General features: G+C 74.1%; 52 protein-coding genes and 1 pseudogene (1 of these 53 cut by a window edge). 27 read left to right on the forward strand and 26 right to left on the reverse strand.

Features of this window, described 5'->3' with window-relative positions:
• Positions 1-410: 410 nt before the first annotated feature.
• The 4 genes from ectA to thpD all read left to right on the forward strand — a co-directional run bounded on the left by ectA (position 411) and on the right by thpD (position 3,716).
• A complete protein-coding gene (gene ectA, locus ACIGW4_RS16775; protein WP_359587711.1) occupies positions 411-941 on the forward strand; it encodes a diaminobutyrate acetyltransferase in 531 nt (176 codons plus the stop codon).
• 103 nt (positions 942-1,044) lie between these two features.
• Positions 1,045-2,316 carry a diaminobutyrate--2-oxoglutarate transaminase gene (gene ectB / locus ACIGW4_RS16780; RefSeq protein ID WP_398709873.1) on the forward strand — a complete coding sequence of 424 codons (1,272 nt, stop codon included), beginning with the start codon at positions 1,045-1,047 and terminating at the stop codon, positions 2,314-2,316.
• A 35-nt stretch (positions 2,317-2,351) separates the two neighbouring features.
• Positions 2,352-2,768, forward strand: a complete 417-nt coding sequence (locus tag ACIGW4_RS16785; RefSeq protein WP_123458366.1) for an ectoine synthase — start codon at positions 2,352-2,354, stop codon at positions 2,766-2,768.
• 51 nt (positions 2,769-2,819) lie between these two features.
• Positions 2,820-3,716, forward strand: coding sequence for an ectoine hydroxylase (gene thpD, locus ACIGW4_RS16790; RefSeq protein ID WP_123458367.1), 897 nt, complete (start codon positions 2,820-2,822; stop codon positions 3,714-3,716).
• Between the two features lie 159 nt (positions 3,717-3,875).
• Here thpD and ACIGW4_RS16795 read toward each other — a convergent pair.
• Positions 3,876-4,169 (reverse strand): annotated as a pseudogene (locus ACIGW4_RS16795) (sigma-70 family RNA polymerase sigma factor); the annotation flags it as partial.
• A gap of 368 nt (positions 4,170-4,537) precedes the next feature.
• Between ACIGW4_RS16795 and ACIGW4_RS16800 the strand changes: the two are divergent.
• The gene (locus ACIGW4_RS16800; protein ID WP_398709875.1) at positions 4,538-4,966 is read left to right on the forward strand and encodes an ATP-binding protein; all 429 of its coding nucleotides are present in this window, start codon (positions 4,538-4,540) and stop codon (positions 4,964-4,966) included.
• Positions 4,967-5,049: 83 nt separating this feature from the next.
• Here the strand turns inward: ACIGW4_RS16800 and ACIGW4_RS16805 are convergent, their stop codons facing one another.
• Positions 5,050-5,625 (reverse strand): HPP family protein, encoded by a 576-nt coding sequence (locus ACIGW4_RS16805; RefSeq protein WP_123458369.1) that lies wholly within the window; start codon positions 5,623-5,625, stop codon positions 5,050-5,052.
• A gap of 191 nt (positions 5,626-5,816) precedes the next feature.
• Between ACIGW4_RS16805 and ACIGW4_RS16810 the strand changes: the two genes are divergently transcribed.
• From ACIGW4_RS16810 to ACIGW4_RS16835, 6 genes are all read left to right on the forward strand, one after another.
• Entirely contained in the window at positions 5,817-6,674 is an 858-nt protein-coding gene (locus ACIGW4_RS16810; RefSeq protein WP_399581175.1) for an N-formylglutamate amidohydrolase, read from the forward strand.
• Between the two features lie 10 nt (positions 6,675-6,684).
• The gene (locus ACIGW4_RS16815) at positions 6,685-6,948 is read left to right on the forward strand and encodes a DUF6296 family protein (protein ID WP_123458371.1); all 264 of its coding nucleotides are present in this window, start codon (positions 6,685-6,687) and stop codon (positions 6,946-6,948) included.
• A gap of 291 nt (positions 6,949-7,239) precedes the next feature.
• Positions 7,240-7,965, forward strand: a complete 726-nt coding sequence (locus ACIGW4_RS16820) for a flavodoxin family protein (RefSeq protein WP_123458372.1) — start codon at positions 7,240-7,242, stop codon at positions 7,963-7,965.
• A 112-nt stretch (positions 7,966-8,077) separates the two neighbouring features.
• Positions 8,078-8,617, forward strand: a complete 540-nt coding sequence (locus ACIGW4_RS16825) for a hypothetical protein (RefSeq protein WP_359587719.1) — start codon at positions 8,078-8,080, stop codon at positions 8,615-8,617.
• 62 nt (positions 8,618-8,679) lie between these two features.
• Positions 8,680-9,954, forward strand: a complete 1,275-nt coding sequence (locus ACIGW4_RS16830; RefSeq protein WP_123458374.1) for a VWA domain-containing protein — start codon at positions 8,680-8,682, stop codon at positions 9,952-9,954.
• Positions 9,954-10,781, forward strand: coding sequence for a hypothetical protein (locus ACIGW4_RS16835; protein WP_398709883.1), 828 nt, complete (start codon positions 9,954-9,956; stop codon positions 10,779-10,781). Before ACIGW4_RS16830 ends, ACIGW4_RS16835 begins: the two co-directional genes overlap by 1 nt.
• 121 nt (positions 10,782-10,902) lie before the next feature.
• Here the strand turns inward: ACIGW4_RS16835 and ACIGW4_RS16840 are convergent, their stop codons facing one another.
• The gene (locus ACIGW4_RS16840) at positions 10,903-12,129 is read right to left on the reverse strand and encodes an MFS transporter (protein WP_399581180.1); all 1,227 of its coding nucleotides are present in this window, start codon (positions 12,127-12,129) and stop codon (positions 10,903-10,905) included.
• 64 nt (positions 12,130-12,193) lie between these two features.
• Here ACIGW4_RS16840 and ACIGW4_RS16845 point away from each other — a divergent pair, with 64 nt between their 5' ends.
• Positions 12,194-12,565, forward strand: coding sequence for a MerR family transcriptional regulator (locus ACIGW4_RS16845; RefSeq protein ID WP_123458377.1), 372 nt, complete (start codon positions 12,194-12,196; stop codon positions 12,563-12,565).
• Here ACIGW4_RS16845 and ACIGW4_RS16850 read toward each other — a convergent pair.
• A complete protein-coding gene (locus ACIGW4_RS16850) occupies positions 12,555-13,421 on the reverse strand; it encodes an ABC transporter ATP-binding protein (protein WP_399581184.1) in 867 nt (288 codons plus the stop codon). The two genes, ACIGW4_RS16845 and ACIGW4_RS16850, sit on opposite strands and share 11 nt — an antisense overlap.
• On the reverse strand, positions 13,418-15,151 hold the full coding sequence (gene leuA / locus ACIGW4_RS16855; RefSeq protein WP_359587723.1) for a 2-isopropylmalate synthase: 1,734 nt from the start codon (positions 15,149-15,151) through the stop codon (positions 13,418-13,420). Before leuA ends, ACIGW4_RS16850 begins: the two co-directional genes overlap by 4 nt.
• Before the next feature lie 182 nt (positions 15,152-15,333).
• Here leuA and ACIGW4_RS16860 point away from each other — a divergent pair, with 182 nt between their 5' ends.
• A complete protein-coding gene (locus ACIGW4_RS16860) occupies positions 15,334-16,026 on the forward strand; it encodes a FadR/GntR family transcriptional regulator (protein ID WP_399581187.1) in 693 nt (230 codons plus the stop codon).
• A gap of 102 nt (positions 16,027-16,128) precedes the next feature.
• Here the strand turns inward: ACIGW4_RS16860 and ACIGW4_RS16865 are convergent, their stop codons facing one another.
• The 4 genes from ACIGW4_RS16865 to ACIGW4_RS16880 form a co-directional block, all read right to left on the reverse strand.
• Entirely contained in the window at positions 16,129-16,560 is a 432-nt protein-coding gene (locus tag ACIGW4_RS16865) for a MarR family winged helix-turn-helix transcriptional regulator (protein WP_123458913.1), read from the reverse strand.
• 72 nt (positions 16,561-16,632) lie between these two features.
• The gene (locus tag ACIGW4_RS16870; protein ID WP_123458381.1) at positions 16,633-17,112 is read right to left on the reverse strand and encodes a (2Fe-2S)-binding protein; all 480 of its coding nucleotides are present in this window, start codon (positions 17,110-17,112) and stop codon (positions 16,633-16,635) included.
• Positions 17,113-17,126: 14 nt separating this feature from the next.
• Positions 17,127-19,508 (reverse strand): molybdopterin cofactor-binding domain-containing protein, encoded by a 2,382-nt coding sequence (locus tag ACIGW4_RS16875; RefSeq protein WP_399581190.1) that lies wholly within the window; start codon positions 19,506-19,508, stop codon positions 17,127-17,129.
• A 61-nt stretch (positions 19,509-19,569) separates the two neighbouring features.
• The gene (locus ACIGW4_RS16880; RefSeq protein WP_399581193.1) at positions 19,570-19,971 is read right to left on the reverse strand and encodes a hypothetical protein; all 402 of its coding nucleotides are present in this window, start codon (positions 19,969-19,971) and stop codon (positions 19,570-19,572) included.
• 190 nt (positions 19,972-20,161) lie between these two features.
• On the opposite strand from ACIGW4_RS16880, the gene ACIGW4_RS16885 reads away from it, so the two are divergent.
• Positions 20,162-20,599, forward strand: a complete 438-nt coding sequence (locus ACIGW4_RS16885; protein ID WP_123458382.1) for an OsmC family protein — start codon at positions 20,162-20,164, stop codon at positions 20,597-20,599.
• A 110-nt stretch (positions 20,600-20,709) separates the two neighbouring features.
• Here ACIGW4_RS16885 and ACIGW4_RS16890 read toward each other — a convergent pair whose 3' ends face one another.
• The 3 genes from ACIGW4_RS16890 to ACIGW4_RS16900 all read right to left on the reverse strand — a co-directional run bounded on the left by ACIGW4_RS16890 (position 20,710) and on the right by ACIGW4_RS16900 (position 23,413).
• Positions 20,710-21,402: an RraA family protein gene (locus ACIGW4_RS16890; RefSeq protein WP_399581197.1), complete on the reverse strand. Its 693-nt coding sequence runs from the start codon at positions 21,400-21,402 to the stop codon at positions 20,710-20,712.
• 48 nt (positions 21,403-21,450) lie between these two features.
• A complete protein-coding gene (locus tag ACIGW4_RS16895) occupies positions 21,451-21,777 on the reverse strand; it encodes an ArsR/SmtB family transcription factor (protein WP_399581200.1) in 327 nt (108 codons plus the stop codon).
• Between the two features lie 193 nt (positions 21,778-21,970).
• A complete protein-coding gene (locus tag ACIGW4_RS16900; protein WP_399581202.1) occupies positions 21,971-23,413 on the reverse strand; it encodes a carboxylesterase/lipase family protein in 1,443 nt (480 codons plus the stop codon).
• Positions 23,414-23,601: 188 nt separating this feature from the next.
• Here ACIGW4_RS16900 and ACIGW4_RS16905 point away from each other — a divergent pair, with 188 nt between their 5' ends.
• Entirely contained in the window at positions 23,602-23,967 is a 366-nt protein-coding gene (locus ACIGW4_RS16905; RefSeq protein ID WP_359587728.1) for a hypothetical protein, read from the forward strand.
• A gap of 416 nt (positions 23,968-24,383) precedes the next feature.
• Here the strand turns inward: ACIGW4_RS16905 and ACIGW4_RS16910 are convergent, their stop codons facing one another.
• Positions 24,384-24,755, reverse strand: coding sequence for a cupin domain-containing protein (locus tag ACIGW4_RS16910; protein WP_123458387.1), 372 nt, complete (start codon positions 24,753-24,755; stop codon positions 24,384-24,386).
• Between the two features lie 342 nt (positions 24,756-25,097).
• Here ACIGW4_RS16910 and ACIGW4_RS16915 point away from each other — a divergent pair, with 342 nt between their 5' ends.
• The 3 genes from ACIGW4_RS16915 (at position 25,098) to ACIGW4_RS16925 (ending at position 27,574) form a co-directional block, all read left to right on the forward strand.
• A complete protein-coding gene (locus ACIGW4_RS16915; protein WP_123458388.1) occupies positions 25,098-25,535 on the forward strand; it encodes an SPW repeat protein in 438 nt (145 codons plus the stop codon).
• A gap of 213 nt (positions 25,536-25,748) precedes the next feature.
• Positions 25,749-26,105 carry a DUF805 domain-containing protein gene (locus ACIGW4_RS16920; protein ID WP_123458389.1) on the forward strand — a complete coding sequence of 119 codons (357 nt, stop codon included), beginning with the start codon at positions 25,749-25,751 and terminating at the stop codon, positions 26,103-26,105.
• A 188-nt stretch (positions 26,106-26,293) separates the two neighbouring features.
• The gene (locus ACIGW4_RS16925; RefSeq protein WP_123458390.1) at positions 26,294-27,574 is read left to right on the forward strand and encodes an ATP-binding protein; all 1,281 of its coding nucleotides are present in this window, start codon (positions 26,294-26,296) and stop codon (positions 27,572-27,574) included.
• Here the strand turns inward: ACIGW4_RS16925 and ACIGW4_RS16930 are convergent.
• The 3 genes from ACIGW4_RS16930 to ACIGW4_RS16940 form a co-directional block, all read right to left on the reverse strand.
• A complete protein-coding gene (locus ACIGW4_RS16930) occupies positions 27,552-28,490 on the reverse strand; it encodes a carbohydrate kinase (RefSeq protein WP_398709896.1) in 939 nt (312 codons plus the stop codon). The genes ACIGW4_RS16925 and ACIGW4_RS16930 overlap by 23 nt on opposite strands.
• Positions 28,491-28,723: 233 nt before the next feature.
• A complete protein-coding gene (locus ACIGW4_RS16935; RefSeq protein ID WP_398709898.1) occupies positions 28,724-29,251 on the reverse strand; it encodes a GNAT family N-acetyltransferase in 528 nt (175 codons plus the stop codon).
• 273 nt (positions 29,252-29,524) lie between these two features.
• Positions 29,525-30,805: a hypothetical protein gene (locus tag ACIGW4_RS16940; protein ID WP_399581207.1), complete on the reverse strand. Its 1,281-nt coding sequence runs from the start codon at positions 30,803-30,805 to the stop codon at positions 29,525-29,527.
• A gap of 485 nt (positions 30,806-31,290) precedes the next feature.
• On the opposite strand from ACIGW4_RS16940, the gene ACIGW4_RS16945 reads away from it, so the two are divergent.
• Positions 31,291-32,775: a PP2C family protein-serine/threonine phosphatase gene (locus ACIGW4_RS16945; RefSeq protein WP_399581209.1), complete on the forward strand. Its 1,485-nt coding sequence runs from the start codon at positions 31,291-31,293 to the stop codon at positions 32,773-32,775.
• Between the two features lie 188 nt (positions 32,776-32,963).
• On the opposite strand, the gene ACIGW4_RS16950 is transcribed toward ACIGW4_RS16945, so the two are convergent.
• On the reverse strand, positions 32,964-34,454 hold the full coding sequence (locus ACIGW4_RS16950; protein ID WP_398709904.1) for a hypothetical protein: 1,491 nt from the start codon (positions 34,452-34,454) through the stop codon (positions 32,964-32,966).
• Between the two features lie 233 nt (positions 34,455-34,687).
• Between ACIGW4_RS16950 and ACIGW4_RS16955 the strand changes: the two genes are divergently transcribed.
• The 3 genes from ACIGW4_RS16955 to ACIGW4_RS16965 all read left to right on the forward strand — a co-directional run bounded on the left by ACIGW4_RS16955 (position 34,688) and on the right by ACIGW4_RS16965 (position 40,475).
• The gene (locus ACIGW4_RS16955; RefSeq protein WP_123458396.1) at positions 34,688-35,815 is read left to right on the forward strand and encodes an aminoglycoside phosphotransferase family protein; all 1,128 of its coding nucleotides are present in this window, start codon (positions 34,688-34,690) and stop codon (positions 35,813-35,815) included.
• 370 nt (positions 35,816-36,185) lie between these two features.
• Positions 36,186-38,117: an N-acetylmuramoyl-L-alanine amidase gene (locus tag ACIGW4_RS16960; RefSeq protein ID WP_399581214.1), complete on the forward strand. Its 1,932-nt coding sequence runs from the start codon at positions 36,186-36,188 to the stop codon at positions 38,115-38,117.
• Positions 38,118-38,276: 159 nt separating this feature from the next.
• On the forward strand, positions 38,277-40,475 hold the full coding sequence (locus ACIGW4_RS16965) for a germacradienol/geosmin synthase (RefSeq protein ID WP_399581217.1): 2,199 nt from the start codon (positions 38,277-38,279) through the stop codon (positions 40,473-40,475).
• A gap of 168 nt (positions 40,476-40,643) precedes the next feature.
• Here the strand turns inward: ACIGW4_RS16965 and ACIGW4_RS16970 are convergent, their stop codons facing one another.
• From ACIGW4_RS16970 to ACIGW4_RS17000, 7 genes are all read right to left on the reverse strand, one after another.
• A complete protein-coding gene (locus tag ACIGW4_RS16970; RefSeq protein WP_123458399.1) occupies positions 40,644-41,009 on the reverse strand; it encodes an RNA-binding S4 domain-containing protein in 366 nt (121 codons plus the stop codon).
• Between the two features lie 14 nt (positions 41,010-41,023).
• Entirely contained in the window at positions 41,024-41,524 is a 501-nt protein-coding gene (locus ACIGW4_RS16975; RefSeq protein WP_030688984.1) for a hypothetical protein, read from the reverse strand.
• Between the two features lie 274 nt (positions 41,525-41,798).
• Entirely contained in the window at positions 41,799-42,209 is a 411-nt protein-coding gene (locus ACIGW4_RS16980) for an ACT domain-containing protein (protein ID WP_399581220.1), read from the reverse strand.
• A gap of 29 nt (positions 42,210-42,238) precedes the next feature.
• Positions 42,239-43,408 carry a thiolase domain-containing protein gene (locus tag ACIGW4_RS16985; protein ID WP_123458401.1) on the reverse strand — a complete coding sequence of 390 codons (1,170 nt, stop codon included), beginning with the start codon at positions 43,406-43,408 and terminating at the stop codon, positions 42,239-42,241.
• Positions 43,398-44,453 (reverse strand): thiolase domain-containing protein, encoded by a 1,056-nt coding sequence (locus ACIGW4_RS16990; RefSeq protein ID WP_399581223.1) that lies wholly within the window; start codon positions 44,451-44,453, stop codon positions 43,398-43,400. The genes ACIGW4_RS16985 and ACIGW4_RS16990 overlap by 11 nt, the downstream gene beginning before the upstream one ends.
• The gene (locus ACIGW4_RS16995) at positions 44,450-45,409 is read right to left on the reverse strand and encodes a Zn-ribbon domain-containing OB-fold protein (RefSeq protein ID WP_399581226.1); all 960 of its coding nucleotides are present in this window, start codon (positions 45,407-45,409) and stop codon (positions 44,450-44,452) included. The genes ACIGW4_RS16990 and ACIGW4_RS16995 overlap by 4 nt, the downstream gene beginning before the upstream one ends.
• Before the next feature lie 466 nt (positions 45,410-45,875).
• On the reverse strand, positions 45,876-46,676 hold the full coding sequence (locus tag ACIGW4_RS17000; protein WP_123458404.1) for a crotonase/enoyl-CoA hydratase family protein: 801 nt from the start codon (positions 46,674-46,676) through the stop codon (positions 45,876-45,878).
• Positions 46,677-46,848: 172 nt separating this feature from the next.
• Here ACIGW4_RS17000 and ACIGW4_RS17005 point away from each other — a divergent pair, with 172 nt between their 5' ends.
• Complete coding sequence (locus ACIGW4_RS17005; RefSeq protein ID WP_399581229.1) at positions 46,849-48,477, forward strand: acyl-CoA synthetase; 1,629 nt, start codon at positions 46,849-46,851, stop codon at positions 48,475-48,477.
• A gap of 137 nt (positions 48,478-48,614) precedes the next feature.
• Here the strand turns inward: ACIGW4_RS17005 and ACIGW4_RS17010 are convergent, their stop codons facing one another.
• Entirely contained in the window at positions 48,615-49,988 is a 1,374-nt protein-coding gene (locus ACIGW4_RS17010; RefSeq protein ID WP_399581232.1) for an alpha/beta fold hydrolase, read from the reverse strand.
• Positions 49,989-50,168: 180 nt separating this feature from the next.
• Between ACIGW4_RS17010 and ACIGW4_RS17015 the strand changes: the two genes are divergently transcribed.
• On the forward strand, positions 50,169-50,984 hold the full coding sequence (locus tag ACIGW4_RS17015) for a pentapeptide repeat-containing protein (protein WP_359587737.1): 816 nt from the start codon (positions 50,169-50,171) through the stop codon (positions 50,982-50,984).
• Positions 50,985-50,996: 12 nt separating this feature from the next.
• Here the strand turns inward: ACIGW4_RS17015 and ACIGW4_RS17020 are convergent, their stop codons facing one another.
• Positions 50,997-52,001, reverse strand: coding sequence for a zinc-dependent alcohol dehydrogenase family protein (locus tag ACIGW4_RS17020; RefSeq protein ID WP_123458408.1), 1,005 nt, complete (start codon positions 51,999-52,001; stop codon positions 50,997-50,999).
• A 148-nt stretch (positions 52,002-52,149) separates the two neighbouring features.
• On the opposite strand from ACIGW4_RS17020, the gene ACIGW4_RS17025 reads away from it, so the two are divergent.
• The 3 genes from ACIGW4_RS17025 to ACIGW4_RS17035 form a co-directional block, all read left to right on the forward strand.
• Positions 52,150-52,497, forward strand: a complete 348-nt coding sequence (locus tag ACIGW4_RS17025; protein WP_359587740.1) for a helix-turn-helix transcriptional regulator — start codon at positions 52,150-52,152, stop codon at positions 52,495-52,497.
• Between the two features lie 628 nt (positions 52,498-53,125).
• Positions 53,126-53,659 carry an EF-hand domain-containing protein gene (locus ACIGW4_RS17030; RefSeq protein WP_398709923.1) on the forward strand — a complete coding sequence of 178 codons (534 nt, stop codon included), beginning with the start codon at positions 53,126-53,128 and terminating at the stop codon, positions 53,657-53,659.
• A 187-nt stretch (positions 53,660-53,846) separates the two neighbouring features.
• A protein-coding gene (locus ACIGW4_RS17035) for a 2-phosphosulfolactate phosphatase (RefSeq protein WP_399581237.1) crosses the window boundary here: on the forward strand, positions 53,847-54,516 show its 5' portion. It continues 44 nt past the right edge of the window; only the first 670 of its 714 coding nucleotides appear in the window; it begins with the start codon at positions 53,847-53,849; the stop codon falls past the right edge of the window.

The raw sequence follows: 54,516 nt of genomic DNA on the forward strand, positions 1-54,516 counted from the left end.
GACTTACACAACAACCCCCCACCCCACCACGCCAACGCCTTCCCCCACCCCGCGGGTGGGGGGGGGGGAGTGCTGTTAGGCCGGGCGCGGGGTGGGGGCGGGGGGGGCGCGGCCCGCCCCGCGCCCCCCCCGGCTCCCGCCATGTCGGCCCCTACACCTGACCGCTTCCGGGGTCTTCAAACGCGAAATCGCGGATCGTCTCACGTTTTTGAAAGACCGACCCCGACAATCAAAAGGCGTTATCCAGCCGTTATAAACGGTCATTTTGACCATTTATAATCGACTTTGTCATGCGCCAGAACGGCGATTCCCGCCGTGGAGACCGCCGCCGCATCTATCACGCCGCTCCCTCCCCGGACAAGACCTCCGACCCAGGAAGTTCCGCGGGCCGCTCGGTAGCTTCGGCGCCCATGACCACTGCCCCCCTGACATCCCCGGTCGGCGGCCTCTCCGTCGGCCCCGCCGAGATCACGGACGGCGCCGAACTCTGGCGGATCGCCCGCGGCTCGGGAGAACTCGACCTCAACTCGCCGTACAGCTACCTGTTGTGGTGCCGCGACTTCGCCGACACGACCGCCGTCGCCCGTGACGCCTCCGGGCGACCGGTCGGCTTCGTCACCGGCTACCTGCGGCCCGACGCGCCCGGCACGCTCTTCGTCTGGCAGGTCGCCGTGGAGGGTTCGCACCGCGGAAGCGGGGTAGCCGGGATCCTGCTCGACGCTCTGTCCGCCCGAGTGGCGGCCGAGCACGGACTCGACCGGCTGGAGGCGACCGTCACACCGGGAAACCTGGCGTCCGACCGGCTCTTCCGGTCCTACGCCCGCAGGCACGGGGCGGACCTGACACGTGAGGTCCTCTTCCCGTCCGCCTCCTTCCCCGTGGCGGGACACGAGGCCGAGGTGCTGTACCGCATCGGTCCCCTCGCACCTCCCGCGTCCTGAGCCGCCCCGGCCCTCCGGGCCGCCCCGGCTTCCCGGGCCGACTCCGGCGTCCCGGGCCGACTCCGCACCACTCCCCCGCACCACACCCTGGAGAAGAGACTCCGTGACCCTGACCGACATCGCCGCCCCCTCCGTCTTCGAGACCGTCGAATCGGAGGTCCGCAGCTACTGCCGTGCCTGGCCCGTCGTCTTCGAACGCGCCAGCGGGAGCCGGCTGTACGACGAGGACGGCCGTCCGTACCTCGACTTCTTCGCCGGGGCGGGCTCGCTCAACTACGGCCACAACAACCCGGTGCTCAAGCGCGCCCTGCTCGACTACCTCGCCGACGACGGCATCACCCACGGCCTCGACATGTCGACGACCGCCAAACGCACCTTCCTGGAGACCTTCCACGCGACGGTCCTCGAACCCCGCGCCCTCCCCTACAAGGTGATGTTCCCCGGCCCCACCGGCACCAACGCCGTGGAGGCCGCCCTCAAACTCGCCCGCAAGGTCACGGGACGCCAGACAGTCGTCTCCTTCACCAACGCCTTCCACGGCATGTCGCTCGGCTCGCTGGCCGTCACCGGCAACGCCGCCAAGCGCGCCGGAGCGGGCGTCCCGCTGCACCACGCCGCCCGGATGCCCTTCGACGACTACCTCGACGGACAGGTCACCGACTTCCTCTGGTTCGAGCGGCTCCTGGACGACTCCGGCTCCGGCCTCGACCACCCGGCGGCCGTGATCGTCGAGACCGTCCAGGGCGAGGGCGGCATCAACGTCGCGCGGGCCGAGTGGCTGCGCGCGCTGGCGGAGCTCTGCCGCCGGCACGAGATGCTCCTCATCGTCGACGACATCCAGATGGGCTGCGGACGCACCGGCGACTTCTTCTCCTTCGAGGAGGCGGGCATCACGCCCGACATCGTCACCCTCTCCAAGTCCATCAGCGGCTACGGCCTCCCCATGTCCCTCTGCCTCTTCCGGCCGGAGCTCGACCTGTGGGAGCCCGGTGAGCACAACGGCACCTTCCGCGGCAACAACCCCGCCTTCGTCACCGCCACCGCCGCCCTCGACGCCTACTGGCGCGACGGCACCCTGCGCGAGCGCACCCTGAGCCGGGCCGACCGGATCGAGCGCGCCCTGCTCGACCTGTGCGGCGACGACGACCGCGCGGGCCTGGCGGCACGCGGGCGCGGCCTCGTGTGGGGCCTGGAGTTCGCCGACGGGGAGCGCGCCGCGGCCGTGTGCCGGCGGGCCTTCGAGATCGGCCTGCTCCTGGAGACCTCGGGGCCGCGCGGCGAGGTGGTCAAGCTGCTGCCGCCGCTGACCGCGACGGACGACGAACTCGACGAGGGCCTCGGCATGCTGGCCCGCTCCGTACGCCACTGCGCCTGAGACCGCACCGACAGATCCCCGAAAGGCCACCGCCCATGATCGTCCGTACCTTCGACGAGCTGGAGAACACCGAGCGGCACGTCCGGGCCGCGTCCGGGACCTGGGAGAGCAAGCGGATCGTGCTGGCCCGCGAACGGGTCGGCTTCTCCCTCCACGAGACCGTGCTGTACGCCGGCACCGAGACCTCCATGTGGTACGCCCACCACGTCGAGGCCGTCGTCTGCACCGCCGGCGAGGCCGAGCTCACCGACCACGAGACCGGGCGCACGTACACGATCCTGCCCGGAACGATGTACCTGCTCGACGGGCACGAGCGCCACACCCTCAAGGTCAAGCGGGACTTCCGCTGCCTGTGCGTCTTCAACCCGCCCGTCACCGGACGCGAGGACCACGACGAGAACGGCGTCTACCCGCTCCTCACCGAACCGGAACCCGACCACGGCCAGGCCTGAGGCCGACCCGTACCCCGACGACCCCGCACGCGAAAGGAAGCACCCCGCCCCATGACCTCCGCACCCACCCGCCCCGTCGACCTCTACCCCACCCGCGGCTCCCGGGAGGAGCTCATCGGCCGCAAGGACCCCGTCGTGTGGTCCGAGCCCGGCACGCCCGGCCCCTTCTGGGCCCGGGAGCTGGAGGAGTACGACCGCGACGGCTTCCTCACGGTGGAGGAGCTCGTCACCCCGGACGAGGTCGACGAACTCCGCGCCGAGCTGGACCGGCTCGTCGCCGACCCCGTCGTCCGGGCGGACGAGCGGGCGATCGTCGAGCCCCGCTCCCAGGAGATCCGCTCCGTCTTCGAGGTGCACCGGATCAGCGAGGTCTTCCGCAGGCTGGCCGAGGACCCCCGGATCGTGGGGCGGGCCCGCCAGATCCTCGGCTCCGACGTGTACGTCCACCAGTCGCGGGTCAACGTCAAGCCCGGCTTCGGCGCCAGCGGCTTCTACTGGCACTCCGACTTCGAGACCTGGCACGCCGAGGACGGACTGCCCCGGATGCGGACCGTCTCGGTCTCGATCGCGCTCACCCCGAACCACACCACCAACGGCAGCCTGATGATCATGCCGGGCTCGCACCGCACCTTCCTCGGTTGCGCGGGCGAGACGCCCAAGGACAACTACAAGCAGTCGCTGCGGATGCAGGACGCCGGGACGCCGTCCCACGAGGCGCTCACCACCTTCGCCGACGCCTGCGGCATCCGGCACTTCACGGGCCCGGCGGGATCGGCCACCTGGTTCGACTGCAACGCCCTGCACGGCTCGGGCGACAACATCACCCCGTACCCCCGGAGCAACGTGTTCCTCGTCTTCAACAGCGTCGAGAACCTGCCCGAGGCCCCCTTCGCCGCCCCGGTCCGGCGCCCCTCCTTCATCGCCGCCCGCCCGGAAGAACTGGCATGAGCGGCTCCGCGCCGCTCGACCGCCTCGCCCCGGCGGGCGCTCCCGTCCCCACCCGCACCCTCACTCGGGCGGGGACGGGAGCGCCCGCGGACGACGGGAAGCCCCTCGCGTAGCCGCGCGAACAGGGTCGCGTCCGGGTCGCCGGACGCGCCGTCCCGGTCAGTCGCCGGCCGTCGCCCCGGCCATGCCGTCCCGCAACCGGCCCAGGCTCCGGGCCAGGAGGCGCGAGACGTGCATCTGGGACACGCCGAGGCGCTCGCCTATCTGGGTCTGGGTCAGCTCCTCGACGAAGCGCAGGTGCAGCAGCAGCCGGTCGCGCTCGCCGAGGGCCTCCACGAGCGGGGCGAGGGAGTGGAAGTCCTCGACGAGTCCGAGCGCCGGATCCTCCTCGCCGACGAGATCGGCGAGGGCCGCGTCCTCGTTCTCGTCGTCAGCGCTGCCGATCGCCCGATCAGGGTGTTCCGGGCGTACCGGTGCCCGGCCGTCCCCTCCTCCCGTTCCGCGAGCTCGCGGAAGAACACCCGTGACAGGGCGCGCGCGTCCCGGGGCGCCACCTCGTGGGGCGCCCCGAGAACGGGAAGGTCCCCCCTCGTACCGCTCGTCCCGTACGTCGTCGTCGCCTCGGCCACCTCGGTCCGCACGGGGGCGCCCTCCTCCTGCTTCCGTCCGTTCGGCGCTCCCGGCTCGCGTACCCCCTCCGCGCGGCCCCACTCCTCGGCCGCACGGGACACGCCTCAACCGGACGGAAAGACATCAGACCGACATGTCCGGGCAGGAGTTTCCCGTCATCTTTCGGCATATCGGGAAAAGAGGGATACGTGATGAACAGCCGGAGCGAAACCCTGCCCCGCGCGACCGCCGGGGCCCCTCCGGCCGCCGCCGGGAGGGCCGGACCGTCACCGCTCCTCACTCCGGCCCAGGCCCGGCGGCTGGTCAGCCGCACGCTCGCGGCCCTCGGCCCGCTGCGCGCCTCCCAGGTCGACGACCTGCTGCTCGTCACCTCGGAACTGGTCACGAACGCCCACCGCCACGGGGGCGGTCTGACCTCGTTCGGGATCGTCGTCGACGACGACCGGGTGACCGTCTCCGTGGCCGACGCCAGCGGGAAACCGCCGCGCCACGAGCCCCGTGGGGGGCTGCGGCCCGGCGGCTTCGGCTGGCCGATCGTGCTGCGGCTGTGCCGCGAGGTGAGGGTGGACACGCGGCCGGACGGCAAGACCGTGCACGCGGCGGTGACGGTCGACCGCTGAGTCCGGGCGCCCGGCGTCCGCGGGACGGCCGGGACGGGACCGGCCCGTCCGGACGCGCCCCCGCGCCCACCGTCAGGAGGCGCTCACCACCAGTAGGCGGGGTATCGCGGTGCCGAGCGGCGGATGCGGGAGGCGGCGAAGGCGGTCAGCACGAGCAGGACCGTGGCGCCGAAGAGCAGGGGGACGAAGCGGCCGGCGGCGGGGGCCTGGAGCACGATGACGACGGCGGTCGCGCAGGCCGGCGAGTGCGGGGTACGGGCCAGGGTGGTCAGCGCCAGGGTGACGCCGGCGGCGAGGGCGGCGGCCCAGGCGCTGCCGTGCGCGGCGACGGCCGCCACGGCGTATCCGGCGGCGGCGCCGAGGAGGTGGCCGACGATCACACTGCGTGGCTGGGCCAGGGGCAGCGCGGGGGCGCAGTGGACGAGCGCGGCGCTGGCGGCCAGCGGGGGTATCAGGACGGGCTCGTGGATGAGGGCGCCGATGGCGACGAGGCCGAGGAGGGCGGCGGTGGCGGCGCTGACGTTGTGGAAGGCGGCGCCGGGCGCGGGCCGGGCCGGGGCCCGGCCGGCGATCCACGGCAGGCGCGGTTCCCGGGGCGCGGGGGCGGCGGAGGTCGGGGCGGAGGCGGTGTCGGGACGCGGAGCGGCGTCGGTGCTCATGGGATGCGGGGTTTCCGGGGCAGGCGGCCGTGGCCGGGCGGGACGGGGACAAGGTGGGGCGGTCGTACGGGTCCCTGTGGTCGACAGTCGGCCCGGTCCCACGCCCGGCCTGGTGCGGCGGGCGTGACCTCGTACCACTCTAACCAGCGGTTTCGCCACGGCGCGGGCGGGGTCGGAGGCAGGATCTCCTCATGACCGACGCCTCCTCCCCCGCGCCCCGCGCCACGCCCGCCTCCGTCCCGCCCTCCTTCCGTCTCCTCCCCGGGGCGGCGGACTCCCCCGTCCTCCTCCATGTGCCGCACTCCTCCCGCGAGGTGCCCGCGGAGGTGCGCGCCGGGATCCTGCTCGGAGACGAGGAGCTGGACCGCGAGCTGGACCACATCACGGACTCCCACACGGCGGAGATCGCCGCCGTGGCCGCGGCGGCGGCCGGCGCGGCGCCCTGGCGGTTCGTCAACGGGCTCTCGCGGCTCGTCGTCGACCCGGAGCGCTTCCCGGACGAACGCGAGGAGATGCTGGCCGTCGGGATGGGCGCGGTCTACACCCGGACCACTCACCGCGCGGCGCTGCGGCCGGCCGGGTTCGACGCGGAGCCGCTGCTCGACCGTTACTTCGTGCCGTACGCCCGGGCCATGACGGAGGCCGTGGCGGCGCGCCTGGCCGTGGCGGGCCGGGTGGTGATCGTCGACGTCCACTCGTACCCGGCCCGGCGGCTGCCGTACGAGCTGCACGGGGACGGCCCGCGCCCGCCGGTCTGCCTCGGGACGGACGCCTTCCACACGCCGCCCGCGCTGCTCGACGCGGCGCGGGAGGCGTTCGGCGGGTTCGGCGGCGTCGGGACGGACAGCCCGTTCGCCGGGACGTACGTGCCGCTGGAGCACTACGGCCGGGATCCGCGGGTGAGCGCCCTGATGGTCGAGATCCGCCGCGATCTGTACATGAGCGAGCCGGGCGGGCCCGCGGGCCCGGGCATCGAGGCCCTCGGGGCGGCCCTGGCCGCCCTGGTCGACGCGGTGGCCCCGGCGGGTGAGCGTGCCCGAAAAGCGTAAAATCGGACAGATGAGCCCACTCCGATACGAGCTGGTGTTCTCCGACGACACGGGGACGACCGAGGACGTCGTGGTCGTGGAGCGCACGCCCCTCACGGGGTCCGGCGGCCATCCGGTCTACGCCGACCCCACCGGCATCATCCGGGCCGAGATCAGCGACCGGGACGAGGTGCGCATCCTCGCGACCGGGGCACATCAGGAGGTCTCCCGACAGGTCCGGGCCCGCGCGCTGCCCGATCCCGAACCGGAGGATCCGTCCTCCGCTGCCGCCTAGGGGGTGTCTTGTCGGTCAGGCCGGATCAGGGAGCGACGTCTGGTGCCGTGCATCGCAAGGCGGAGGAGGGAGACAACGCGGAGCGTTGCCGACTGACGACAACGCGGCGAGGCGCGGTGCCAGGCGTCGCGAGCCCGGCCTGATCGACAAGACACCCCCTAGCACCGATCCGAAGGCGCCGCCGGTCCCTCATGCGTTCGGTCGCACCGGACTGGCCCGGGACCCGTCCGGTGCGCAGGCTGGGGACGGGCCCCGGGCCGGGGCCGCACCCGGAGCGAGGAGACCCCGCCGATGGCCGCGCCCGCAGCACCCCCGTACCGGTACGACGACCTCAGCGCGCTGTACCTCAACTGCACCCTCAAGCGATCCCCCGAGGTCAGCAACACGGAGGGGCTGATCGAGCGCAGCCGGTCGGTGATGGAGGCGCAGGGCGTGACGACCTCGCTGGTGCGGCCGGTGGACCTGGACATCGCGACCGGGGTGTGGCCCGACATGACGGAGCACGGGTGGGCGTCGGACGCCTGGCCCGAGCTGTACGGGCGGGTGATGGCCGCCGACATCCTCGTGCTGTGCGGGCCGATCTGGCTCGGTGACAACAGCTCCGTGATGAAGCGGGTGATCGAGCGGCTCTACGCCTGTTCGAGCCTGCTGAACGACGCCGGGCAGTACGCGTACTACGGCCGTGCCGGAGGCTGTCTGATCACGGGCAACGAGGACGGGGTGAAGCACTGTGCGATGAACGTCCTCTACAGCCTCCAGCACCTGGGGTACACGGTGCCGCCGCAGGCGGACGCGGGCTGGATCGGCGAGGCCGGTCCGGGGCCCTCGTACCTGGATCCGGGTTCGGGCGGTCCGGAGAACGACTTCACCAACCGGAACACGACCTTCATGGCCTGGAACCTGATGCACGTGGCGGGGCTCCTGAAGCGGTCCGGCGGCATCCCGGCCCACGGGAACCAGCGTTCGGCCTGGGACGCCGGGTGCAGGCCCGAGTTCCCCAACCCGGAGCACCGCTGACCTGGCCTTCCGGGTGCTGGGACGTACACCACACGCACTTGACGTGCACACAAACGGCACTTAGCTTCGCCTTACCTAAGTTACGTCGTCCTTACATCCGGAAGATCAACTCATGTCCAGAACCGCGCAGGAGCTCACCCCGTCCTGGCTCCTCACCGCCCTGGGGCTCGCCGCCACCGCCGGCATCGCGGCAGCCTGCTGGACCGCCGGACACGTCCACGCGGACGCCTCCCTGCTGACGGTGGCCCGCTTCTTCCACGTCGCCTTCCTCGTGGTCGGGCTCGGTTCGGTGCTCGCCGTCGACTGGCTCGCCGTGCTCTGGCTGACCGGCAAGCGGCCGCTGGCCGCCGTCCTCGACACGGCCGTCGCCCTCCAGACGCCGATCTGGGCCGGGCTCGGCGGGCTCGTCGTCTCCGGCCTCTTCCTCCGCCCCGACCTCCACTCCCCGCTGACCCTGGTCAAGCTGGGCCTCGTCGTCGCCGTCACCCTCAACGGCCTGTGGGCGCACCGGCTCGGCCAGCTCCTGGAGAGCCACCGCACCGGCACCGTCCCGCGCCGGCTGCTCGTCCGCTCGGGCCTCGCCGCGACCGTCAGCCAGACCGGCTGGTGGGGCGCCTGCCTCATCGGCTTCCTCAACAGCCAGGGGGCGTGAGCCGGGGTCGGGAGACCCACCCCGGTTTTGGTTTGTCGGACGATCATCAATACGATCCGGCGATGATCACGAGAAAACGGCTGGCGACCGGGGCCTGCGCGCTGCTCGCCGCCCTGAGCGTCGCGCTCCTGCCGACCGGCGCAGCCGCCGACGAGCCGGCGGCGAAGGAATCCCCCAAGGTCGAGCTGGTCCTCGACGTCAGCGGCTCCATGCGGGCCAGGGACATCGACGGCAAGTCCCGCATGGCCGCCGCGAAGCAGGCCTTCAACGAGGTCCTCGACGCGGTGCCCGAGGAGGTGCGGCTCGGCATCCGCACGCTCGGCGCCGACTATCCGGGCCAGGACCGCAAGCGGGGCTGCAAGGACACCCGGCAGCTCTACCCGGTGGGCCCGCTCGACCGCACCGAGGCCAAGACCGCCGTGGCCACCCTGGCCCCGACCGGCTGGACCCCGATCGGGCCGGCGCTGCTCGGCGCGGCCGACGACCTCGGCGAGGACGGGGCGACCAAGCGGATCGTGCTCATCACGGACGGCGAGGACACCTGCGCCCCGCTCGACCCGTGCCAGGTGGCGCGCGAGATCGCGGCCAAGGGCATCCACCTCGTCATCGACACCCTGGGCCTGGTGCCGGACGCCAAGACCCGGCAGCAGCTCACCTGCATCGCCGAGGCGACCGGAGGCACGTACACCTCGGTCCACCGCACCGAGGAACTCTCCCGCCGCGTGAAGCAGTTGGTCGACCGAGCGGCCGACCCGGTCGTCACCCCGGTGGCCACCCAGGGCGCGGCGCGGTGCGAGAAGGCACCGCAGCTGAAGCCCGGCCTCTACACGGACCGCGAGTCCTTCGGCGAGCACCGCTGGTACCGGGTGGACCTGCTGCCCGGCCAGGAACTGCGCGCCTCCGTCAGCGTGTCGGCCGACCGTGCCGTCAACAACGACTACGGGGTGCTGCTGCGCGCCGTCACGCTCCACGGCCGGGAGATCGTCCGCGGCTCCGAGGCGGGCGACGGGCGCACGGACGTGATCTCGACCGGACTGCGCTACCCGAAGCCGGAGGCCGATGACGGCCCCGGGGACGCCAAGCCGGCCGCCGAGACGGTCTGCCTCCAGGTCAGCAACTCCTTCTCCGCTCCCCCGTCGGTCAAGACGACGCCGGGCATGCCGGTCGAGCTGACGGTGGACGTCGTCGACGGCCCGTCGACCGCGTCGGACGTCGCCTCGTTCGGTCTCGGCCGCGGCTGGTGGCTGCTCGGCGTGCTGGTGCTCGCCGGCTTCCTGGCCGGTCTGCTCTGGGGCTGGCTGTCCCGCTGGCGCGTCGCTGTCTGGAGGACCAACTGATGCGTACCGTACGCACGCTCGCCACGGCCGCGCTCGCGGGCGCCGCCCTGCTCGGCCCCGCGGCCCCGGCCGCCCTGGCCGACTCGCCCAGCCCCTCGGCGTCCTCCTCCGAGGAGGCCGGTCCCACGGAGGCCGGCACCACCTTCCGTACCGCCGCCCGGTTCCTCCCGGGACAGCAGGCCACGGCGCAGGCCGCCACGGGTGACTACCTGTACTGGGTGTTCCCGGCGGACACCGGGGAACGGCCGACCGTGCGGGCCACGGTCACGCTGCCCGACGCGGCGCTGCGGCACGCTCCCGCCACCTGGCGGGTCGACGTGTACGACGGGCTGCGGCGGCGCCAGCCGTGCATGTACGGGATGCAGTCCCGCACGGCGGCGAAGGAGGCCGCGACCGTGGAGCTGGCCTGTGTGCTGCGCCCGGTCCGGGCCTCGGCCGACGCCTGGGCGAACGACCCGCTGCCCGGCAGCTACTACGTCCGGCTGACCCGCACCGGCGGCCCGGACGAGGACCTCGGCCAGCCGTTCACCGCGCGGATCGGGGTCGACGTCCTCGACGAGGGCGGCGCCTACGCCACCGACGGCTCGCTCGCCGCACCGCTCGTCCCCGGCGCGACCACCGCCGACCAGGCGAAGGCGGACGAGGACGCCGGCCGGAAGACCGCCGTCGAGGCGGCGGCCCCGGAGGACGGCTGGTCCTCCGGCTGGTGGTCCGACCGCTGGATCTGGACCCTCGCGGGCGGTGTCCTGGCGGCGCTCGCGGGCATCGGCGGCTACGTCCTGACGCGCGGCACGGGCCGCCCGTCCCGGGTGCCGCCGGCCGTCTGACCCGGCACGAGACGTACGGAGGCCCTCCACCGGTCGCGGTGGAGGGCCTCTTCGCGTGCGAGGGGACGGGCCCCGGTCGTCGGCGGGGGCCTTCGGGCGAAACCCGCGGGACAGTGGCCGGTCACCGGCGGGCCGGGAAGCCGTGGGCGCGGGCGCCGGCCACCACGACGACCACCGGGACGAGCAGCACGAGGACGCTCCACGGCAGGGCGTCGGCGCCGAGCCGGTCGAGGAGGAGGCCGCCCGCGACGCCGCCCGCCGCCATGGCCGCGTTCCAGAGGCTGACCAGCATCGTCTGCGCGGTGTCGGCGTCGTCGCCGCCCGCCTCCGCGACGGCCGTCTGCAGGAGGGTGGGCGCGCCGCCCCAGCCGAGGCCCCAGAGCGCGGCGGCCACCAGGACCAGGGCGGTGCTCCCGGCGGGGACGGCGAACACGGCCGCGGCGACGGCGAAGAGGATCGCCCCGGCGAGAGTCAGCGCCCGGAGTCTGCGGTCGATGTGACGGCCCGTGAACCAGATCCCGGCGAGCGAGGCGGCGCCGAAGACCAGCAGGACGAGGCCGGTGGAGCCGGCGAGGCCGAGGTGGTCGAGATAGGCCGCGACGTAGGTGTAGAGGATCGTGTGGGCCAGGACGAGGGTGACGGTGACGGCGAGGACGGGGAGGACGCCCGGGGTCCTCAGGGTGCGGGCGACCGGGGCGCGCCCGCCGCGCGGTTCGCCCGGCAGGTCGGGGACGGCGAGGGCGATCCAGCCGAGGAGCACGACGGCGATCACGGTCATGGCGGTGAAGGCGGCCCGCCAGCCGACGGCCTCGCCGAGGAAGGTGCCGGCCGGGACGCCGAGGGAGAGCGCGAGCGGGATGCCGGTCATCGCGACGGCGACCGCGCGGCCCTGGAGGTGCGCCGGGGCGAGGCGACGGGCGTAGCCGGCGAGCAGGGCCCAGGCGACGCCCGCGGCGACCCCGGCGAGGAACCGGGCGCCCATGGTGAGGGCGTACGAGGAGGAGACCGCCGTGACCGTGTTGGCGGCGGCGAAGCCGGCCATCGAGGTGAGCAGCAGGCGCTTGCGGCGCCAGCCGGCGGTGCGGGCGGCCAGGGGGACGGCGGTGAGGGCCGTGCCGAGGGCGTAGCCGGTGACCGACTGGCCCATGGCGGCCTCGCCGACGCCGAGGTCGGCGCTCATGCCGGGCAGGACCCCGGCCGGGAGGGTCTCGGTGAGGCTGGTGACGAAGACGGCGGTGGCGAGGGCGAGCAGCGCCGGGAGGGGCAACCGGCCGGAGGCGGGAGGGAGTTCGGAAGGGGTGGGCGCGGAGGTGGCGGGACCGGCCGCCACTGTCGTGTCGTGGGTCATGTCCGTATGCTCGAACCTTCACATTGGTGTGAAGGTCAAGCGATTCCCCGGAGGGGGGCTTCCCATGCGGATCGGAGAGCTGTCCGAGCGCACCGGAACACCGCGCAGGCTGCTGCGGTACTACGAGGAACAGGGTCTCATCGTCGCGGACCGGCTGCCGAACGGCTACCGGGTCTACGACGAGTCGAACGTGGACCGGGTGATGCAGATCCGGGGCCTGCTCGACGCCGGGCTGCCCACCCGGATCATCAAGCAGATCCTCCCGTGCCTGAACAAGCCGAGGGTCATCCACTTCCCCGACGCGACCCCGGAGATGCTGGAGACCCTGGAGAACGAGCGGGACCGGATGACCGACCGGATCCGCTGCCTGACCCGGAACCGGGACGCGGTGGCGGAGTACCTCTCCGTGGTACGGGAGAAGTTGGCTACGGGGTAGCCCCTGTCCTCTGGGGGCTGCTCCTCCGCGGGCTGCTCCTTTGCGGGCCCGCCCCCCGCGTGCTCCGCACGGCGTACCGTCCGTCGTGCCGCTCCACGGTGAGCGGCAGGCCGAAGCAGGCGCTCAGGAGCTCCCCGGTGAGCACCTCGGCCACGGGGCCCCGTGCGAGGGCCCGGCCCTCGCGCAGGAGCAGGGCGTGGGTGGTGCCGGAGGGCAGCTCCTCCAGGTGATGGGTGACCAGGACCGTGGCCAGCCCGGGGTGTTCGGTGCCGAGGGCGTCCAGGGCGTCGAGGAGCTGCTCGCGGCCGGGCAGGTCGAGCCCGGTGGCGGGCTCGTCGAGCAGCAGGAGCCTGGGCTCGGGCATCAGGGCGCGGGCGATCAGGGCCCGGCCGCGCTCGCCCTGCGAGAGGGTGGTCCAGCCGGCGTCGCGCCGCCCGGCGAGCCCGAGGCGGGCGATCAGCCGGTCCGCCCGCGCCTCCTGGGCGGGGGTGGGCGTCCACCGGGGCGGCCGTTCGACGGAGCCGACGGCTCCGGTGAGGACGACGTCGCGGACGGCGAGGGCCGAGCGCAGCGGGTGGCGGGGGGTGACGTGGCCGATGGCGGTGCGCAGTTCGCGGAGGTCCACCCGGCCGAGCCGGCGGCCGAGGACCTCCACCCGGCCGCGGGTCGGATGGGTCAGGGCGCCGAGCAGACCGAGGAGAGTGGTCTTCCCGGCGCCGTTGGCCCCGAGGAGCGCCCAGTGCTCTCCGGGCCGGACCGTGAGCGTGACGTCGCTCAGGAGGGGGTTCCCCTCGCGGACGAGGGTGACGGCTTCGGCGTGGAGGACGGGCGGTGCCGGGTGCGGGGGCCGCCTCACGCCGCGTACGCCCGGTTCACGGCGGAGAGGACGGCCTGCACGGAGGCGGTGAGGACGGAGGTGTCCAGGCCCGCGCCCCAGACGGTGCGGTCCCCCACCCGGCACTCGGCGTAGGCCGCGGCCTCGCCCGCGCTGCCGGTGGTGACGGAGTGCTCGGCGAAGTCGAGTACGTCGACCGGGACTTCGGCCCGGGTGAGGGCGTCGGTCAGGGCGGAGAGCGGCCCGTTGCCCTTGCCCTCGGCCGGTGCGGTGCGGCCGCCGACGCGCAGGACGCAGCGGAAGCGGTGCTCGCCCGACGCGTCGCGGTCGGTGCTCCAGGATTCCAGGGCGACGTGTCCGGCGGCCCGGCCGGGCTCCAGGTAGGCCGTCCGGAAGATGGCGCGCAGGTCGTCGGGGGTAGCCTCGCGGCCCGTGTCGTCGGTCACCGCCTGGACGGCGCGGGAGACGTCCGGGCGCATCCGCTCCGGCAGGTCGAGGCCGTGGTGGGTGCGGAGCAGGTGGGCGACTCCGCCCTTGCCGGACTGGGAGTTGACGCGGATGACGGCCTCGTAGCCGCGGCCGAGGTCGGCGGGGTCGACGGGCAGGTAGGGCACGTTCCAGGGGGCGAGCTCCGGCGGGATCCCGGCCTCGGCGGCGTCCTCGGCGTGCCGGGCGAGGCCCTTGCTGATGGCGTCCTGGTGGGTGCCGGAGAAGGCGGTGTGGACGAGCTCGCCGGCGTAGGGGTGACGGGGGTGGACGGGGAGCCGGTTGCAGTGCTCGACGACGTCCCGGACGGCGTCGATGTCGGAGAGGTCGAGCATGGGGTCGACGCCCTGGGCGTAGAGGTTGAGGGCGAGGGTCACCAGGTCGACGTTGCCGGTGCGTTCGCCGTTGCCGAAGAGGCAGCCCTCGACGCGCTGGGCACCGGCGAGGACGGCGAGTTCGGCGCAGGCGACTCCGGTGCCGCGGTCGTTGTGGGGGTGGACGGAGAGGATCACGGAGTCGCGGCGGGCGAGGTGGCGGTGCACGTACTCGACCTGGTCGGCGTACACGTTGGGGGTGGCGATCTCGACGGTGGCGGGCAGGTTGTGGGTGACCGGCCGGTCGGGGCTCGCGTCCCACAGGGCGGTGAGGCCGTCGCAGAGCTCCAGGACGTAGTCCGGTTCGGTGAGGTTGAAGGTCTCCGGGGAGAACTGGAAGCGGATGTCGGCGCCGGGGCGGGCCTCGGCGAGCCGCGCCATGAGCGTGGCGGCCTCGTGGACGGTGCGCCGGACCTCGGCGCGGTCGCGGCCGAGGACGGTCTCGCGCCAGACGGGCGAGGTGGCGATGTAGAGGTGGACGACGGCGCGGGGCAGGCCGTCGACGGCCTCGAAGGTGCGCTCGATGAGCTCGGGGCGGGCCGGGGTGAAGACGACGGGGGTGACGTCGTCGGGGACGGCCCCGGAGGCGACGAGTCCGGCGAGGTGGCGGACGAAGTCGAAGTCGGCGCGGCTGGCGGAGGGGTAGCCGACCTCGATCTCCTTGAAGCCGGTGCGGACGAGCAGGTCGAAGAGGCGGCGCTTGCGGTCGGTGTCCATGGGCTCGGCGAGCGCCTGGTTGCCGTCGCGGAGGTCGACGGGGACCCAGAGCGGGGCGTGCTCCAGGCGGGCGGAGGGCCAGCGGCGGTCGAACTCGGGGACGTGGACGCGGTCCTGGAAGGGGCGGTAGCGGTGGTACGGCATGGGGCCGGGGCGCTGGGGATTGCGGATCATGGCGGGTACCGTAGCGACTCCTCAGCTCCTCAGACAAGTACTCCTCAGACAAGTGCGGCGGCTTCGGGTACATTCCTCGGCAGCGTCCCCGTGACCCGGAGGACGGGCCCGCGCCCCGGACCACGCGCCTGCGGTCCGGGCCGGCAGAGAAACACCGGCCCATCAGAGAATCAGGTGACCCCATGCCGCTCGATGCCCTGCGCCCCAGCCCCCTGGTCGAACAGGCCGCCGAGCGGCTGCGCGAGCAGATCGTCCGGGGCCACTGGCCGGTCGGCACGAAACTCCCCGGCGAGACCACGCTCGCCAAGGAGCTGGGCGTGGGGCGCTCCACGGTCCGCGAGGCGCTGCGGGCCCTGGCGGGCGCGGGACTCGTGCGGCCCCGGCAGGGCGCCGGCGTCTTCGTGACCGCGACCCGGCCGACGGAGGACTGGCCGGCCCGGCTGCGCAGGGCCGCCGTGACGGACGTGTACGAGGTGCGGATGCTGGTCGAGGTGGAGGCGGCGCGTCTCGCGGCGCTGCGCCGGACCGAGGAGGACGTGGCGGCGATGCGGGAGGCGCTGGCGGGGCGGCGGCTGGCCGCCGAGGGCGACGACGCGGCCTTCGTGGACGCCGACATCGCCCTGCACGCGGCGATCGTGGCCTCGGCCCGCAACCCGGTCCTGACCGATCTGTTCGGGGAGTTCGCGCCGGTGCTCCGCGAGGGCCTGATCGAGCTCCTGGACCTGCTCGGGCTGCGGGGCACGGACCTGCGGCACGGCGAGGACGCCCACGCCGATGTGGTCCGGGCGGTGGAGGCGGGCTCTCCGGAGGAGGCCGCGCGCCTGACCCGGAAGGAACTGGAGTCCACGCTCGCCCTGCTCCAGTCGACGCCCTGAGTCCGCGGGACGGCGCGGGACGGGGCCGGCCGACGAAGCCGGCCGGCGGGGGAAGCCGATCAGACCGGCCGAGGAAGACGACCGACGAAGGAGGCCGGCCGATCAGGCCGGGTCGACGAAGACGACCGGGACCTCGTTGTCCCGGACGACCCGGCCGAGCAGCTCGGCCAGCAGCTCCCGCTCCGGGGCTTCGAGCCCGCCGGGCAGCTCCTCGACGCGGCGGCAGGTCTCCGTGTAGAAGTCCTCGGCGACCCGCGCGCCGTCCTCGGTGAGCGTCACCCGCACGGCCCGCCGGTCCTCCGGGTCGGGTTCGCGGCGGACCAGGCCGAGGCGGGAGGTCCGGTCGACGAGCCCGGTCAGGCTGGACTTGGCGAGCCCCAGCTTGGTGCCGAGCTCGCCCATCCCGGACGGGCCCGGCATCAGGACGCAGAGCAGCTGGCCCTGTTGGGGCGTCAGCCCGTACTCCCTGCCCGACTCCGCGTAGACCGCGTTCACGAGGAACGCACCGCGCACCAGCGCGGTGACCACGCTCATCTTCCCGCCGTCGTCTCTCGCCATGCGACGAGAATACCTTCGTGGTGCGAACCATTCTCGCGCCGTCCGATGTCACGTCATCCGGCGCGCTCCCTCCAGGACGGCCTGCCGGATGCGGTGGTAGGTGCCGCACCGGCAGATGTTGCGGATGGTGTCGAGGTCGGCCTCGGTGACCTCGCGTCCCGCCTCGCGCGCCCGGCGGACGGTGGCCACCGCGGCCATGATCTGACCCGGCTGGCAGAAGCCGCACTGGGCGACGTCGAGGTCGAGCCAGGCCTCCTGCATGGGGTGGAGTTCGGCGCCGACGGTGTCCGGCAGGCCCTCGATGGTGGTGATCTCGTCGGTGGGGGCCACGTCGTCGACGCGCACGGCGCAGGGGGTGAACGCCTTGCCGTTGAGGTGGCTCGTACAGGCCCGGCAGACGCCGACCCCGCAGCCGTACTTGGGGCCGGTGACGCCGAGGACGTCCCGGAGGACCCAGAGGAGCCGGACGTCGCCCTCGACGTCGGCGGTGACGGCCTTGCCGTTCAGGATGAAGGTGTGCTGCGGCACGGGGGCTCCAGGTCTCAGATGGTGCGGTCGCGGCCGTCGGTGGGCGAGGCCGGGACGGGCGGGACGGTCGGCAGGGGCGTGAAGGCGAGCGGCTCGGCGTGGTTGACGGGGAAGACCGTCGGCATCGTGCCGGTGGCCCGGCCGTAGGCGCAGGCGACGGCGGCCATGGCACCGGCGACCGCCAGCTCCCCCGCGCCGCCCGGCTTGTCGCCGCTCGGCGGCATCACGACGATCTCCAGCTCGGGCGGGGTGTTCCACTGCCGGGTGTAGAAGTACTGGTCCCAGCTGCCTTCGAGGAAGCGCCCCTCGCTCAGGTGGAGTCCGGAGGTCAGGGTGAGGGCGATGCCGTCGGCGATGCCGCCCATCATCTGGGCCTCCAGGCCGCGCGGGTTGACCGCGAGGCCGACGTCGACGGCGCAGACGACCTTGGTCACGCGCGGTCCGGTGTACGCGCCCGGGATCCTGCGTCCGGTGGTCTCGGGCCGGCAGTCGATCTCGGCGAGGATCGCGACGGCGGAGTGGTACTCGGTGTGGACGGCGATGCCCTGGCCCGTGCCCGCGGGCATGCTCCGGCCCCACCTCCCCGCCTCGGCGACCTTGTCGAGGACGGCGCGGGCCCGCGCGTCCTTGAGGAGCCGGCGCCGCATCGCGTACCCGTCCTGGCCCGTTTTCCCGGCCAGTTCGTCGAGGACGAGTTCCTGGGCGCAGCGGACGTTGGGCGAGTAGATGTTCCGCATGGAGCCGGTGTTGAAGCCCTTGTCGGTCTCGGCGAGGAGCTGGGTGGTGACGCCGAGGTGGTAGGGGCTGATCTGGGTGAGCTGGAACATCGTCTCGGAGAAGCCGGCGTCGGCGACGGGCAGCCGGGCCGCCTCCGCCGTGAGGACCTCCCCGACGCCGTGCCCGAAGTCGGTGGCCACGGAGGTGTGGCGCTGCTCGTACGTGAGGACCTCGCCGAGCGAGTAGGTGGCCCGGACCCGGGAGGTGGACATCGGGTGCGTACGGCCCTGGCGGAAGTCGTCGGTGCGGTGCCACATCAGCTTCACCGGCTTGCCCATGGCCTTCGAGATCTCGGCGGCCTCCTGGGCTGCGTCGGAGAACAGCTTGCGGCCGAAGGAGCCGCCGCCCTCGGTGACGTGGACGCGGACGGCGGTGGGCGGCAGGCCGAGCTTGAGGGCGATCTGCTCCTGGGCGACGATCGGCGCCTTGAGCGAGCCCCAGATCTCGGCGGAGTCCTTCCGCACGTCCGCGATCGCGCAGTTGGTCTCCAGGGCGGCGTTGCTGGCGAAGTGGAAGGTGAAGCGGGCGTCGACCGCCTTGGTGAGGAGTGGCAGCGGCGGGACGACGAGCGGGAGTTCGGCCCGGCGGAGCTTCTCCAGGACCGTGGCGTCGGAGGCGCCCTCGGCCGTGCCCGGCCCCCAGTCGACCCGGAGGGCGCGGACGGCATCGATGCACTGGCCGAAGGTGCGGCCGCGGACGGCGACGCCGGTGGAGACGGTGACGACGTCGGTGATGCCGGGCATGGCCCGGACCTCGGCGAGGTTGGCCACGGAGCGGACCGTGCCGTTGATGGTGGGCGGACGGCAGACCATGGTGGGCAGCGCGTCGGGGACCTGGAGGTCCATGGCGAACTTCTTGCGTCCGGTGACCGCTTCGAGGGCGTCCACCCGGCGCTGTCCGGTGCCGATGACGCGGAAGCGGTCCGGGTCCTTGAGCGTGACCTCCACCGCCGCGTCGGTGACGGCGGCGGCCTTGACGGCCAGTTCGCCGTAGCCGAGGAGCGCGCCGGCCGGGGAGAGGACGGCGCCGGCCTTCGTGGTGAGGGTCTCGACGGCCTCGCCGAGGACGAGGGAGGCGGCATGGAGGAGCCGTCCGCGGGCGAGGGCGGCGGCGACCCGGATGGGGGTGTAGGTGGAGTAGGTGGTGTTGGAGCCGCCGGTGAGCTGGTTGAAGAGCAGCTCGGGACGGGCGTCGGCGAGGGTGACCTTCACCTTGTCCAGGGGCAGGTCGAGTTCCTCCGCCACGATCATGGCGCTGGAGGTGGTGACGCCCTGGCCGACCTCGGCGCGCGGCAGGGCGAAGTGGGCCGTGCCGTCGGTGTCGACGCGGATGGTGATGAGGTTGCTGGTGGGCAGGGCGGCGAGGGTGAGCAGCTCGTTGAGGTCGAGGAGTTCGGCCGGTCCCGGCAGCGAGGGGACGAGGGCCGGTGCCGCCGCGGCGGCCGGGCGCGGGGCGAGGGCCTCGGCGCCGAGCTGGGCGGCGACGGTGAGGGTGGGCGCCGCCAGGACGTACCCGAGGAACCGGCGCCGTCCGATGCCGGCCCCGCCCCCGCCCGCCGGACTTCCGTCCCCGGTGCCGCTCGTGTGGTCGTCGTCCCGCGCGGGGTGCCGCCTCACCATTCGGTGTGCCCTTTCGCCATGACCCCGGCGTGCTACCGCCGGGTGTCCTCGGAGGCGACGATCATCGCTCATGCCCGGGCGCCCCGGGAGCCGTTCGGACGTGGACGTCTTGCGGAGACGCCTCGCGGGCCGGGCGGCGCAGCGGGATCGCGCGACGGACGGAGCGGGGCCGCAGGCCCGAGCCGCGTCGTGCGCCCCGCTCCCGCCGTGCGGCCGCGCCGGATCGCGGCACGGACCGGCGGACCCGGGGCCGGAGCCGGGCGCCCGAGCGGAGCTGGGCGCGGGAGACCCGGGCGCGCTGGCCGCCGCCCGTGATCAGGGCGTTGACGGAGACCATCGGGTCCCCGCCGACCGACTTGGCGAACAGCGCGCCGAGCACCAGCGGGCCGAGGGCGACCGCGAGGGCCGTGCCGGTGGCGGTGACGTGCTGGAGGCGGCGGCTGCGCCGGGCGTCGAAGGTCATGGCCCCAGTCCATCAGCGGGCGCCGGCCGCCGTATCGGTCGGCGTACTCAGCCACCCGTACCGCGCTACTCAGATGCGGGCGCGTACGGGCTCCCGCACCGGTGCCCCTTCGGCGATCCCCGAGGCCCGGAGGGCCGTCCCGGCGCGTACGGTACGGGAACACGCACGTGAACGAAGGAGCCCCACCGTCATGGCCGACTACCGGATCGAGACCGTCCGCACCGGGTACCGGAACTGGACCGCCCGCAACGACCGGGGTGCGGAGGTCCGGATGGCCGCCGCCGACGACGCGGACGCGCAGCCCTCGTTCACGCCCGTCGAGTTGCTGCTCGCGGCGATGGGCGGCTGCGGCGGCCTCGTCATCGACCGCACGGCCCGGGCGGTGGACCACGACGACCTGCGGATCGTGGTGGAGTCGGTGTCGGGGCCGGAGGACGAGGGCAGGGTGGGCCGGATCCGGGTGAGCTACGAGTTCGACCTGCCGGACAACAACCCGAAGGCGGCCGAGGTGTTCGCCCGGGGGGTGCGGCTGACGCACGAGAAGTTCTGCACGGTGAGCCGGACCGTGGAACACGGGGCGCGCGTGGAGGCGATCCTGCCGGACGGCACGGTCGGCTTCGAGGGCTGAGCCCGGGGCGGCGCGGTCGGCCTCGGCGGCCGGGCTTCGAGGGCTGAGCCCGGGGCGGCGCGGTCGGCCTCGGGGGCCGGGCCTCGGGGGCCCGGCCTCGGGCGGCGCGGTCACTCCTCGATCGCGCCGCCGATCCGCCGCAGGTGGCGGCGGAAGGTGTACGAGGGGTCCTCGGCGCGGCCGGCGAGGTACTCGTCGAAGCGGGTCTGGACGCGCAGGGTCTCCCCCGCCCGGATCCGGCGGGCCTGTTCCCGCTCGGTGTGGAAGAGGGCCCGGGCGGTCTCCAGGACGGCGTCCACGCGGTCGGCCGCCACGAAGAGCACGCCGTCGTCGTCGCCGAACACCACGTCGGCGGCGGTCACCTCGTGGTCGCCGAACCGCGCGGTGGTCAGCGCGTCCGGCTCCTGGTCGTCGAGGCGGACGGGGCCGGGGGCGTGGCGTCCGTACGAGAAGACGGGCAGTCCGATCCCGATCAGGTCCGGGGTGTCCCGGTGCAGGCCCCAGACGACGACCCCGGCGACGCCCGCCGCCTCCGCCTCCAGGACGGCCAGGTCGCCGATGCAGGCCTCGTCGCGGCGGCCCGCGTTGTCGATGACGAGGACGTCCCCCGGGGCGGCGTGCGTGAAGGCCTCCAGGAAGACGTCGACGCTTCCGTAGTGGCGGGCGGGCAGCACCCGGCCGGCGACGCGCTGCCCGGCGGCGACGGGCAGGATCCCGGCGGGCGCGGCCCGCAATGGCTCTCCGAGCCGTACGCAGGCGTCGGCGATCAGCGGGGTGGAGAGGTCGGCGAAGTCCTTGATCATCTGGCGTTCCGATCCGTCCGTGGCGGGTGCGATGGGCCGGGGCGCGTCCTACGCGGCCGGGGGTGTGCGGCGGGCTCCGTTCAGCACGGAGTCCAGCAGACCGGGGAACAGCGCGTCCAGGTCGTCGCGGCGGAGCCGCACCAGCCGGGACCGGTCCTTGACGGTGGTCCGGGTGACGCCCGCCTCGCGCAGCACACGGTAGTGGTGGGACAGCGTCGTCTGGTGGACGTCCAGATCGCCGCCGATGGCGTTGCGGCTCTTCCCGCCGGTGACGGCGAGCCGTTGGACCGTCTCCGGCCGCACCGGATCCGCCGGTGCGCGCAGCACCTCCGCCCTCCGGATCGCCTCGGCCGCCGGCCGGAACACCTCGCGCATCGCTTCCCCTCTTCCGGCGAGTCGAAATCCTGATCCACGCATGGATGCGAGGACGGCGCGCATCCCTCGCCGCGCCCGCCGCCACGGCGCCGGCCTCGACCGGCTCGGAGGAGTCCGGGGCGTGACCCGGCCCGCCGCTGCCGCGCTCCACCGCCCCGGCGGCACCGTCACGAGCCCGGGGCGGCCGCCCCGGTCAGTCGAGCCAGAGTTCGCGGACCCGCCGGACGGGGTCCGCGGCGATCCCGGGCTCCGCGTCCCAGATCTTCGTGGCGCGCTCCGCGGCGGTGTAGCGCGGCCAGTCGGCACCCGGGTCCTGGTCGGTGACGAACGCGACCCACGCCCGGTGCAGGGCGTCGGCGAGCGCGCGCGGCGGCTCGCCCCCGGCGACGGCCGCGACCCCTTCGGCGTCGAGGAGGTCGAAGGCGAAGGGCAGGTCCAGGCAGTGGAGGGCGAGGCCGACGGCCGGTGAGCGCCAGCGGAACTCGTAGAACCAGGTGGGGCGTTCGCGGGCGGCGCGGGCGTCCGCGACGGCGAGGTTGGGGGCGCGGAAGAGCGTGTCCGTCAGCGCCTGGCCGAAGTACCGCTCCTCGCCGCCCGCCGCGTACGCCTCGGTGAAGGCGCCGACCCTGGCGGGGTCCAGACCGAGCCCGCCGAGGAGGACGGGCAGCGGCGGGGCGCCGGGGCCGGGCGGCGGAATCATCGTGAACTCGTCCTCGGTGAAGCCGAGCATCAGCGGTACGTCCGCGCCCGCCTCGCCCGTCGTCAGGGCGTCCAGGACGGGTACGGGGATCAGCTCGCCGTCGGCGAAGGGGGCGAGGGCCAGCATCAGCGGCAGGCCCTCGCGGTCCGGGCCCGGCGCGGACATCCGGTCCTGGAGGTCGAGGAGTTCGTCGTCGGTCAGGTCCCGCAGGGCGGCGACGGTCGCCGGGACGCCGGTGCGGGAGGTGAACAGCCGGGCCGCGGCGCGGGCGACCTCGGGGCCGTCGGGCCGCATGACCGCGCCCGAGACGGAGAGCGCGCCCCGGAACAGTCCCCGCGCCGACGGGACCGCGAGCAGCGTCTGCACGGCGCCGCCGCCCGCCGACTGACCGGCGATCGTGACCTTCGCGGGATCGCCGCCGAAGGCCCTGATGTTGTCCCGCACCCACTCCAGGGCCGCGATCCAGTCCCGTACGCCCCGGTTGTCCGGCGCGCCCTCCAGGTGCAGGAACCCCTCGATCCCGAGCCGGTAGCCGACCGAGACGAGCACGACGCCGTCCCGGTTGAACGCGGCCCCGTCGTACCAGGGGCTCGCCGCCGAACCCGCCACGTACCCGCCGCCGTGGATCCAGACCAGCACCGGCAGGCCGGCCCCCGGGTCCGCGGCCGGCGTGAACACGTTCAGGTTCAGCACCCCGGCGCCCGGGATCGACGGCTCCGGGATCGTCGTGACCTCCGCGAACGGCCGGCGCTGGGCCGTCGGCCCGTACGCCGTCGCCTCCAGCGGCTCCGCCCAGGGCTCGGGCGGCACGGGGGCCGCGAAGCGGAGGTCGCCGACGGGCGGCTGCGCGTACGGGATGCCGAGGAAACGTAGGCTGCCGTCCGCACGGCGCTCGCCGCGCACGGGTCCTCGGGCGGTGGTGACGGTGGTGCTCATGGGGCGCTGCTCCTTCTGCGCGGGCACATGGGGCCGGGGCAGGAGCGTGTCACCGGTTGCTTACACGTGTCAATTCCCTGTTTCCCGGTACTCGACACCCCGACTCCGCCCCGGCGCGACGCGAGGGCGGCGCCCTAGACTCGGAGGCTCGACAGAGGCTTTCGGGCTCGGGGGAAGGGCGGCGGACGATGAAGTGGGACGCCGGAGCCGTGGGGTGGGCGCTCTGGTTCCTGTCCGGGGCCGGCGTCATGGCCGCCGGGGTGATCTGGAAGGGGCGGGCCGTGCGGCCGTTCGCCGCCTCCCGGGCGCGGTCCGTCGCCCGGCGGGAGTACGACCGGGACCTCCGGAGAGCGGCCGACCACGTGATCGCGGAGGCGCGCCGGTCCGCCGGTGAGGGCGAGCCGGCGATCGTCACCGTCGGGGCGGTGCTGCGGACGGCCGAGGAGCGGTACGGCCGCGCGGAGGTGGAGCGGTGGCACGCGGCGGCGGCGCTCCGCCAGAGGTTCGAGCACTGGCGCTGCGCGGCCGACTGCGTCACCGACGCCTACGAATAGGACGCCACGGGCGCGGCGATGCCCCCTCGGGAGCTGGACCGCGCCTCGCCGCCCGGCGCCGACGACGCCCCGGCGGGCGCGCACGCGCAGGCGTGGTCGCCGTGGCCCTGCGCACCCCGGGCGCTACCGCCTCCCTGCCCGCACACGCACCGGCCGGCCACCTCCGAGTCGTGCGCACACAGGCCGGTCGCCATGGCCCTGCACACCCGGGCCCGACCACCTCCCGGCCGCACATGCGTGGGCCCGATCCCCCTGGCCGCACGCGCACAGCCCAGCCACTCCCGGCCGTGCACACACAGGCATCCGCCCCCCGGTCATGCACGCGCAGGCATCCCTCACCCCATGACCACACGCACGGGCATCCGCCCCGTCACCCCGGAGGGCTCCCGGGGCGGGTCCCGGAGGCGGGGTGGCCGTCAGGAGGACGACGGCATGGCGTAGTTCGTGAAACCCGTCCAGTCGATGGCCACGCAGGGCTCGTCGCCGAGGACCCAGGCGTCGTGTCCGGGCTTGACCTCCATGTAGTCCCCCGCGCCGAACTCCGTCGTCTCGCCGTCGTCCATGACGACCTTCATCCGGCCGCTGAGCACGTACCCGACGTGCGACGCCTGACAGCTGTCGGTGCCGGCGAGGGGCTTGATGTGCTTGGACCACTGCCAGCCCGGCTCGAAGACGGCGCGGCCGACCGAGCCGCCCTCTCCGTTGATCAGGTCGAGCCTGCCCTTGCCGTCCTCGAAGGGACGCGTCTCGTCCGCTGAGTCGAAGCTCTTTCGTACGATGCCGGCCATCGCGCACTCCCGGCGGTGGGAAAGGTCCGGTCCCCGAGTCCACCTCCAGGCTACGCCGGGGCGGCACGGGCCACCGGGCGGAGCGGCGCGCCGGGTGAGACGCACAGGACGGGACGCACGTCGGGGCACTCGTACCGGCACGGGCGGCGCTTCGGCCGTGCATCGAATCCCCACCGGTCGGAAACGGCCTTGGCGGATCCCTTCATGTCGATCACCCCTTTTCTGTGCACATCACTTATCGGGCAGATCTACACATAAAGGCCAGATAAGCACACAATGAAGCAGCGGCCCGATTGCCGCAGTGCGGCCAGACACGCAGGACGCCAGAAGGAGGCGAGTCACATGGCCGACCTCTCCCACCGCCACGGTGACATCGCGGGACACCCCGACGCGTCGGAGATGCGGGACCGATACGCCCGCATGCTCCAGACCAGAGGTGTCGCCGCCGTCGAGGAGCTCGTGATCCTCGCCGGTGTGTACGCCGCGATCTCCGCGTGGACGGTCCACTTCTCCGCCGCCCTACCGCAACTCGCCATCAGCAACCTGATCGTCGGCATCTCCCTCGCGGTGCTCGGCCTGTGCATGTCGATGGCCCCCGAGCGGTCGCAGGACCTGAACTTCGTCGTCCTGCTCATGGGCGCGTGGCTGATCGTCTCCCCCTGGGTGGTCGCGCGGCACCCCGGCACGGGCGCGGTCCTCAGCAATGTGATCACCGGCGCGTGCGTCTGCCTGTTCGCCCTCGTGGCCGGCGGACTGCTCATGTCCAAGAGAAGGACGTGACGTTCTGACCCCCCGCCCCGGACCCTCGTCGGCCCTCTCCCGAACGGCGGCGCCTCCCCTCCCGGAGACGCCGCCGTTCACCGCGTACGAGGCGTGAACTGCCGCCACCGGGAAGCGAATTGACCCGCGCACCGTCGGCTGCATACGTTCTGCGTGAAGCCCGCTCCACAAGGACGGGCTCCTGCTCGCGAATCCGGTCCTCGGGGGGACGAAGTGAACTGGTACCTCGACGTTCTCAAGAAGTACGCGGTGTTCAGCGGCCGTGCGCGCCGTACGGAACACTGGATGTTCTTCCTGTTCAACGCGATCGCGGTGGTCGTCGTCGCGACGGTCGACCTGGTGCTGGGCACCTTCCCGCTGCTCTACCCGCTCTACTTCCTGGCCGTGCTCCTCCCGCACGTGGGCGTGATGGTCCGCCGCTTGCACGACACCGGCCGCTCCGGCTGGTGGGTCCTCGTCTGTCTGGTCCCGTTGGTCGGCTGGATCGTCCTGATCGTCTTCCTCGCCACCGAGGGCGAGCCGCGCGAGAACGCCTACGGTCCGAGCCCGAAGCCGGTCCAGGCCTACTGACGGCCCGCGCCCCTTCGCCGACACCCCCGGAAGGCCCGCTTCCGGGGGTGTCGCGCTTCCCGGCAGTGCCTGCATAGAGCCGGTACGGAGTGATGGGCCGCGCCGCCTTGTGCACGGTGGCGCAGGCCCCGGCCCCACCGCCCCGCCTAGCCTCGCCGCAACAGCACGAACGAGGGGCGGTACCACCGGTGAACTGGCACATCCACGACTACCGCGAGAGCGATCTCGCCGCCGTCGTCCATCTGATCGACACCACCGCCGAGCTCGGACAGGAGTCCGTCTTCTCGCTCGCCGAATGCATCGGCGCCCTCACCTCCCGTCAGCCGGCCGTGGTCGCCGTGCACCAGGGCGTCCCCATCGGGGCTGCGCTCGCCTGTGTCTCCGGCGAGCGGGCCTGGGTCATGCGGATCGCGATCTCCTCGGCCTGGCGCGGCCGAGGCCTCGCCAGCGCCCTCCTCGTGGAGCTGGAGCGACGGCTCGTCGCGGCGCGCGTCGGACGCATCGCGTACGTCCTGCCGGAGGAGGAGCTCCTCGGCGAGGGCCTGCTGAACGCCGGGTACACGCGCCAGCCCGCCGTCGCGTACTTCGAGAAGGTGGAGCCGCTGCACGGCCCCGCCGCCGGACTCCTCGACGACCTGGGCGGCCGGCTCCTGCCGGGCGACCTGTGGGCGAAGGTCGCCGGCATGGAGCGGGAGAAGGACCTGATCGAGCGCCGGGTGGTGCTGCCGCTGGCCGAGCCGGAGCGGGCCACCCGGCACGGGGTGCGGCCGCCGCGCGCGGTCTGTCTGTTCGGCCCGCCCGGCACCGGCAAGACCACGTTCGCGCGGGGCATCGCCTCCCGGCTCGGCTGGCCCTTCGTGGAGATCCTGCCGTCCCGCCTCGCCGACGAGGGGAACCTCGCCGCCGCCCTGCGGTCCGCGTTCGCGCGGATCGCCGAGCTGGAGCGGGTCCTGGTCTTCATCGACGAGGTCGAGGAGATCGCCCCGGTCCGCTCGGAACCCGCCCAGCCCGGCGGCATGCACGGGGTGACGAACGAACTCCTGAAGCTGATACCGGGCTTCCGGGAGCGCGACGAGCGGCTGCTCGTCTGCGCGACCAACTCGATCCGCTCCCTCGACCCGGCGTTCCTGCGGCCCGGCCGCTTCGACTACCTCATCCCGATCGGCACGCCGGACAAGGCGGCGCGGGCCGCGATCTGGTCCCGCTACACCGACGGGCGGCCGGACGTCGACATCGACGAACTGGTGCTCGCGAGCGAGCTGTTCACCCCCGCCGACATCGAGCACGCGGCGCGGATCGCGGCCCAGGCCTCCTTCGAGCGGGACCTGGTCGCGGTCGGCGGGGACGACCCGGCGCCGGGCGCGAGCACCGCGGACTACCTGGAGGCCATCGCCGAGTGCCGGCCGACGGTCACGCCGGAGATGGTCGAGCAGTTCGCCTCGGACATCACGACGCACGCCCGCACCTGAGGGCGAACCGTTCCCCGGCCGCGTCCAGTTCGGCCCGGTCGGGGGGCTGGGCGCCGGCCCGGGAGACGGTGACGGCCGCCGCGGCGGTCGCCCTCCGCAACAGCCCCGTGAGGTGCTCGGCGCCGAGCCCGGCGAGGGTCTCCCGATCCCGCCCGGCGAGGGCGTCGAGGACGGCCGACATGAACGAGTCGCCGGCGCCGACCGTGTCGACGACCGCGACCGGCGCCGCCTCCGTCTCCACCGTCTCCCGCCCGGTGAAGGCGAGCGCCCCCGCCGCGCCCCGGGTGACCAGCACGACGGCAGGGCCGAGGGCCAGCCAGCGGGCGGCGACCGTCCGCGGGTCCTCGCCGGGGTACAGCCAGGCCAGGTCCTCGTCGCTCGCCTTCACCAGGTCGCTGAGCGCGACGCAGCGCTCCACGCGGGCGACGGCGACGTCGTGCTCCCCCATCAGCGCCGGCCGCACGTTCGGGTCGTAGCTGACCGTGGCCCGGTCGCGGAGCCGCTCGACCTCGGCGAGGACGGTGGCCGCGCCGGGAGCGGTGACGGCGGCGATCGAGCCGATGTGCACATGGGCGGGCGTCTCGGCCCGCGGCGCGCCGGTCTCCAGCGTCCAGGCGATGTCGAAGGCGTACGCGGCCCGGCCGTGCGCGTCGAGCCCGACGACCGCCGACGGGGTGCGCGCGGGAGCGCCGCCGATCTCCACCCGTACCCCCGCGCCCTTCAGATGGTCCGCGATCAGCCGCCCGGCGGGGTCGTCGGCGAGCTGGGTGAGCAGGACGACGTCCCGGCCGAGGCGGGCGAGGCCGTAGGCGACGTTGGCGGGGCTGCCGCCCGGGTGGACGCGGTCGGCGGCGCCGGAGCCGGCGGGGGCGCGGACGATGTCGGCGACGCACTCGCCGATCACCAGGAAGGACATGATGGGTCGGAGCTCCTCGGGGAAACCTGGACACGGGTGCCCTGGTGGACGCTCCGAAGATCGTACGGGGCGCCGCCCGGCTCCCGGCATTCTCCCCGTGCCGCTCCCCGGGGTCGTCCGACGGCGGGGAAGGGGCGTCCGGCGGGGACGGTCGAGGCGCTCACGGCCGCCGGCCGGACGCGGGAGCCGGGACTCACCGAGGTGCGGGCGGCGGGAGGGCCGTCGGGGAAAGCCTAGGCGCGCCGCCGGTAGAGCACCTGGCGGGCGTCCCACTCCACGAAGGACTCCGCGTGCGTGAAGCCCAGGGCCTCCAGGAGCCGCCGCGAGGGGGCGTTCGCCTCCTGCGTGAGCGCGAGCACGCTCGGCGCGTCCTCCAGGACCCGGGTGACGACCGCGCCGACGGCCTCGCGCGCGTACCCCTGCCCCCAGTGCTCGGGCAGGAACTGGTACGAGACCTCCGTCTCCCCGTCCCGCGCTCCGTCCTCCACCGTGACGAGGCCGAGCAGGACGCCGTCCCCGGCCCGGACCACCGCGTGGAAACCGGGCGCCCCGACGATCCGCCGCTGCCGGATCCGGACGACGGGGTCGATGACGGGGCCGCCGAGGTGGTGGCGCACCCGGGGGTCGGTCCACAGCCGCGTCACGGCCGGCACGTCGGCGCTCCGGACGGGCCGCAGCACCAGCCGCTCGGTGACGAGCGACTGCCCTTTCGGGGTGGGAGAGGAGGCCGGGGCGGGCGCCGGGGGCGGGACGGTGGACATGCCTCCATCATCGCAGTCCCTCGGAGCCTCTCGGAGCCCCTCGCGGTCCCGAGCGGTCCTGAGCCGGCCCCGTGCGGCCGGATCGGCAGGGACCGCCGGTTCCCGGGACGGGGTGCCCGGGGCCGGCGTCGGTTCCCGGGGCGGGGTGGCCGCCGGGGACGCGGGCGACGGGTCGGCGGCCCTGTACGGCGGGCCGTGCGCCTCCTTCACGTCGTACGGGGCGTACGGGTGTGTGCGAGGGCCCGGCCGTCGTTCGTTCCTGCTCCGGCCCCGTCAGCCCATGCGGCGGGTGAGGGCGGCCAGCGCGCCCGGCCGGCGGCCCGGGACCCGTCGGCGGAGGTCGAGCAGGGTGGGGCCGAGGGCGCGGGCCCGGTCGGGGTCGCCGGTCTGCTCCCACTGGTGGTGGGCCCGGTCGACGGCCCCCTCGACGTCGGGGTCGTCCGTCCGCTGCCCCAGTCCGAGCCGGGCCTCGGCGGCGGCGAGCCAGAGTTCGCAGCTGCGGGCCGGTTCCCCGGCGAGGCGGGCGAGGTCGGCCCGCACCTCCGTCCAGTGCACGGCCTCCATCGACCGGGGCCCGTGGCGGCGCAGGGCCTCGCGCTCCCAGGCGGCCGCCATCGTCGCCGCCTCCCCGTGCCGCCCGGCCATGGCGGCGGCGAGGATCGCGGGGTGCGGGTCCTCCACGGCCACCGGCCCGCCCGCACCGGCGGACACGGGCACCGGAGGGGCCACGGGCAGGGGCCCGGGGCGGGTCACGGTCACGGGCTGAGGTACGGGGGCGGGCGCAGGCTCGGGAGCGGGGCGGAACCCCGCCGGGGGCGCCGGGCGCGCGGCGGGAACCGGGGCCGGGCCCGGCACGGGCACGGGCACGGGCGCCGGTCCTCCCCCGGGCACGGGTGCCGATGGAGGCACGAGTCCCGGTGTGAGGAAGACCGGTTCCGGTGCGGGTGCCACCGTCACCGCCCGAGCGGCGGCCTCCGCGTGTGCCGCGGCCGGCGTCAACCGGGCTCCGGAGCGCCAGATTTCGGCCCGGGCCCGCAGGTACTCGGGGGTCGTGGGCTCGCCCCTGCGCGGCGCGGGCACCACGCGCCCGTAGAGGAGGGGGCCCGGCCCCAGGTGCAGCAGTCCGGGCGCGGCGGTGAGGCGCTGCCAGACGTCCGGGTCGGCCGCGAGGTCCGCGACGACGGTCGTGGTGCCGGGCAGCCGTGCACCGAGCTCACCGGCGAGCCAGTGCCAGGGCAGCGCGGTGTAGCGGAGGGTCGCCGGCGTGGTGCGGGCGAGGGCGAGGTGGGGCAGCCGCTGGCGGCGGTCGAGGTGGAGCTGACCCGCGAGGCAGACGACCAGGGGTCCGGGGCTCGCGGCCGCCGCGCGGAGGCGGGTGAGGACGGTCTGCGGGTCGAGCGGATCGGCGAGTTCGACGACCGTGGCGGCCGGGGTGCCGGTGAGGACCCCGGGCGGTACGGCGGCGAGCGCCGGCAGTACCGAGGCGGCGTCCATCGCACGGCCGCGGCCGGCGGGCGCGGCGGCGAGCAGGACGGCGGTGCCGACCGCGCTCACGGCCGCCGCACCCGCTTCCGTACGCCCGCCCGGACCGCCCGCCGGCACGCCCGGACCGCCCGCCACGGCACCGGCGCCGACACCGGCGCCAGGACCGACACCAGCACCGGGGCCGGCCCCGGCATCGGCCCACGCACCCGGCCCGTCCGCCCCGGCACCGGCGCTCGCGTCCGACGTCCGAGCGCCAGGGGCAAGGCCGTTCGACATCCCCGCCCCCATCTCCGTACGCACGTCCGAACCGCCCGCGACCACCCCGCCCGTGACCGTCGTCCCCGCGCCCACCGTGCCGTTTCCGTCGTCGTTCACCACCCCAGCACCGTAACGGGTCGCGCCCTGTCCGATAATCGCCGGGCCTTTGACATATGCCAGAAGCACCACCGGATCGAGTGTTGCCAAATCCCTTACGGGCCGTGCCGGGCTGTGCGACAGTCGTCTACGGGCCACCTTCCACACCTGGCCGCGCCGCGCCTGTATCGGAGTACGACATGCCGTCCCATCTGTTCGCGGACCGCCCCGCCCAGCCGCCGGAGCCGGGCGCGGTGGACGCGCTGATCTCACAGACCCGCCGCCTGCGCGGCGAGGTGGACGCCGTCCGGCGGGACGCCGCGGCGGACGAGGACGATCCCCAGCAGCGATGGCAGCGGGCCCTGTGCGACCTCGCGGTGCACCAACTCGACGACCTGGGCGCCCACTTGGGCCAGCTCCGGGCCGGAGTTCCGGCGAGCGCGGTCCCGGAGGACGGGACCGGGGACATCGACGCCGTCGTCGACACCGCGTCCGCGCCCGCCCCCGGCACCGCGTACGGCGTGGCCGCCCCGCCCCGGACCGGCTCGCTGCTCTCCCGCGTCGGCAGCGCCGAGTGGAACCTGCTCACCGACGAGGTCAGCTGGTCCGAGGAGCTGTTCCAGATCTTCGGACGGCCGCCCGAGAGCGGCCCGATGACGCTCGACGAGATGCCCACCATGGTCTTCGCCGAGGACCAGCCCGTCCTGCAGGGCATGGTGACGGACTGCCTGATCGACGGGAAGCCGATCGACGGCGAGTTCCGGATCGTACGGACCGACGGCCGGGTGCGCACGGTGCACATGACCGGCGAACCCGTGCTCGACGCCGACGGCTGCACCGCCTCCATGTGGGCCGTCCTGCGCGACGTCAGCGAACTGCGGCGCAGCGAGCGGGCGGTCCGCGAGAGCCGCGACAACCTGGAGCGCAGCCGCCACATCGAGCTCACCGAGCGACGGGTCGCCGTCGAACTGCAGGAGGCGGTCCTCCCGCCGTGGCGCGGCTCGCTCCGCTTCGCCCACGACGGCCCCGCCCCGCTCGACGTGGCCGCGCACTACCTGCCGGCCGCCAGCACCGGTCTGATCGGCGGCGACTGGTACGACGCGCTCGCCCTGCCCGACGGGGACGCGCTGCTGACCGTCGGCGACCTGACGGGCCACGGGGTCGCCGCGACCTCCTCCATGGCCATGCTCCTCGGCGCGCTGCGCGGCATGGCCGTCGCCGGCATCCGGCCCGCCGCGCTGATGGGCCACCTCAACCAGCTCCTGGAAGCCTCCGTCCAGCCCGCGCTCGGCAGCGCGATGTGCTGCCGCTACGACCCGGTGGCCCAGACCCTGGCCTGGGCGCAGGCCGGCCACCCCGCCCCGCTGCTCTTCCGCGACGGGACGGGGCACGCGCTCCGACGGCCCGAGGGCATGCTGCTCGGGGCGACGACCGGCGCCGTGTACGGCGAGGCCGAGACCCGGCTGCTCCCGGGCGACCTGCTGGTCCTGCACACCGACGGGCTGACCCGCGGCGGCGATCCGGACGACGACACGGGCACGCGACGGCTGCTCGCCCTCGGCCCCCGGCTCGCGGAGGCACGGGACGCGCAGGACGGCGTGCGCGCGGTGGTGGAGGAGTTCGGCGAGGAGCCGCGCGAGGACGACGCCTGCGTGATGGTGGTCCGGGTCGCCCACCGGGGCTGAGACCACCCGCGCCGGGCCCCACACCCGTACGCAACCGGGGCCACCCACCCACACCGGGTCGCACCACCCGTACGGAACCGAGGCCACCCGTACCGGAGTTCGGACCGCTCGCCGGCGCGCCTCCCGATCCCCGTCCCACCCCCAGACAGGCCCTTCCCGAGCCTCCTCGTCCCGAGGGACGGGGAGGCTCAGGCCTGCCCGGCCCTGGGACGGTTGACGGGCGACCTGGGGAGGGCCAGTTCGATCTCCTCGCGCAGGGTCTCGATGCTCGAGTAGCCCGCGTACTGGCCGGTGAGCCGGTACATCTCCCGCAGCCGGTCCCAGGTCCGGTGGGACGAGGTGTCCCCCATGGACATGAGGGCGAGCCGGGCGTACCGGTCGGCCTGCTCCGGGTCGTCGGCGATGAAGCAGGCCGAGGCGAGCGAGATGCGGTCGAAGAGCTTCGAGCGATCGTGGCCGCCGCTCCGCAGTTCGAGGGCCAGCTTGGCGTGGCGCTGCGCGGGGATCGCCGCGGCCGGGTCGTGCTCGGCGAGGGTGCGGTAGGCGAGGGCCTGCATGCCGTGCATGTCGGCCTCGTCGAAGTTCTGCATCCAGTCCGGCTTCTCCTCGCCCGTGTCGGAGACGAAGAGGTCCTCGGCCTCGCCGAGGGTCCGCCGCATGGCCTGCCCCCGCCCCATCGAGGCCTGCGCCCAGGCCTCGATGGTGTGGAACATGGCCTGGGTGCGGGGCAGCACCCGCTCGCCCGAGCCCGCTTTGGCCAGCTTCATCAGGTCGAGGGCGTCGTCGGGCCGGCCCAGGTGCACCATCTGGCGGGCGGCCCGGGACAGCGCCTCGCCGGCCCGGGGCCGGTCGCCGCCCTCACGGGCCGCGTGGGCGGCGATGACGAAGTACTTCTGCGCCGTCGGTTCGAGGCCGACGTCGTGGGACATCCAGCCCGCGAGGACGGCGAGGTTGGCGGCGACGCCCCACAGGCGCCGCTGGAGGTGGTCGGCGTGGCGGTAGGCGAGCATGCCGCCCACCTCGTTGAGCTGGCCCACGACCGCCTTGCGCTGGAGGCCGCCGCCCCGGGAGGCGTCCCAGGCGCGGAAGATGATGACGGACTGCTCCAGGGCCTCGATCTCCTCCGACCCGATGGGGGCGGCCTCGTAGCGGTCGAACCCGGCGGGGTCGGCGTGGAGGGGATCGGTGGCACGCGGGGCGACGCCCGTGCGTGCGGGGTCGGTCTGCAGCCAGTCGTGCATGGCGTTGCTGAGTACGGAGCCGGCGGCAAGCGCGGCACCCGCGCCCACCAGGCCGCGTCGGTTGAGCATGAGGTCCATTCCCGTGAATTCGGTGAGGACCGCCGCCGCACGATCGGGGGGCCAGGGCAGCCCGTCAGGGTTCTCCGTCTTCCTGACGTCCTGCTTCTTTCCGGCACGCCCGTGTCGTACGAACCCGAGGTCCTCGATGGTCACGACACGGCCGAGTCGCTCGGTGAACAGTGCTGCCAGCACCCGGGGGACGGGATCGCGCGGGGTCTCGCCCCGGTCGATCCACCGCCGCACCCGCGAGGTGTCGGTCGCCAGCTGGGGGTGGCCCATGGCCGCCGCCTGCCGGTTGACGAGCCTCGCGAGTTCGCCCTTGGACCAGCCGGCCAGGCCGAACAGGTCTGCCAGGCGGGTGTTGGTTTGTCCGGTCACGTCTAAGCCCCCAGGTTCTCGGCTGAGTTGACAGTAGCCCCCTGTCATAGGCCTGGCGACAATTCGCCAGGCTTCGCCAGGGTGCGCGAGATGTTCCGCCACCCGCGCCCGGGTGTCAGGTAGGAACGCGCCACCCCGCCCCGCCGACCGGCCCTCATTCCCCAGGGTGCGGACCGGGGGCGGGCGGGGCGACGCACGCAATTCGTCGGCGCACGAAGGGATCTGTCACCTCCATGTACACAGCATCGTCCTCCGTGTCCGCCCCGCCCCGGCCGCAGCACCGCATCGTCCCGGCAGGCGCCGGACCGTACCTCGCCCCCGCCCCCCAGGTCGTCCGGCCGAGGCGCTGGGCGGGCGGCACCGGTACCCAGCCGGTCAGCGGGAGAATCGACCTGTCCGGCCCCCAGGGGGCGCAGCTGAAGACGGCGATCGCGTCGGTCCACCGGATCTGTCCGGAGTTCAACCCGGTGCAGGTGCTGCGGCGCAGCGGCCGTTCCGTACTGATCGTCGGGACGACCGGGCGGACGACGGCGGTCGCGAAGTGTTTACTGGACCACTCCCCCGCCTGGGTCGAGCGGTTCCGGCACGAAATAGCGTCCTATCGCTCCTTCGTCCGTCACCGTCCGCCGGTGCGGGCGCCGCGGCTGATCGCCGCGGACCCGGAGAACTGCACGCTGGTGATCGAGCGGATGCCCGGGCGCGCGGCGGCGCTCTCGCGCCACCCCGTCGAGGCCCCGCCGCGGGCCGACGTACGGGCCGCGCTCGGTGCGATCGCCCGGCTCAACGCCTGGCGGCCGCCGGCCGGGACCTTCGACGCGCCGCTGGACTACGGCGCCCGGATCGCGCGCTACCACGAGCTCGGGCTCTTCACGGACCGGGACCGGGACGACCTGCAGAAGCTGCTGCACGGTCTGGCGCACGCGGGCGGCCGTCAGGGTATGGGCCAGTTCTGTCACGGCGACGCCCTGCTCTCCAACGTCCTGCTCTCCCCCGCCGGGCCGGTGCTCGTCGACTGGGAGCACGCGGGCTGGTACCTGCCCGGCTACGACCTGGCGACCCTGTGGGCGGTGCTCGGTGACGCGCCGCTGGCCCGGCGCCAGATCAGCCAGCTCGCCCAGCAGGCGGGCCCGGCCTCCCGGGACGCCTTCCTGGTGAACCTGATGATCGTGCTGACGCGGGAGATCCGCACCTACGAGACGGCGGTGCAGCGCACCATGAAGGAGGCTCCGCCGGCCGGTTCGGTGCCGGTGCCCTCGGGGGCGCTCGCGCCCGGCGAGGAACAGCGGCTGCTGCTGAGGCGGCTGCACGACGACTGCGCCATGGCACGGCGGGCCGTGCGCGCGGCGGTCGGGACGCGCTGAAGGGCGGGTCCGGCCGACCACACGGGGGGGGTGCGCCGTGAGCCCGGTGCCGACACACCGGGACGCGGCGCACCGGCTTGTCCGGGATCCTCCGCGAACCCCTTCCGCCCGCGCCTCTCCCCGAACCCCCTCCATTGGTCCACTCCAGTGACGCGTCCCAGGCCCGGGACCCGTCGCGGCGAAACTCCGCCGTATGGCCTCCATTCCCGCTCTGACGTGGGAACTTCCTTTCGTGCGGGTGTGATTGACGGAACGTCCGGGAGCCGATACCCCTGTACGGGTTCGGCCCCGCACGCCCCCGTGTCACCCCCTGCCTCTGGAGGCTGCCTTGCTCCGTTCCGCGTCGCGCAGACGTCCTTCGCCGATCCGTGTGCCGGGGGTGGTGGGCGTCCTGGCGTCCGCCGCCCTGTTGCTCCCCCTGCTGTCCGCCGCTCCGCCCGCCGGCGCCGACGTGCCCGAGGCGGGTGTCCTGCAGGGGCAGTTCGCGCGGGCGGCCGAGCGGTACGGCGTGCCCGAGAGCGTGCTGCTCGCCGTCTCGTACCTGCAGTCGCGGTGGGACACCCACGGCGGTGCGCCCAGCGTGACCGGCGGTTACGGGCCGATGCACCTGACGGACGCGGTGACGGCGCTGGCCGGGACCGCCCCGCACCACTCGGAGGGCGGGGAGGACGCGCGCGGCGACGACTCCCGTCCGGCCCGCGCGAGCGGTGACGTCCCGGTGCCCGCGCCCGCCGAGCTGCCCGAGCGGCTGCGGACCCTGGAGCGGGCGTCCGCCCTGTCCGGGATCCCGGCCGAGGAGCTGCGCACCGTGCCGGCCGCGAACATCGAGGGCGGGGCGGCGCTGCTCGCGGCGGCGCAGCGCGAGGCCGGCCTTCCGGCGAGCGCGGACCCGGCCGACTGGTACGGGGCGGTGGCGCGGTACTCCGGCGCGGACGACTCGGCGACGGCGGCGACGTACGCGAACGACGTGTTCGACGTGATCCGGACCGGGGAGACGCGGACGACGGACAGCGGGCAGGTGGTGACGCTGTCGGCCGACCCGGCGGTGGCGCCCGCCACCGGTCAGGTGGCGGCCCTGGGCCTCCGCCGGCCGGCCGCCGGTCCCGTGGAGTGCCCGGCCTCGGTGGCCTGCGAGTGGGTCCCCGCGCCGTACGAGGAGTTCGGCGACGGCGACTACGGCAACCACGACAAGGCGAACCGGCCCGCCTCCCAGTCGATCGACTACATCGTGATCCACGACACCGAGGCGGACTGGAGGACCACCCTGAAGCTGGTGCAGGACCCGACGTACGTGTCCTGGCAGTACTCGCTGCGCTCCTCCGACGGGCACGTCGCCCAGCACGTGCCGCTGAAGGACGTGGCCTGGCACGCGGGCAACTGGTTCGTGAACGCCAAGTCGGTGGGCCTGGAGCACGAGGGCTTCCTGACCTCGCCGGACTCCTGGTACACGGAGGCGATGTACCGGTCGTCGGCGCGCCTGGTGCGGTACATCGCCGCCCGGTACGACATCCCGCTGGACCGGCAGCACGTCCTGGGCCACGACAACGTGCCGGGCACGGTGACGTCCACGATCAAGGGCATGCACACGGACCCGGGGCCGTACTGGGACTGGGCGCACTACTTCCGGCTGCTCGGCCGTCCGATCACGCCGAGCGCCGGTCCGCACGCGGGCGTGGTGACGATCCGGCCCGACTACGAGTCGCACCGGCCGGTCTACACGGGCTGCACGACGGCGGGCCAGGCGTGCGTGCCGCACGGCAGCGGGGCGGTGCGCCTGCACACCGGGCCGAGCGCCGACGCGCCCCTGGTGAAGGACATCGGTCTGCGGCCGGGCGGGCAGGCCTCCACCACGGGCGTCAACGACACGGGGGCGCGGGCCTCGACCGGGCAGAGCTTCGCGGTGGCGGAGCGGCGGGGGGACTGGACGGCGGTCTGGTACCTCGGGCAGAAGGCGTGGTTCTCGAACCCGGTGAAGGAGCCGACGGCGGTGAACGCCCGGGGCCTGGTCCTGACGCCCCGGGAGGGTCTGGCGGAGGTGCCGGTGTACGGGCGGGCGTATCCGGAGGCCTCGGCGTATCCCGCGGGCGTGCCGGTGCAGCCGGTGTCGCCGCTGCCGTACAGACTGCTCGCGGGTCAGCGGTACGTGGTCGGGGGCAGCACCCCGGGCGAGTACTACTTCGCGCCGGTGTTCGATCCGAGCGGGCACACCGTGGTCCGGGGCCAGGAGGAGTACTACCAGATCCAGTTCGGTCATCGGGTGGCCTTTGTGAAGGCCGCTGACGTGCGGGTTTCCCAGGGCTGACGGAGGCCTGGCCGAAAGGTGCGGGGTGGTGCCGGCCGTGGGGCCCGGCACCACCCCTTCGACGTTCATACGACTATTCAGGAGATCGCGTGCGTCGTCCGGGTGAGGGGTAAGGCTGGGCCGGGTACCGCCCCAGCTCACCGGAAGGCCCTCCAGGAAATGCCTCAGCCCTTCGTTATGCCGGATTTCTATGTTCCGTATCCGGCACGGCTCAATCCCCATCTGGAGGCCGCCCGCACGCACACGCGTGACTGGGCGCGGGAGATGGGGATGCTGGAGGGCTCGGGGGTCTGGGAGGAGCACGACCTCGAATCCCACGACTACGCGCTGCTCTGCTCGTACACCCATCCCGACTGCGACGAGGAGGCGCTGAACCTCGTCACCGACTGGTACACCTGGGTCTTCTTCTTCGACGACCACTTCCTGGAGGTCTTCAAGCGCACCCAGGACCGGGCCGGCAGCAAGGCGTACCTCGACCGGCTCCCGCTGTTCATGCCGGCGGACCCAGCGGTCGGCATGCCCGGGCCGACCAACCCCGTCGAGGCGGGCCTCGCCGACCTCTGGCGGCGGACGGTGCCGTCGATGTCCGAGGGCTGGCGGGTGCGGTTCGCGGAGGCCACGGAGCACCTGCTGTACGAGTCCCTGTGGGAGCTCGACAACATCAACGACGGCCGGGTCGCCAACCCCCTGGAGTACATCGAGATGCGCCGCAAGGTGGGCGGCGCCCCCTGGTCGGCCGGGCTCGTGGAGTACGCGGCGGGGGCCGAGGTCCCCGCCCGGGTGGCGCACTCCCGGCCGCTGCGGGTGCTCAGGGACGCCTTCTCCGACGCCGTGCACCTGCGCAACGACCTCTTCTCGTACCAGCGCGAGGTGGAGGAGGAGGGCGAGAACAGCAACGGCGTCCTCGTCCTGGAGCGGTTCCTCGGCTGCACGACCCAGGAGGCGGCGAACGCCGTCAACGACCTGCTGACCTCGCGGGTCCAGCAGTTCGAGAACACCGCGCTCACCGAAGTGCCGCTGCTCGCCGCCGAGCAGGGGCTGAGCCCGGAGGAGTGCGCGGCGGTCGCGGCGTACGCGAAGGGGCTCCAGGACTGGCAGTCCGGCGGCCACGAGTGGCACATGCGCTCCAGCCGCTACATGAACGAGGGCATGGTCGGCGGGCCCTCGCACCTGGACGGGGTCATCGGCACCTCCGCGCTCGACGTCCGCACCCTCTTCGGACGGCCCGCGGCGGCCCGGCACCGGGCGTTCACGCACGCGCCGCACCAGCACGTGGGGCCCTCGCTGCTCCCCGAGTTCGACCTGCCGTACCCGCTCACGATCAACCCCCACCACCAGGCCGCGCGTCGGCACACCGTGGACTGGGCCGAGCGGGCGGGCCTCCTCGACGACCTGTGGGACCGGCCGATGGCGGAGGGCTTCGACCTCGCACTGTGCGCGGCGGGCCTCGATCCGGACGCCTCCCCGGAGGACCTGGAGCTCAGCGCCGACTGGCTGACCTGGGGAACCTACGCGGACGACTACTACCCGGCCGTCTTCGGACGGGCGGGCAACCTGGCCGGCGCGAAGGAGCAGACCGACCGGCTCAAGGCGTGCATGCCGATCGACGAGCCCGCGTCCGGCGCGGCGCACGCGGTGAACGCCCTGGAGCGCTCGCTCGCCGACGTCTGGGCGCGGACCGCCGCCACGATGGCGCCCCCGGCGCTGGAGCAGCTGCGGGCCTCGCTCGACGTGATGCTCGACAGCTGGATGTGGGAGATGCACAACGTGGTGCAGCACCGGGTGCCCGACCCGGTCGACTACATCGAGATGCGGCGCAGCACCTTCGGATCCGAGCTGACCACGCTGCTGTGCCGGCTGCGGCAGGACACGGTGCTGCCCCCGGAGCTGTTCCGGTCGGGGACGGTGCGCAGCCTGGAGAACTCGGTCATGGACTACGGGGCGCTCGTCAACGACCTCTTCTCGTACCAGAAGGAGATCGAGGTCGAGGGCGAGGTGCACAACGGCGTCCTGGTGCTCCAGAAGTTCTTCGACTGCGACTACCCGACCGCGGTGTCGATGGTCGACGACCTGATGCGGGGGCGGCTGCGCCAGTACGAGAACCTGAAGCAGCGTGAGGTCCCGCTGCTGTACGAGGAGTTCGGGCTCGAAGCGGCGGGCCGGGAGGCCTTCGAGGCGTATCTGCGGGAGCTGGAGGACTGGCTCGCGGGCGTCCTCAACTGGCACCGGAAGGTACGGCGTTACGGCGCGGAGGACGTGCGCTCGGGCAGCGGCAGCGCTCTGCTGCGGCGCGGGCCGACGGGGCTCGGCACCTCGGCGGCGCGGATCTCGGAGCTGCTGGGCGCGGGGCCCCGCTGAGGCACGCCGAAGGCCTCCGGGAGGATTCCCGGAGGCCTTCGGGCCGTCGGATCAGGGACGCTCGCTCGTCGACGCGCCTGCCGTCCGCCCGCCCGGGAGGCGCCGCCGCCGGCTCGCCTCGGAGACGCCTGTCGCCCGCTCGACCCGGAAGCGCGTCGCGGACTCGCCTCAGGGGCGCCGGCCGCGCAGTTCGTCGAGTTCGCGGCGCTCGCGCTTGGTGGGGCGTCCCGTGCCCCGGTCGCGTACGGCGGCGACGGCGACGTGCTCGCGCGGCGGCGGGGGCGGACTGTTGTCCACGTACGCCTCGACGGCGACCGGAGGGCCGACCCGCTTGGTGTGGAGCTCCTTGACCTCGACGATCCGCTCCCGCCCGCCGTGGAAGATCCGGACCTCGTCGCCGGGCTTCACGGCCTGGGCGGGCTTGACCCGCTCGCCGTTGACCTTGACGTGCCCGGCGCGGCAGGCGGCCGCGGCCTGGGAGCGGGTCTTGGTGAGGCGGACCGCCCAGATCCAGGCGTCGACGCGCGCGCTCATCGGCCCCGGCCCCGTCAGCCCTGCTGGAACAGCTCGGCGGGCAGCGGCTTGAGCAGCGCGTACAGGTCGTCGGTGATCGGCCGGTCCCAACTGGCGATCGTCACGAGGACGTTGTCGCTGCGGTCGAACTGGACGCAGGAGATGCGGCTCTCGGAGAGCTTGAGGCGGCGCACGATGAGGAGGTTGTCGCCCTGCATGACGGGCATGTCCTCGGTGTCGAGGACCTCGACCGGCTCGTCGTTCTCCAGGGCGGCGAGGAGCTGTGCCACCTCGAAGGGGATCTGGCCGTCGGCGAGCTCGCGCGCCGGGGAGCCCTCGGGGAGGTTACCGATGATCATCGCGGGTCCGCGGCCGCCGAACAGGTCGTAGCGGAGGAACACGCCCTGGCAGGAACCGTCGGGCGCGGGCAGCAGACCTGCGCCGAGATTGCCGGGCCAGTCCCCCGGGTCCATGGCCAGGACGTCGAAGTCCGGGCCCGCGGGTGTGGCGGCGCTGCGGCGGCGGAGGAAGGACATACGGCCATGGTACGTGCCCCGGCGCACGACGCGACGCGTCGGGCGCCGCCCCGGGGCGGCGCCGCTCACCGGGGCCGCCGCTCCGGGCCGGGGCCCGGCGTCCGGGGCGGTCGGCGGCACCTCCGGGAGCCTCACCCGCGCGGCGGCCCGGAGGCCCCCGTGGTCACGCGGGGCATCCGTCCGGCCACGGAGGGTCCGCCGCGCGGGCGGCCGACCGGGACGGGGACGCCCGGACGAGCGGTTTCCGGGCTCGGGGCGGACCCGCCCGTGTCCCTCATGCGGCCGAGTCGGCCGACCGCCGCGAGAGCTCGTTCAGGAGGTCCAACGCCCGGCCCGCGCGGTCGTGTTCGACGAAGAGGTGGTCGTGGTGGAAACCGGCCACCACGTTGCAGCTCAGGCCCGCCGCGGCGAGCTCGCCCGCGACGGCCGCCGTGAGTCCGACGGCGTCGAGCGCGGAGTGCCCCCGGAGCGTGATCCGGCCCGCCACGTAGTCGTACGGGAGGCCGGCGGCGTCCGCCTCCTCCTGCCGTACGACGAGGGTGAGGCCCTCGGGTTCGGCGACGGTGACGACGGGGGCGACCCCGGCCGGGGCGGGGCCGTCCACCGTGGTGAAGACGTAGCGGCCGGGGTCGAGTTCCGGGCGCATCCCGGCGAGGAGCCGGGTGAGGTCACGTTCCGCGTTCATGCGGGTCAGGGTAGGCCCCGCGCTGGGGCTCAGCCGGTGGGCGGGGTGTCCCCCACGAGCCACATGGAGAAGAACTGGGCGCCGCCTCCGTAGGCGTGGCCGAGGGCCCTGCGGGCGCCCTCGACCTGGTGCTCGCCGGCGTCCCCCCGCACCTGGAGCGCGGCCTCGGCGAAGCGGATCATCCCGGAGGCCCCGATGGGGTTGGTGGAGAGGACCCCGCCCGAGGGGTTCACGGGCAGGTCGCCGTCGAGCTCGGTCACCCCGGCCTCGGTGAGCTTCCAGCCCTCGCCCTCCTCGGCGAAGCCCAGGTTCTCCAGCCACATGGGTTCGTACCAGGAGAACGGCACGTACATCTCGACGGCGTCGATCTGCCGCCGGGGGTCGGTGACGCCGGCCTGCCGGTAGACGTCGGCGGCGCAGTCGCTGCCGGCCCGCGGGGAGACGAAGTCCTTGCCGGCGAAGAGGGTGGGTTCGCTGCGCATCGCCCCGCCGTGCACCCAGGCGGGCGGCCGTGGCGCGCGGTCGGCTCCGGCACGGTCCGTGAGGACCATGGCGCAGGCGCCGTCCGAGGAGGGGCAGGTCTCGGAGTAGCGGATGGGGTCCCAGAGCATCGGGGAGGCCTGGACCTTCTCCAGGGTGAGGTCGTGCTCGTGGAGGTGGGCGTACGGGTTCTTGAGCGCGTTGCGCCGGTCCTTGTACGCGACGAGGGAGCCGATCGTGTCGGGGGCGCCGGTGCGGCGCATGTACGCGCGCACGTGCGGGGCGAAGAAGCCTCCGGCGCCGGCGAGCAGGGGCTGCTGGAAGGGGACGGGCAGGGAGAGGCCCCACATGGCGTTGGACTCGGACTGCTTCTCGAAGGCGAGGGTGAGGACGGTCCGGTGCACGCGCGCGGAGACCAGGTTGGCGGCGACGAGGGCGGTGGAGCCGCCGACCGATCCGGCGGTGTGGACCCGGAGCATGGGCTTGCCGACCGCGCCGAGGGCGTCGGCGAGGTACAGCTCCGGCATCATGACGCCCTCGAAGAAGTCGGGTGCCTTCCCGATGACGACGGCGTCGACGTCCGCCCAGGTCAGCTCGGCGTCCGCCAGGGCGCGCAGGGCGGCCTCGCGGACGAGTCCGGCGATGGAGACGTCCCGGCGGGCGGCGACGTGCTTGGTCTGGCCGATGCCGACGACGGCGACGGGCTCTTTACCGGGCATGGGTCTCCCCTTCCAGGACGGCGACGAGGTTCTGCTGGAGGCAGGGGCCGGAGGTCGCGTGGGCGAGGGCGCGGTCGGACTCGCCGCGGTGGATGCGGGCGGCGGCCTCGCCGAGCCGGATCAGACCGGCGGCCATGACGGGGTTGGCGGCGAGGGCGCCGCCGGAGGGGTTGATCCGCACCCCGTCGTCGAGACGGAGGGCCTTTCTGAGGACGACCTCCTGGGAGGTGAAGGGGGCGTGGAGTTCGGCGGTGTCGACGGGCCTCTCGAAGGCTCCGGCGCGCTCGGCGGCCAGGCGGGTGGAGGGCGAGTCGGTGAGGTCGCGGACGCCGAGGGAGTGGGCCTCGATCCGGTGGTCCATGCCCCGGATCCAGGCGGGGCGCTCGCACAGCTCGCGGGCCCGGTCGCCGGCGGCGAGGATCACGGCGGCGGCGCCGTCGCCGATGGGCGGGCAGTCGCCGGTGCGGAGGGGCTGGACGGCGTACCCGCCCTGGGGGCGGACGCCCGGCAGCTGGGCGTGCGGATTGGTCCTGGCGTCCTCGCGGCTGCGGGCGGCGATCGCGGCGAGGGCGGGTTCGTCGGTGTCCCCGGCGTCGACGAGGGCCTGGGCCTGGAGGGCGGCGAGGGCGACGGAGTCGGGCCAGAGGGGGGCGAGGTAGTACGGGTCGAGCTGGCGGGTGAGGACGTCGCGGACGGAGCCGGGCGAGGACTTGCCGTACGAGTAGACGAGGGCCGTGTCGGCCTCGCCGGTGAGGAGCTTCACCCAGGCCTCGTAGAGCGCCCAGGCGCCGTCCGTCTCGACGTGGGACTCGGAGATCGGCGGCCAGGCGCCGACGCCGTCGAGGGCCATGGTGAAGGAGAAGGCGCGCCCGGCGAGGTAGTCGGAGGAGCCGGAGCAGGTGAAGCCGATGTCGGCGGCCTTCAGGCCGGTCTGCCGCTGCACCTCGTGCAGCACGGGCATCACCATCTCGACCTCGGAGAGGTCGTCGGTGTGCCGTCGGTGGTCGCTCTGGGCGAAGGCGACGATCGCCACGTCCCGGCTCATAGCAGCTCCTTGTACGTGTCGTAGTCGGCGTCGGGTTCGCCGGTGGGCCGGTAGTGGTCCGGGTAGCGGCCGTCCTCGCTCCACACGGGCTCGACCCGCAGGCCCATGCGGACCTCGTCGTACGGGATGCCGGCGATGCGGCCGTGGAGGGCGAGGCCGGCGCCGTCGAGGGCGATGTGGGCGTAGACGTAGGGGACCTCGATGTCGAGGTTCTTCGCTTTGATGTTGACGATGCAGAAGGTGGTGACGGTGCCGCGGGGGCCGACCTCGACCCGGTCGGTGGTGGCGACGCCGCAGGTGGGGCAGGCGCCGCGGGGCGGCACGTACACCTTGGCGCAGGAGGGGCAGCGCTCGCCGACCGTGCGGCGCTCGGCGAGCCCGTGGAGGTAGCGGGTCTGGGCGCGGCCGGGGCTGTACGTGTAGTCGAGGCGGGCGGGGGCGACGATGCCGGTCACGGGGTCCTCGAACCGGCCGTCGTGGGCGGCGGGTTCGCCCCGTGGGGTGCTCTCGTACGGCTCGAAGCAGGCGATGTCGGTGATGGCTCCGGCCCGTTCGGCGGCCCAGCGGATCCGCACCCGCAGGCCGGTGCGGACGGCTTCGGGGCCGGGGGCGTCGAGGGCGTGGAGGAGGGCGGTGTCGGCGCCGTCGAGGCGGACGAGGACCCAGGCGAAGGGGGTCGTGAGGGGTTGTCCGGGGCGGGGCTCGGGGTTCCAGGCCCAGGTGGTGACGGTGCCGGTGGGGGCGACCTCGACGAGCTCGCGGAGTTCGGCGGCGGTCTCGGGGTCGTACTCGACGGGCGGGACGAGCACCTCGTTCGCCTCGGTGCGCACGCCGAGGACGGTGCGCTCGCGCAGCCCGGTGAGGAAGGCGGACTGGACGGGGCCGAGGGAGCGGGTGAAGGGGAACTCGACGACGAGGGGGGCGCGGAGGGCCTCCGGCGGGTCGGTGACGGTCATGGGCGGGGCTCCTTGGGTGGGGTGGGTGGTGGGTGGTGGGCGGCGGAGTGGTGCGGGGGGGTGGGCCGCTGCGCGGGGCCTTCCCCCCACCTCGCCCCCTCCCGGCTGTGACATCTGCGGCTCCGCCGCGTGGGGCTCCGCCCCGGACCCCGCGCCTCGAACTCCCCCTACGCCCGGCGGCGTGGGGCCCGGGGCGGGACCGGAGATCAGCCCGTCCGGCGTTCGAGGACACGGCCGAAGGCCGTACGACGGGGTCCGGGGCGAAGCCCCGGTGCACGGGGGCCGGGCAGAGCCCCGATCCACCGGGCGGGGGCGTAGCCCCAGGTCCCGGGGCCGGGGCAGAGCCCCGAATCCCGGGGCCGGGGCAGAGCCCCGGGTCAGGGGGCGGGGGCACAGCCCCCCCCTTCTGCCGGGGTCCGGGGGCTGAGCCCCCCCGGTTTCGGGAAGGGGCGGAGTGGGGAAGGGCTCACTCCCGCCGGTACACCGGCGCCCGCTTCTCCGCGAACGCCCGCGCCCCCTCCTTCGCGTCCGCCGTGTCGAAGATCGGCCATCCCCGCTTCAGTTCGGCGGCGAGCCCCTCCGTCTCGGTCATCTCCGCCGTCTCGTACACGGACGCCTTGACCGCCTCGACGGCGAGCGGCCCGCACGCGTTGACGCGCTCGGCGATGTCGAGGGCCGCGTCCAGGGCGGTGCCGTCGGGGACCACCCGGCCGACGAGGCCGATGGCGGCGGCCTCTTCGGCGCTGTACGGGCGGCCGGTGAGGAGCATTTCGAGGGCGTGGGTGCGGGCGATCTGGCGGGGCAGGCGCACGGTGGAGCCGCCGATGGGGAAGAGGCCCCGCCGGACCTCGAAGAGGCCGAACGTGGCGGAGGCGGCGGCGACCCTGATGTCGGTGCCCTGGAGGATCTCGGTGCCGCCGGCGACGCAGTGGCCCTCGACGGCCGCGATGACGGGTTTGCGGGGGCGGTGGTGGCGGAGCATCGCCTTCCAGTGCAGGTCGGGGTCGGCCTTCAGCCGTTCCCGGTACTGCTCGCCCGCCATCCCCTTCCCGGCCAGGGCCTTGAGGTCCATGCCCGCGCAGAAGGAACCGCCCGCGCCGGTGAGGACGACCGAGCGGACGGTGTCGTCGGCGTCGGCCTCCAGCCAGCCGTCGTACAGGCCGACGAGCATCGGCAGCGAGAGGGCGTTCTTGGCCTCGGGCCGGTTCAAGGTGAGGACGAGCGTGGCGCCTTCGCGCCGGACGCTGAGGTGTTCGGTGCCGCCCATGGGGGTCTCCCGTCTCCAGTTCTGGAACAGGTTGCAGGAGCCGGGGGTCCAGTTCAATAGTTTTCTGACACTCAGTCAGATTCTTCTGCGCATCCCCTTCCCCCGGTGACCGGTCGGCGCTCTAATGACCGCCACGTCCATGTGAACCGGCGAACCGGGGTCAGGAGGAACGGTGGAGTACAACCTTGCCGACCTGTTCGAATCGGTCGTCGACGTGGTCCCCGACCGCGAGGCGCTGGTGTACGTCGACCACCCCGGCACGGGCGAGGAGCGGCGGCTCACCTACACCGAGCTCGACGCCGCCGCCAACCGGATCGCACACCACCTGATCGACGCGGGCGTCCGGCCCGGCGAGCACCTCGGCCTCCACCTCTACAACGGCGTCGAGTACCTGCAGACCGTCCTCGCCTGCCTGAAGGCGCGGATCGTGCCGGTCAACGTGAACTACCGGTACGTGGAGGAGGAACTGGTCTACCTCTACCGGGACGCCGACCTGGCCGCGCTCGTCTTCGACGCCGAGTTCACCGACCGGGTCGCGGCGGCGCTGCCGCAGACGGAGAAGCTGCGGCACCTCGTACGGGTGGGGACCCCGCCCGAAGGGGCAGCGCCCCTCGCCTGCGTGCCGTTCGCCGAGGCGGAGGCCTCCGGTTCCCCGGGGCGCGGCTTCGCCCCCCGCTCGCCCGACGACCTGTTCGTCATCTACACCGGCGGCACCACCGGCATGCCCAAGGGCGTGCTGTGGCGCCAGGAGGACCTGTTCTTCGCGGGCCTCTTCGGGGGCGACCCCTCGGGCGAGCCCGTGAAGCGGCCCCAGGAGCTGGCGGAGCGGGTCGCGGCTGGCGGCGCCGGCATCACCTTCTTCCCCGCGCCGCCCCTGATGCACGGCACCTCCACCCTGACCGCGTTCATCGCCCTCAACTACGGGCAGCGGGTCGTCCTGCACCGCAAGTACGTGCCCGAGGAGGTGCTGCGCACCCTGGAGAAGGAGAGGGTGTCCAGCATCTCCCTGGTCGGCGACGCGATGCTGCGCCCGCTCGTGGACGCCCTGCGCGGACCGCTCAGGGGCACGGACCTGTCCGCCCTCTTCAGCCTCTCCTCCTCCGGGGCGATCATGTCCGAGACGGTACGGGTCGAGCTCCAGGAGCTCATGCCGAACGTCCTGCTGCTCAACAACTTCGGCTCCACGGAGTCCGGTTCCAACGGGCGCGCCACCGACGACTCCGGTCCGGCCAAGGGCTTCCGGCTGCACGTCAACGAACGCACCCAGGTCGTGGACCCGGTGACCCGCGCCCCCGTCGCGCCGGGCGAGACCGGCCGGCTCGCCCAGCGCGGCCACGTCCCGCTCGGCTACTACAACGACCCGGCCAAGACCGCCGAGACCTTCTTCGAGCGGGACGGGGTGCGGTGGGTGCTGCTCGGCGACATGGCGACCGTCGACGAGAACGGGGTGGTCACCGTGCTGGGCCGCGGCTCGCAGTGCATCAACACCGGGGGCGAGAAGGTGTATCCGGAGGAGGTGGAGCAGGCCCTGAAGTCCCACCCCGACGTGTACGACGCACTGGTCGCCGGGGTGCCGGACGCCAGGTGGGGCAACCACGTCGCCGCCGTCGTCCAGCTCCGGGACGGGGCGGGGCCGCTGGACCTGGAGACCCTCCAGGCCCACTGCCGGCGGCAGCTGGCGGGCTACAAGGTCCCCCGCCAGCTGGTGCTCACCGACCGCGTCCAGCGCTCCCCCAGCGGCAAGGCCGACTACCGCTGGGCCCGCGCGGTGGCGGTGGAGGCGGACGCGGAGGCTCCCTGAGGGGCCGGCCGGCGCACCGGCGGCGGACGGTGTCGCCGTCGGGGGCGCGCGGGGCCGTCGTAGCGGGCGAGCCGCTCCCCGGCAGGTCTCCGGTCGCGGTGGGCTCGGCTCCGACGGCTTCGTACTCCATGGTCTTCCTACGCTCCCGCCCGGACCCCGAACTCCCTGATGGCCGCGAGGAATTCGGCCGGGCGCGTGTTGTGGACGAGGTGACCGGCCCCGATCGTGACGAGGCGGGCGTCCGGGATGCGGTCGGCGAGGCCGGCCAACTGGTCCTGCGGGATGTGGCTGGTGGGGCCGCCGGCGATGACGAGGGTGGGGGCCGTGATCGCGGCGAGCCCCTCGCGCCAGGCCGGGTCGGGGGCGTTCAGCTGGGCGTCGGTGGTCGGGACGACGGCCCAGTCGAAGGCGAGGGGTCCCTCGGGGCGCTCGGCCACCGGGCGCGGCGGGTCGAGCGGGACGAAGGCCGGTGCCTCCTCCAGGACGAGACGGCCGATGAGGCCGGGTTCGCTCTGGGCGAGGAGGTGCGCGGCCCCGGCGCCCATCGAGTGGGCGACGACGGTGGCGCCGGTGAGGCCGAGGGCCTTGAGGAAGCCGCCGAGTTCGTCGCGGAAGTCCTCGAAGCCGTAGCGGCCGGGCCGGTCGCTGAGTCCGTGGCCGCGCAGGTCGACCGCGTACACCCGGTGGTCGACGGCCAGGTCCTCGGCGATCTCCGTCCAGGTGGTGCTGTTCTCTCCGCGGCCGTGGACGAGGACGACGGGCGGGGCGTCCTCGGCTCCCGTGACCCGGTGGGCGAGGCGTACGCCGTCCACGGTGACGGTGCGCACGGCCGGGTCGAGGAACGCGGCGACCGTGCGGGCGAAGGCGTCGGCGTCGTCGACCCATGGGAAGTGTCCGGCGCCCGGCTGGACGACGAGCTCCGCGTGCGGGAAGAAGGCCGCCGCCTCGGCGGTCGTCGGCCCCGCGTCGTACCGGCCCGCCACGATCAGGACCGGCGCGGTGATCTCGCGGACGCGACGCGGCGGGGTGCCGGGACCGATGGAGTCGAGCGCGGCCCTGGCCTCGGGGTACCGGGCCCGGTCGGCGAAGACCTCGACGGCCTCGTCCCACTCCTCGTCGGTGGTCTCGACGTCGAGGGCCCGCCCGGCGGAGGTGACGAGGACGAGGGAGCGGATCCGTTCGGGGTGGGCGGCGGCGTAGAGGACGGCGAGGTTCCCGCCGTCCGAGTGGCCGAGGAGGTCGATCCGGTCCAGGCCGAGGTGGACGCGGAGGGCCTCGACGTCGTCGACCTGCCGGTCACAGCGGTACGTGCCGGGGTCCGCGGGTTCGGCGCTCGCCCCGGTGCCGCGGGCGTCGAGCAGGACGAGGGCGCGGTGGGCGGCGAGTCCGCCGAGGTCCCCGAGGCAACCGGCGTCGCGCATCGGTCCGCCCGCCAGGCACACGAGCGGCTCGCCCTCCCCCCGTACACGGTAGGCGAGTTCGGTTCCGTCCTGTGTCGTGAACGTCGGCATGCCGCCGATCCTCACCGGGCCCCGTGGATCACCGCAAGCGGTTTCGCCGAGGGCGCGACGCCGCGGCACGACGGATCACGGGGTCGAAGCACGAGGTCACGGCACCGGGAAGACCGTGCGGCACCGGGGGCGCGATACGGTGGGAGGACCGTCCCCGAACCGCGAAGGAACCGTTCCACCGTGCCCGACACCCGGGAATCCGCCCTGCGCGGCGACTGCGCCAACTGCTTCGGCCTGTGCTGCGTGGCGCTGCCCTTCGCCAAGTCGGCCGACTTCGCCGTGAACAAGTCCTCGGGCGAGCCCTGCCGGAACCTCCAGGAGGACTTCCGCTGCGGGATCCACACCCGGCTGCGGCCGAGCGGTTTCCAGGGCTGCACGGTGTACGACTGCTTCGGCGCCGGCCAGCGGGTCTCCCAGGTGACCTTCGGCGGCGTGTCCTGGCGCGAGGCGCCGGAGACGGCCCGGCAGATGTACGAGGTGTTCCCGGTGGTGCGCCAGCTGCACGAGCTGCTGCGCTACCTCACGGAGGCGCTGGCGCTGCGGGCGGCCCGTCCCGTCCACGCCGAGCTGCGGGCCGCGCTGGGCCGGGTCGAGGAGCTCGCCGGGGGCACGCCGGACGCCCTGGAGGAGCTGGACGTGGCCGCGGTGCGCGCCGAGGTCAATCCGCTGCTCCTCAGGACGAGCGAGCTGGTCCGCGCCGCGGCCGGCGGCCGGCCGAAGAGCCGGCGCGGGGCGGACCTGATCGGCAAGCGGCTGCGCGGAGCGAAGCTGCGGGGCACGGACCTGCGCGGGGCGCTGCTCATCGCGGCCGACCTGACGGGGGCGGACCTGTCGCTCACGGACCTGATCGGCGCCGACCTGCGGGACGCCGATCTGGCGGGCGCGGATCTGACCGGTGCGCTGTTCCTGACGCAGCCCCAGTTGAACTCGGCGCGCGGGAACGCGGCGACCCGCCTCCCGGAGGGCTTCGACCGCCCCGCGCACTGGGCGGCCTGACACCCCCGGACCTCAGTGCGGCACGGTCACGACGATCTTGCCCACCTGGTGGCCGGCCTCCATGGCCCGGTGCGCCGCGACGATCTCGTCGAGCGTGAAGGTGCGGTCGACGGCGGGTTCGAAGAAGCCGGTGCGCAGTCCGGACTCGACGAAGGCGCGGGCCCGGCGCAGCCGCTCCGGGTCCCGGGTCGTCTCCGGCATCGTGTAGGTCCGCAGGGAGACGGCGGGCATCCCGAGGTCGAAGCCGGGGTACGGGGTCGGGAGCCCGCTGGCGGCCCCGTAGAGCAGCACGGTGCCGCCGGGGGCGAGGGACCTGACGAGGTCGGTGAGGCCGGGGCCCGCGACCGCGTCGAAGGCGAGGTCGGCGCCGCGCCCGCCCGTAAGGTCCCGTACGCGCTCGGCGACGTCCTCCTCGTCGGTGACGATCACCTCGGCCGCCCCCGCCTTGAGCAGGGCGTCCCTCTTGGCCCGGGTGCGGGTGGTGACGAGGGGCGTGGCGCCGATCCGGTGCGCGGTCCTGATGGCGGCCAGGCCGACGCTGCTGGAGGCCCCGGTCAGGACGACGGTGTCCCCGGCGCGCGCCCCGCCGACCTCGACGAGTCCGCCGTACGCCGTGACGTACGGCATCCACACGGCGGCGCCCTCGACGGGGCCGAGGCCCTCGGGGCGGGGGACGAGGGAGGAGGCCGGGACGATCGCGCGTTCGGCGTAGACCCCGTGGTCGTTCATCGAGAACGAGGGCACGACGCTCACCGCCTGCCCGGGGGCGAACCCGCTCACCCCCTCGCCGAGGGCCTCGACGACACCGGCCGCCTCCAGGCCGAGCCGGGCGGGGAAGCTCCGGGCCGGTTCGATGTAGTGACCGCTGCGGAAGAGGACCTCGGCGCGGTTGAGGCCGATGGCCTCCACCCGGAGGAGGACTTCGCCGGGGCCCGGTTCGCCCACCTCGACGTCCTCCAGGCGGAGCACCTCCGGACCGCCGTACTCGTGGAACCGCACCGTCCTGGCCTTGCTCATCGGGCTTCCCCTCCCCGCTCGGTGACGGCGGCGCGCGGGCCGCTCCGCCGCCGCGCCCAGCCAAGCGCAAGGTTCGATCGATGTCAAACTTCGATGCGCGTGAAACTTTGATCCCTGTCGTACGATGATCCCGGAGGTCGACACGACGATGAGAGCAGCGACAGGCACCGGCCGGCGGAACCGCGTCCCGCCCCACCCCGACCTGCGCGAGATCGGTCTGCAGCAGGTCCTGGAGGCCCTGGTCGACCCCGTCAGGCGCCGGATCGTCGCCGAGTTGTACGCGGCGCGCGAGGACCTGGCCTGCGGGGCCATCGACCTGCCGGTCAGCAAGTCCACGGCCACCCACCACTTCCACGTCCTGCGCGAGGCCGGCCTCGTCCGCCAGCACTACGTGGGGACCTCCCGCATGAACGCCCTGCGCCTGGAGGAGTTCGAGGAGCGCTTCCCGGGACTCCTGCGGGCCGTGGTGGCCGCCCACGAAGCCGACATTCCCTAGGTGTCTTGCCGATCAGGCCGGGCTCGCGGCGTCTGGCGGAGGGCGGCGTCGGACGGCCGGCCCTCCTCCAGGACGCGAGGGCCGGTGAACACGACGTTGCGCGCGATCCGCCCGCCAGTGACCGTGAAGACCCGCAAGGAGGGCGGTCGGCAGCCGTCGCCGCGGTTAGGCCGTCTCTTCCGGATCTTGCCTCGCCCGCGCCGCCCGGCACCGCACCTCGCTGCGTTGTCGGAAAGCCCAAGTACGTCCAGTAATAGGACATTCCTCCGCCTTGCGATGCACGGCACCGGACGACGCGGGCTTGACCGGCAAGATCCGAAAGAGACGGCCTAGGCGTGCGTCGGTCGAGAGCCGGTACGACCACGTCCGGAGCGACGCCCGTGTGCTGGCGTAACCGCCCTTCCCCGTCCCGGACTCCGCAGGGGCGCCCGCCCGGGGCTCGGCGGGCGCTTGCCGGGCGAACGGCCGCGCCGGATACGCGGACGAGCCGGGCCCGGCGAGATCACCACGTCGGGTGAGTGTCGGCCGGCCCGTGGCGGGTCGCCGGGCCGCGAAGGGCTCGACCGTCGATCATGGGCGCGGTGGCCTCCCCGCCCGACCGCTCTCCCCAAGCGAAAGAAGATCCGACATGGCACTCCCGCGAACCGATCTCCGGACCGCAGCGGTCGACCCCACGGAGCCCAAGGCCCGCATCTACGCGATGCTGGACACGGACGGAGACGGAGTCGCCTCGAAGCAGGACTACTTCGTCCGCATCGACCGGGCCCAGCAGGCGACCGGACGGGGTGACGACGACCCCCTGGTCGTCGCCGCCCGCACCACGGGCGAACGCGCCTGGGCCGCGATGGACGCCAACGGCGACGGCGTGATGACCTACGAGGAGTACATCGCCTGGGTGGACGCCGAGAAGTTCGACCACATCTGCCAGTACGCCCTGGGCGCCCTGTTCGACCTCGCCGACGCCGATCAGGACGGCGCCCTGGACCGTGCCCAGTTCACGATGCTGCGCCAGGCGCTGGGCAACCGGGCCGACAACGCCGACGCGGCGTTCGACGCCCTGGACGGCGACGGCGACGGACTCGTCGGCCGCGCCGAGTACCTGGCGTCGATCCGCGCGTACGTCACGGGCGAGGACTCCCCGATGGGCGCCGCCCTGTACTGAACCGCCGCGTCGCGCGGTGTGCCCGGCCGGGTCAGGACCCAGATGGACACCGAGGGCCAGGCCTCCGGCGGCCACACCGACATCGTCGAGCGGGTGCCGAGGGCGCGGTTCGCCGCGCCCGGGGCCGCGGGCGTGATCCGCGTCACCGTCCGGCCCCTTCCGGCCGAGCCCGCGCGATCATGCCCGAATGGACGCCCGTTTCCTCGGCATCGCCGAACTGACCGAAGTCCCTCCCGTGGCGGTCGTGGTCGACGTCATGCGTGCTTTCACGGTGGCCGCCTGGGCCTTCGCCCAGGGCGCGGAAAGGATCGTCCTCGCCGAGTCGCCGGAGGAGGCCCTGGCGCTCAAGGCCCGCCACCCGGAGTGGGTCGCGCTCAAGGACGGTCCTCCGGCACCCGGGTTCGACGCCGTCAACTCGCCCGCTCTGCTGCGCTCCGTCGACCTCGCCGGACGGACCGTCGTGCAGAAGACCACGGCGGGGACGGTCGGCGCCCTCGCGGTCAGGGACGCCTCGCTGGTGCTGTGCGCGAGCTTCGTGGTGGCGGAGGCGACGGCCCGGCTCCTGCGGACACGCGGGTGCGACGGCGTCACCTTCGTGGTCACGGGCGAGGACGGGCGGGCGGACGAGGACCTGGCGTGCGCCCAGTACATCGCCCGCAGGGCCACCGGGGACGGGACGGACGCGGCCGAGTTCCTCCGCCGCGCCGGCCGGTCGCGTGCCGCCGCCGAACTGACGCGGGGCGTGCGCCGGGGAGCCCACCCCGACGACGTCGCCCTCTGCCTCGAACTCGACCGGTTCTCCTTCGCCATGGCGGCGGCCCGGGAGGACTCGCTCATGGTCCTGCGTCCGTGCGCCG

The organism is Streptomyces sp. NPDC053513, from assembly GCF_044544765.1.
GTDB lineage: Bacteria > Actinomycetota > Actinomycetes > Streptomycetales > Streptomycetaceae > Streptomyces > Streptomyces litmocidini.

Bases quoted from the DNA above. Each gene is read 5' to 3' on its own strand.
- ectA (WP_359587711.1), top strand. From the start codon at position 411: ATGACCACTGCCCCCCTGACATCCCCGGTCGGCGGCCTCTCCGTCGGC.
- ACIGW4_RS16785 (WP_123458366.1), top strand. From the start codon at position 2,352: ATGATCGTCCGTACCTTCGACGAGCTGGAGAACACCGAGCGGCACGTC.
- thpD (WP_123458367.1), top strand. From the start codon at position 2,820: ATGACCTCCGCACCCACCCGCCCCGTCGACCTCTACCCCACCCGCGGC.
- ACIGW4_RS16800 (WP_398709875.1), top strand. From the start codon at position 4,538: ATGAACAGCCGGAGCGAAACCCTGCCCCGCGCGACCGCCGGGGCCCCT.
- ACIGW4_RS16805 (WP_123458369.1), bottom strand. From the start codon at position 5,625: ATGAGCACCGACGCCGCTCCGCGTCCCGACACCGCCTCCGCCCCGACC.
- ACIGW4_RS16810 (WP_399581175.1), top strand. From the start codon at position 5,817: ATGACCGACGCCTCCTCCCCCGCGCCCCGCGCCACGCCCGCCTCCGTC.
- ACIGW4_RS16815 (WP_123458371.1), top strand. From the start codon at position 6,685: ATGAGCCCACTCCGATACGAGCTGGTGTTCTCCGACGACACGGGGACG.
- ACIGW4_RS16820 (WP_123458372.1), top strand. From the start codon at position 7,240: ATGGCCGCGCCCGCAGCACCCCCGTACCGGTACGACGACCTCAGCGCG.
- ACIGW4_RS16825 (WP_359587719.1), top strand. From the start codon at position 8,078: ATGTCCAGAACCGCGCAGGAGCTCACCCCGTCCTGGCTCCTCACCGCC.
- ACIGW4_RS16830 (WP_123458374.1), top strand. From the start codon at position 8,680: ATGATCACGAGAAAACGGCTGGCGACCGGGGCCTGCGCGCTGCTCGCC.
- ACIGW4_RS16835 (WP_398709883.1), top strand. From the start codon at position 9,954: ATGCGTACCGTACGCACGCTCGCCACGGCCGCGCTCGCGGGCGCCGCC.
- ACIGW4_RS16840 (WP_399581180.1), bottom strand. From the start codon at position 12,129: ATGACCCACGACACGACAGTGGCGGCCGGTCCCGCCACCTCCGCGCCC.
- ACIGW4_RS16845 (WP_123458377.1), top strand. From the start codon at position 12,194: ATGCGGATCGGAGAGCTGTCCGAGCGCACCGGAACACCGCGCAGGCTG.
- leuA (WP_359587723.1), bottom strand. From the start codon at position 15,151: ATGATCCGCAATCCCCAGCGCCCCGGCCCCATGCCGTACCACCGCTAC.
- ACIGW4_RS16860 (WP_399581187.1), top strand. From the start codon at position 15,334: ATGCCGCTCGATGCCCTGCGCCCCAGCCCCCTGGTCGAACAGGCCGCC.
- ACIGW4_RS16865 (WP_123458913.1), bottom strand. From the start codon at position 16,560: ATGAGCGTGGTCACCGCGCTGGTGCGCGGTGCGTTCCTCGTGAACGCG.
- ACIGW4_RS16875 (WP_399581190.1), bottom strand. From the start codon at position 19,508: ATGGTGAGGCGGCACCCCGCGCGGGACGACGACCACACGAGCGGCACC.
- ACIGW4_RS16880 (WP_399581193.1), bottom strand. From the start codon at position 19,971: ATGACCTTCGACGCCCGGCGCAGCCGCCGCCTCCAGCACGTCACCGCC.
- ACIGW4_RS16885 (WP_123458382.1), top strand. From the start codon at position 20,162: ATGGCCGACTACCGGATCGAGACCGTCCGCACCGGGTACCGGAACTGG.
- ACIGW4_RS16890 (WP_399581197.1), bottom strand. From the start codon at position 21,402: ATGATCAAGGACTTCGCCGACCTCTCCACCCCGCTGATCGCCGACGCC.
- ACIGW4_RS16895 (WP_399581200.1), bottom strand. From the start codon at position 21,777: ATGCGCGAGGTGTTCCGGCCGGCGGCCGAGGCGATCCGGAGGGCGGAG.
- ACIGW4_RS16900 (WP_399581202.1), bottom strand. From the start codon at position 23,413: ATGAGCACCACCGTCACCACCGCCCGAGGACCCGTGCGCGGCGAGCGC.
- ACIGW4_RS16905 (WP_359587728.1), top strand. From the start codon at position 23,602: ATGAAGTGGGACGCCGGAGCCGTGGGGTGGGCGCTCTGGTTCCTGTCC.
- ACIGW4_RS16910 (WP_123458387.1), bottom strand. From the start codon at position 24,755: ATGGCCGGCATCGTACGAAAGAGCTTCGACTCAGCGGACGAGACGCGT.
- ACIGW4_RS16915 (WP_123458388.1), top strand. From the start codon at position 25,098: ATGGCCGACCTCTCCCACCGCCACGGTGACATCGCGGGACACCCCGAC.
- ACIGW4_RS16930 (WP_398709896.1), bottom strand. From the start codon at position 28,490: ATGTCCTTCCTGGTGATCGGCGAGTGCGTCGCCGACATCGTCCGCGCC.
- ACIGW4_RS16935 (WP_398709898.1), bottom strand. From the start codon at position 29,251: ATGTCCACCGTCCCGCCCCCGGCGCCCGCCCCGGCCTCCTCTCCCACC.
- ACIGW4_RS16945 (WP_399581209.1), top strand. From the start codon at position 31,291: ATGCCGTCCCATCTGTTCGCGGACCGCCCCGCCCAGCCGCCGGAGCCG.
- ACIGW4_RS16955 (WP_123458396.1), top strand. From the start codon at position 34,688: ATGTACACAGCATCGTCCTCCGTGTCCGCCCCGCCCCGGCCGCAGCAC.
- ACIGW4_RS16965 (WP_399581217.1), top strand. From the start codon at position 38,277: ATGCCTCAGCCCTTCGTTATGCCGGATTTCTATGTTCCGTATCCGGCA.
- ACIGW4_RS16970 (WP_123458399.1), bottom strand. From the start codon at position 41,009: ATGAGCGCGCGCGTCGACGCCTGGATCTGGGCGGTCCGCCTCACCAAG.
- ACIGW4_RS16975 (WP_030688984.1), bottom strand. From the start codon at position 41,524: ATGTCCTTCCTCCGCCGCCGCAGCGCCGCCACACCCGCGGGCCCGGAC.
- ACIGW4_RS16980 (WP_399581220.1), bottom strand. From the start codon at position 42,209: ATGAACGCGGAACGTGACCTCACCCGGCTCCTCGCCGGGATGCGCCCG.
- ACIGW4_RS16985 (WP_123458401.1), bottom strand. From the start codon at position 43,408: ATGCCCGGTAAAGAGCCCGTCGCCGTCGTCGGCATCGGCCAGACCAAG.
- ACIGW4_RS16990 (WP_399581223.1), bottom strand. From the start codon at position 44,453: ATGAGCCGGGACGTGGCGATCGTCGCCTTCGCCCAGAGCGACCACCGA.
- ACIGW4_RS16995 (WP_399581226.1), bottom strand. From the start codon at position 45,409: ATGACCGTCACCGACCCGCCGGAGGCCCTCCGCGCCCCCCTCGTCGTC.
- ACIGW4_RS17000 (WP_123458404.1), bottom strand. From the start codon at position 46,676: ATGGGCGGCACCGAACACCTCAGCGTCCGGCGCGAAGGCGCCACGCTC.
- ACIGW4_RS17010 (WP_399581232.1), bottom strand. From the start codon at position 49,988: ATGCCGACGTTCACGACACAGGACGGAACCGAACTCGCCTACCGTGTA.
- ACIGW4_RS17020 (WP_123458408.1), bottom strand. From the start codon at position 52,001: ATGAGCAAGGCCAGGACGGTGCGGTTCCACGAGTACGGCGGTCCGGAG.
- ACIGW4_RS17025 (WP_359587740.1), top strand. From the start codon at position 52,150: ATGAGAGCAGCGACAGGCACCGGCCGGCGGAACCGCGTCCCGCCCCAC.
- ACIGW4_RS17030 (WP_398709923.1), top strand. From the start codon at position 53,126: ATGGCACTCCCGCGAACCGATCTCCGGACCGCAGCGGTCGACCCCACG.